48 protein-coding genes, 1 tRNA gene and 1 pseudogene (2 of these 50 only partly in view) are annotated in these 57671 nt (G+C 59.7%); 24 read left to right on the top strand and 26 right to left on the bottom strand.

What is annotated here, in order from left to right:
- From ATI02_RS08910 to ATI02_RS08925, 4 genes are all read left to right on the top strand, one after another.
- Positions 1–1412 carry the final stretch of an autotransporter serine protease gene (locus ATI02_RS08910; RefSeq protein WP_100846067.1) on the top strand. It extends 1666 nt beyond the left edge of the window, so the window shows 1412 of its 3078 coding nt (coding positions 1667–3078); its start codon lies beyond the left edge, outside the window; its stop codon occupies positions 1410–1412.
- A 62-nt stretch (positions 1413–1474) separates the two neighbouring features.
- Positions 1475–3157, top strand: a complete 1683-nt coding sequence (locus ATI02_RS08915) for a polyurethane esterase (RefSeq protein ID WP_100846068.1) — start codon at positions 1475–1477, stop codon at positions 3155–3157.
- A gap of 197 nt (positions 3158–3354) precedes the next feature.
- Complete coding sequence (locus ATI02_RS08920; protein ID WP_100846069.1) at positions 3355–5208, top strand: polyurethane esterase; 1854 nt, start codon at positions 3355–3357, stop codon at positions 5206–5208.
- A 241-nt stretch (positions 5209–5449) separates the two neighbouring features.
- Positions 5450–5824, top strand: a complete 375-nt coding sequence (locus tag ATI02_RS08925) for a hypothetical protein (RefSeq protein ID WP_100846070.1) — start codon at positions 5450–5452, stop codon at positions 5822–5824.
- A 99-nt stretch (positions 5825–5923) separates the two neighbouring features.
- Here the strand turns inward: ATI02_RS08925 and ATI02_RS08930 are convergent, their stop codons facing one another.
- Positions 5924–6148, bottom strand: a complete 225-nt coding sequence (locus ATI02_RS08930) for a YgdI/YgdR family lipoprotein (RefSeq protein WP_100846071.1) — start codon at positions 6146–6148, stop codon at positions 5924–5926.
- Between the two features lie 194 nt (positions 6149–6342).
- Here ATI02_RS08930 and ATI02_RS08935 point away from each other — a divergent pair, with 194 nt between their 5' ends.
- The 4 genes from ATI02_RS08935 to ATI02_RS08950 are packed head-to-tail and all read left to right on the top strand — an operon-like array spanning position 6343 to position 12846.
- Positions 6343–7995: a VRR-NUC domain-containing protein gene (locus tag ATI02_RS08935; RefSeq protein WP_100846072.1), complete on the top strand. Its 1653-nt coding sequence runs from the start codon at positions 6343–6345 to the stop codon at positions 7993–7995.
- A complete protein-coding gene (locus ATI02_RS08940) occupies positions 7992–10307 on the top strand; it encodes an ATP-dependent DNA helicase (RefSeq protein ID WP_100846073.1) in 2316 nt (771 codons plus the stop codon). The genes ATI02_RS08935 and ATI02_RS08940 overlap by 4 nt, the downstream gene beginning before the upstream one ends.
- A gap of 5 nt (positions 10308–10312) precedes the next feature.
- Complete coding sequence (locus ATI02_RS08945) at positions 10313–12253, top strand: hybrid sensor histidine kinase/response regulator (protein ID WP_100846074.1); 1941 nt, start codon at positions 10313–10315, stop codon at positions 12251–12253.
- A gap of 56 nt (positions 12254–12309) precedes the next feature.
- Positions 12310–12846, top strand: a complete 537-nt coding sequence (locus ATI02_RS08950; RefSeq protein WP_100846075.1) for a hypothetical protein — start codon at positions 12310–12312, stop codon at positions 12844–12846.
- Between the two features lie 184 nt (positions 12847–13030).
- On the opposite strand, the gene ATI02_RS08955 is transcribed toward ATI02_RS08950, so the two are convergent.
- The 5 genes from ATI02_RS08955 to ATI02_RS08980 form a co-directional block, all read right to left on the bottom strand.
- On the bottom strand, positions 13031–13387 hold the full coding sequence (locus tag ATI02_RS08955) for a DUF6124 family protein (protein WP_100846076.1): 357 nt from the start codon (positions 13385–13387) through the stop codon (positions 13031–13033).
- 384 nt (positions 13388–13771) lie between these two features.
- Positions 13772–14068 (bottom strand): hypothetical protein, encoded by a 297-nt coding sequence (locus ATI02_RS08960; RefSeq protein ID WP_100846077.1) that lies wholly within the window; start codon positions 14066–14068, stop codon positions 13772–13774.
- Positions 14069–14222: 154 nt separating this feature from the next.
- The gene (locus tag ATI02_RS08965) at positions 14223–15566 is read right to left on the bottom strand and encodes a cation:proton antiporter (RefSeq protein WP_100846078.1); all 1344 of its coding nucleotides are present in this window, start codon (positions 15564–15566) and stop codon (positions 14223–14225) included.
- 73 nt (positions 15567–15639) lie between these two features.
- Complete coding sequence (locus ATI02_RS08970) at positions 15640–16497, bottom strand: glucose 1-dehydrogenase (RefSeq protein ID WP_100846079.1); 858 nt, start codon at positions 16495–16497, stop codon at positions 15640–15642.
- Positions 16498–16717: 220 nt separating this feature from the next.
- Entirely contained in the window at positions 16718–17866 is a 1149-nt protein-coding gene (locus tag ATI02_RS08980) for a MalY/PatB family protein (RefSeq protein WP_100846080.1), read from the bottom strand.
- A 322-nt stretch (positions 17867–18188) separates the two neighbouring features.
- Between ATI02_RS08980 and fdnG the strand changes: the two genes are divergently transcribed.
- The 7 genes from fdnG to ATI02_RS09020 all read left to right on the top strand — a co-directional run bounded on the left by fdnG (position 18189) and on the right by ATI02_RS09020 (position 27642).
- Complete coding sequence (gene fdnG, locus ATI02_RS08990) at positions 18189–21254, top strand: formate dehydrogenase-N subunit alpha (protein WP_146166105.1); 3066 nt, start codon at positions 18189–18191, stop codon at positions 21252–21254.
- Positions 21255–22190, top strand: coding sequence for a formate dehydrogenase subunit beta (gene fdxH, locus ATI02_RS08995; RefSeq protein WP_100846082.1), 936 nt, complete (start codon positions 21255–21257; stop codon positions 22188–22190).
- Positions 22187–22852 (top strand): formate dehydrogenase subunit gamma, encoded by a 666-nt coding sequence (locus ATI02_RS09000; protein ID WP_095187145.1) that lies wholly within the window; start codon positions 22187–22189, stop codon positions 22850–22852. The genes fdxH and ATI02_RS09000 overlap by 4 nt, the downstream gene beginning before the upstream one ends.
- A 3-nt stretch (positions 22853–22855) precedes the next feature.
- Entirely contained in the window at positions 22856–23782 is a 927-nt protein-coding gene (fdhE, locus tag ATI02_RS09005; protein WP_100846083.1) for a formate dehydrogenase accessory protein FdhE, read from the top strand.
- Positions 23783–24214: 432 nt separating this feature from the next.
- A complete protein-coding gene (selA, locus tag ATI02_RS09010) occupies positions 24215–25627 on the top strand; it encodes an L-seryl-tRNA(Sec) selenium transferase (RefSeq protein WP_100846084.1) in 1413 nt (470 codons plus the stop codon).
- A complete protein-coding gene (gene selB / locus ATI02_RS09015; RefSeq protein WP_100846085.1) occupies positions 25624–27540 on the top strand; it encodes a selenocysteine-specific translation elongation factor in 1917 nt (638 codons plus the stop codon). The genes selA and selB overlap by 4 nt, the downstream gene beginning before the upstream one ends.
- Positions 27541–27546: 6 nt before the next feature.
- A tRNA-Sec gene (locus tag ATI02_RS09020) sits at positions 27547–27642 on the top strand.
- Between the two features lie 402 nt (positions 27643–28044).
- Here ATI02_RS09020 and ATI02_RS09030 read toward each other — a convergent pair.
- The 13 genes from ATI02_RS09030 to arnB all read right to left on the bottom strand — a co-directional run bounded on the left by ATI02_RS09030 (position 28045) and on the right by arnB (position 41602).
- Positions 28045–28341 carry a type II toxin-antitoxin system RelE/ParE family toxin gene (locus ATI02_RS09030; RefSeq protein WP_095191864.1) on the bottom strand — a complete coding sequence of 99 codons (297 nt, stop codon included), beginning with the start codon at positions 28339–28341 and terminating at the stop codon, positions 28045–28047.
- Positions 28328–28573 (bottom strand): type II toxin-antitoxin system ParD family antitoxin, encoded by a 246-nt coding sequence (locus tag ATI02_RS09035; protein ID WP_100846086.1) that lies wholly within the window; start codon positions 28571–28573, stop codon positions 28328–28330. The genes ATI02_RS09030 and ATI02_RS09035 overlap by 14 nt, the downstream gene beginning before the upstream one ends.
- A gap of 259 nt (positions 28574–28832) precedes the next feature.
- Positions 28833–29099 carry a short-chain dehydrogenase gene (locus ATI02_RS09040; RefSeq protein ID WP_095191869.1) on the bottom strand — a complete coding sequence of 89 codons (267 nt, stop codon included), beginning with the start codon at positions 29097–29099 and terminating at the stop codon, positions 28833–28835.
- The gene (locus ATI02_RS09045) at positions 29096–29380 is read right to left on the bottom strand and encodes a DUF3077 domain-containing protein (RefSeq protein WP_100846087.1); all 285 of its coding nucleotides are present in this window, start codon (positions 29378–29380) and stop codon (positions 29096–29098) included. The genes ATI02_RS09040 and ATI02_RS09045 overlap by 4 nt, the downstream gene beginning before the upstream one ends.
- A gap of 403 nt (positions 29381–29783) precedes the next feature.
- Positions 29784–32531 (bottom strand): immunoglobulin-like domain-containing protein, encoded by a 2748-nt coding sequence (locus tag ATI02_RS09050; protein ID WP_100846088.1) that lies wholly within the window; start codon positions 32529–32531, stop codon positions 29784–29786.
- A 246-nt stretch (positions 32532–32777) separates the two neighbouring features.
- Positions 32778–34157, bottom strand: coding sequence for a UDP-glucose dehydrogenase family protein (locus tag ATI02_RS09055; RefSeq protein WP_100846089.1), 1380 nt, complete (start codon positions 34155–34157; stop codon positions 32778–32780).
- Complete coding sequence (arnF, locus tag ATI02_RS09060) at positions 34154–34558, bottom strand: 4-amino-4-deoxy-L-arabinose-phosphoundecaprenol flippase subunit ArnF (RefSeq protein WP_100846090.1); 405 nt, start codon at positions 34556–34558, stop codon at positions 34154–34156. The genes ATI02_RS09055 and arnF overlap by 4 nt, the downstream gene beginning before the upstream one ends.
- Positions 34555–34899 (bottom strand): 4-amino-4-deoxy-L-arabinose-phosphoundecaprenol flippase subunit ArnE, encoded by a 345-nt coding sequence (arnE, locus tag ATI02_RS09065; RefSeq protein ID WP_100846091.1) that lies wholly within the window; start codon positions 34897–34899, stop codon positions 34555–34557. The genes arnF and arnE overlap by 4 nt, the downstream gene beginning before the upstream one ends.
- Positions 34896–36548 (bottom strand): lipid IV(A) 4-amino-4-deoxy-L-arabinosyltransferase, encoded by a 1653-nt coding sequence (gene arnT, locus ATI02_RS09070; protein ID WP_100846092.1) that lies wholly within the window; start codon positions 36546–36548, stop codon positions 34896–34898. Before arnT ends, arnE begins: the two co-directional genes overlap by 4 nt.
- Complete coding sequence (gene arnD / locus ATI02_RS09075) at positions 36545–37429, bottom strand: 4-deoxy-4-formamido-L-arabinose-phosphoundecaprenol deformylase (RefSeq protein ID WP_100846093.1); 885 nt, start codon at positions 37427–37429, stop codon at positions 36545–36547. Before arnD ends, arnT begins: the two co-directional genes overlap by 4 nt.
- Positions 37429–39435, bottom strand: a complete 2007-nt coding sequence (gene arnA, locus ATI02_RS09080; protein WP_100846094.1) for a bifunctional UDP-4-amino-4-deoxy-L-arabinose formyltransferase/UDP-glucuronic acid oxidase ArnA — start codon at positions 39433–39435, stop codon at positions 37429–37431. The genes arnD and arnA overlap by 1 nt, the downstream gene beginning before the upstream one ends.
- A complete protein-coding gene (arnC, locus tag ATI02_RS09085; protein WP_100846095.1) occupies positions 39432–40457 on the bottom strand; it encodes an undecaprenyl-phosphate 4-deoxy-4-formamido-L-arabinose transferase in 1026 nt (341 codons plus the stop codon). The genes arnA and arnC overlap by 4 nt, the downstream gene beginning before the upstream one ends.
- Entirely contained in the window at positions 40454–41602 is a 1149-nt protein-coding gene (gene arnB, locus ATI02_RS09090) for a UDP-4-amino-4-deoxy-L-arabinose aminotransferase (RefSeq protein ID WP_100846096.1), read from the bottom strand. Before arnB ends, arnC begins: the two co-directional genes overlap by 4 nt.
- Before the next feature lie 447 nt (positions 41603–42049).
- On the opposite strand from arnB, the gene ATI02_RS09095 reads away from it, so the two are divergent.
- Positions 42050–42895 (top strand): site-specific integrase, encoded by an 846-nt coding sequence (locus ATI02_RS09095; RefSeq protein ID WP_238156237.1) that lies wholly within the window; start codon positions 42050–42052, stop codon positions 42893–42895.
- Between the two features lie 6 nt (positions 42896–42901).
- On the opposite strand, the gene ATI02_RS09100 is transcribed toward ATI02_RS09095, so the two are convergent.
- From ATI02_RS09100 to ATI02_RS09120, 5 genes are all read right to left on the bottom strand, one after another.
- On the bottom strand, positions 42902–43456 hold the full coding sequence (locus tag ATI02_RS09100; protein ID WP_095191249.1) for a PqiC family protein: 555 nt from the start codon (positions 43454–43456) through the stop codon (positions 42902–42904).
- Between the two features lie 17 nt (positions 43457–43473).
- Positions 43474–45129, bottom strand: coding sequence for a PqiB family protein (locus ATI02_RS09105; RefSeq protein ID WP_100846097.1), 1656 nt, complete (start codon positions 45127–45129; stop codon positions 43474–43476).
- Positions 45130–45377: 248 nt separating this feature from the next.
- Positions 45378–46679, bottom strand: coding sequence for an NAD(P)/FAD-dependent oxidoreductase (locus ATI02_RS09110; RefSeq protein WP_100846098.1), 1302 nt, complete (start codon positions 46677–46679; stop codon positions 45378–45380).
- Positions 46676–47764: a polyamine ABC transporter substrate-binding protein gene (locus ATI02_RS09115; protein WP_095191252.1), complete on the bottom strand. Its 1089-nt coding sequence runs from the start codon at positions 47762–47764 to the stop codon at positions 46676–46678. The genes ATI02_RS09110 and ATI02_RS09115 overlap by 4 nt, the downstream gene beginning before the upstream one ends.
- A gap of 159 nt (positions 47765–47923) precedes the next feature.
- The gene (locus ATI02_RS09120) at positions 47924–49282 is read right to left on the bottom strand and encodes a glutamine synthetase family protein (RefSeq protein ID WP_100846099.1); all 1359 of its coding nucleotides are present in this window, start codon (positions 49280–49282) and stop codon (positions 47924–47926) included.
- A 162-nt stretch (positions 49283–49444) separates the two neighbouring features.
- On the opposite strand from ATI02_RS09120, the gene ATI02_RS09125 reads away from it, so the two are divergent.
- The 8 genes and pseudogenes from ATI02_RS09125 (at position 49445) to ATI02_RS09160 (ending at position 56871) form a co-directional block, all read left to right on the top strand.
- Entirely contained in the window at positions 49445–50353 is a 909-nt protein-coding gene (locus tag ATI02_RS09125) for a helix-turn-helix domain-containing protein (protein ID WP_100846100.1), read from the top strand.
- Positions 50354–50435: 82 nt separating this feature from the next.
- Positions 50436–50945: a sigma-70 family RNA polymerase sigma factor gene (locus tag ATI02_RS09130; RefSeq protein WP_100846101.1), complete on the top strand. Its 510-nt coding sequence runs from the start codon at positions 50436–50438 to the stop codon at positions 50943–50945.
- Positions 50942–51892: pseudogene (locus ATI02_RS09135) on the top strand (FecR domain-containing protein). The gene ATI02_RS09130 and the pseudogene ATI02_RS09135 overlap by 4 nt, the downstream one beginning before the upstream one ends.
- A gap of 67 nt (positions 51893–51959) precedes the next feature.
- The gene (locus ATI02_RS09140; RefSeq protein WP_100846102.1) at positions 51960–54362 is read left to right on the top strand and encodes a TonB-dependent receptor; all 2403 of its coding nucleotides are present in this window, start codon (positions 51960–51962) and stop codon (positions 54360–54362) included.
- 104 nt (positions 54363–54466) lie between these two features.
- Positions 54467–54982 carry a cupin domain-containing protein gene (locus ATI02_RS09145; protein ID WP_100846103.1) on the top strand — a complete coding sequence of 172 codons (516 nt, stop codon included), beginning with the start codon at positions 54467–54469 and terminating at the stop codon, positions 54980–54982.
- A gap of 282 nt (positions 54983–55264) precedes the next feature.
- A complete protein-coding gene (locus ATI02_RS09150) occupies positions 55265–55696 on the top strand; it encodes a hypothetical protein (protein ID WP_100846104.1) in 432 nt (143 codons plus the stop codon).
- A 134-nt stretch (positions 55697–55830) separates the two neighbouring features.
- Positions 55831–56211: a hypothetical protein gene (locus ATI02_RS09155; protein ID WP_100846105.1), complete on the top strand. Its 381-nt coding sequence runs from the start codon at positions 55831–55833 to the stop codon at positions 56209–56211.
- A gap of 399 nt (positions 56212–56610) precedes the next feature.
- Positions 56611–56871 carry a hypothetical protein gene (locus tag ATI02_RS09160; RefSeq protein WP_100846106.1) on the top strand — a complete coding sequence of 87 codons (261 nt, stop codon included), beginning with the start codon at positions 56611–56613 and terminating at the stop codon, positions 56869–56871.
- A gap of 286 nt (positions 56872–57157) precedes the next feature.
- Here the strand turns inward: ATI02_RS09160 and ATI02_RS09165 are convergent, their stop codons facing one another.
- Together ATI02_RS09165 and ATI02_RS09170 are read right to left on the bottom strand one after the other, a co-directional pair.
- Positions 57158–57370, bottom strand: coding sequence for a hypothetical protein (locus tag ATI02_RS09165; protein WP_100846107.1), 213 nt, complete (start codon positions 57368–57370; stop codon positions 57158–57160).
- Between the two features lie 102 nt (positions 57371–57472).
- A protein-coding gene (locus ATI02_RS09170; protein WP_238156169.1) for a helix-turn-helix domain-containing protein crosses the window boundary here: on the bottom strand, positions 57473–57671 show its 3' portion. It continues 158 nt past the right edge of the window; the window shows 199 of its 357 coding nt (coding positions 159–357); the start codon falls outside the window, past its right edge; it ends in the stop codon at positions 57473–57475.

Genomic DNA, 57671 nt, shown 5'->3' on the forward strand with positions numbered 1-57671 from the left:
ACGTGGCAGGGGATGTGACCTTCGAGCGCGGTTCGACCTACGCGGTAGAAGTGTCGCCAACCAGCAGCGACAAGATTGTTGCCGGTGGCAAAGCGCTGATTGATGGCGCCACCGTCAGTCTGTCGCTGGAAAACAGCCCGACACTACTGACCACCACGCAAGTGAAAAGCCTGCTCGGCACTCAGTTCAACATCCTGCAAGCGGCCGGCGGCATCGAGGGGCAATTCGGGCAAGTACTGCCGGACTATGCCTTCCTTGGCGGCACGCTGGCCTACTCGGCCGCTGGCATTGAGCTTGAGGTCGGTCGCAACGGTGCTTCTTTCGCCAGTGTCGGTCTGACGCCCAATCAACGGGCGGTCGGTGCCGCTGCCGAGGCTTTGGGGGCCGGCAACGCGCTGTTCGAAACCCTGCTGTTATCGCCAAACGCCGCGTCGGCGCAACAAGCCTTCCAGCAGTTGTCCGGCGAAATTCACCCGGCCATTGGCACTATGTTGGTCAACGACAGCCGCTACCTGCGTGAAGCGGTGGGCGAGCGTCTGCGCGAGCGTGATCTGTTCAACGCTAACGCACCCACCGATGACCGCAGCAATGCCTGGGTCAAGGTCCTGGGTTCGTGGGGCAAGAGCGATGGCGGGCATAAAAATGCCGACTCCAACAGTTCCATCGGCGGGTTGCTGGCGGGGGTTGACGGTTTGATCGCTGAAGATACGCGCCTGGGTTTCGTTACCGGTTATAGCGACAGCTCGCTGAGCATGGGCAGTGGCACGCATTCGTCGGCGTCCGTCGACAGCTACCACCTGGGTGCATACCTGGGCCATCAGATCGATGCATTGCGCTTGACCGCTGGTGCGGCTTACAGCTGGCATCGCGTGGATGTGAAACGTGATCTGCAGTTCGGCGATGTCAGCGGCAAGCAGAAAACCAAGCACGATGCGGCGACCACCCAGGTGTTCACCGAAGCGGCTTACGACCTGGGCCTGCAACCGATGAATCTGGAGCCGTTCGCCAATTTGTCGTACGTACATTTGAACACCGACAGCTTCACCGAGAAGGGTGATGCGGCGGCGCTCAAGGGCGGTGAAGACAACCGCGATGTGGTGCTGTCGACCCTGGGCGTTCGCGCCAAACGCACCTTCGCGCTGTCGGAAAAACATCAGCTGGAACTGGGCACATCCCTGGGCTGGCAGCACAACCTGAGCGGTGTCGATGCCGACAGCCATCTGGCCTTCGCCAATGGCAACAGCGCCTACACCGTGCAGAGTGTGTCGATGGATCGTGATGCCGCGGTGGTCGGCGTGCGCGCCGGGTTGGCGCTCAATCGCGATGTCCGGGTCAACCTGGACTACAACGGGCTGATCGGTTCGAACGAGAAAGACCACGGTGTGGGTCTGACGCTCGACTGGCAGTTCTAAAGGAGCACTGGCAGTTCCCCAGGGAACTGCCAGTCCTGACTTGAAGGAAGAGAGAGCACAACATGGGACTGTTCGATTACAAAAATGCCGATGGCAAAGCGTTATACAGCGACGCGATCGCCCTGACGCTGTACGCCTACACGCCGACCGGGCAAGCCTTGCCGGGCACCGCCTGGAAGCCGGTCACCGCGACGGCGCTGGGTTATCAGGGCAAGGTTGGGCCGCAGGGCACGTTCTTCGGCGAGAAGGACGGCTTCACCAGCGCCGAGGCTGAAGTGCTGGGCAAGTACGACGCCGCCGGCAAGTTGATCGGGATCGGCGTTGCCTTTCGGGGCACGGGTGGGCTGGGTTACAGCGACACCTTCGGCGACCTGAAAAACAACCTGCTGGCGGCCATCGGGCCGTCGGATTACGCGACTGACTACGCGAAAAACGCCTTCGACAATTTGCTCAAGGCTGTCGCGGCGTTTTCCATTGCCCACGGAATCGCGGCCAAGGACGTGCTGATCAGCGGCCACAGCCTCGGCGGTCTCGGGGTCAACAGCGTGGCTGAACTCAGCGCGAGCAACTGGGGCGGCTTTTTCAAGGACGCCAACTACGTGTCGTTTGCTTCGCCGACCCAGAGCAGCACCGGCAACAACGTGTTGAACATTGGGTACGAAAACGATCCGGTGTTCCGTGTGCTCGACGGCACCACGTTCAGTACCGCATCGATGGGCAAACACGACAAGCCGCACGATTCGACCACCGACAACATCGTCAACTTCACCGACAACTACGCATCCACCGCGCAGAACCTGGTGCCGTTCAGCATCGCCAATCCGCTGAACTGGTCGGCCCACAGTTCGCTTGGCTATGCCGACGGCTTGAACCGGGTGATCGATTCGACGTTCTACAACCTGACCCACAAGGACTCGACCATTGTCGTGTCCGATCTGGAGGAGGCGTCCCGGGGGAAAACCTGGGTCGAGGACTTGGGGCGCAGCGGCGAACCGCACACCGGCAGCACCTTCATCATCGGTACGCAAAGCAGCGACTGGCTCAAGGGCGGGGCGGGCAACGACTTCCTTGAAGGCCTGGGCGGCGATGACCGTTTCCGTGATGACGGTGGCTACAACATCTTGCTCGGCGGCCAGGGTCACAACACCTTCGACTTGCAGAAGCCGTTGCAGAACTTCAGCTTCGCCAACGACGGTGACGGCACCCTGTACGTGCGCGACGCCTACGGTGGTATCAGCATGACCCGCGACATTGGCGCGCTGGTGAGCAAGGAGTCGGGGTGGAGCAGCAAGGAGATCACCTGGGGCGTGACGACCAAGGGGTTGACCAATGGCAACGAGCTGACCCAGTACAACCACTCGCTCAGCGGCGACGGCTACGGCAACGCCCTGCACGCCACGGCCGACGGTGACTGGCTGTTCGGGCTGGGTGGCGACGACAAGCTGGTCAGCGACAAGGGCCATGTGACCTTCGTCGGGGGCGCGGGTAACGACGTGATGACGGCGGTGGGTGGCAACAACACCTTCCTGTTCAGCGGTGCGTTCGGGTTTGATGCCATCAACGGCTATCAAGGCAGCGACAAACTGGTGTTCATGGGCGTCGAAGGCGCGGGGCAGGGCTACGACTACAAGCAGCATGCTGCGCAGTCCGGCGGCGATACCGTGCTGAAGATTGGCGAGTTTGCCGTGACGCTGGTTGGGGTCGGAGTGGCTAACCTGTCGGACGCAAGTTTCGTGTTCGCCTAGATCCAAATGTGGGAGCGAGCCTGCTCGCGAAAGCGATGTGTCAGCAATACAAATGTTGACTGACACTCCTTCTTCGCGAGCAGGCTCGCTCCCACAGTAAAAGCAGTAAGTAGTTTTGAAATGCTCCGGGGCGTCCCCGTGGGGCGCCCTGGCTGTGAGCTATCTCTGACAATTCCAACAAAAGAGAGGCAATAGCGATGGGTGTGTATGACTACAAAAATCTCAGTACAACCGATTCCAAGGCGTTGTTCAGTGATGCCATGGCGATCGCGCTGTATTCCTACCACAACCTCGATAACGGCTTTGCTGCCGGGTATCAGCACAACGGCTTCGGCCTCGGCCTGCCGGCCACGCTGGTTACCGCACTTCTCGGTGGTACCGATTCCCAAGGGGTGATCCCCGGTGTTCCGTGGAACCCCGACTCAGAAAAACTCGCCCTCGACGCGGTGAAAAAGGCCGGTTGGACCCCGATCACCGCTTCGCAACTGGGCTATGACGGCAAGACTGACGCGCGCGGAACCTTCTTTGGCGAGAAGGCCGGTTACACCAGCGCGCAAGTGGAAATCCTCGGCAAATATGACGCCCAAGGCCACCTCACCGAACTGGGCATTGCCTTTCGCGGCACCAGCGGCCCGCGCGAGAACCTGATCCTCGATGCCATCGGCGACGTGATCAACGACCTGCTCGCCGCGTTCGGCCCCAAGGATTACGCCAAGAACTATGTCGGCGAAGCCTTCGGCAATCTGCTCGACGACGTGGTGGCGTTCGCCAGGGCCAACGGCCTCAGCGGTAAAGACGTGCTGGTCAGCGGCCATAGCCTCGGCGGCCTTGCGGTCAACAGCATGGCCGACTTGAGCGGCGGCAAGTGGGGCGGGTTCTTCAACGATTCCAACTACATTGCCTACGCCTCGCCAACCCAAAGCAGTACCGACAAGGTGCTCAACGCAGGCTACGAAAACGACCCGGTGTTCCGCGCGCTCGACGGTTCGACCTTCACCGGTGCCTCGGTCGGCGTCCACGACGCGCCCAAGGAATCGGCCACCGACAACATCGTCAACTTCAACGATCACTACGCCTCGACGGCGTGGAACCTGCTGCCGTTCTCGATCCTCAACATCCCGACCTGGATCTCGCACCTGCCGACCGCGTACGGCGACGGTATGAACCGGATAATCGAGTCAAAATTCTACGATCTGACCAGCAAGGACTCGACGATCATCGTCGCCAACCTGTCGGACCCGGCGCGGGCCAACACCTGGGTGCAGGACCTCAACCGCAACGCCGAAACCCACAAGGGCAGCACCTTCATCATCGGCAGCGACAGCAATGACCTGATCCAGGGGGGTGGCGGCAGTGACTACCTTGAAGGCCGCGCCGGCAACGACACTTTCCGCGACAGTGGTGGCTACAACGTCATACTCGGCGGGCAGGGCAGCAATACGCTGGACTTGCAGAAGTCGGTGAACAGCTTCGACTTCGCCAATGACGGCGCCGGCAATCTGTACATCCGCGATGCCAACGGCGGGATCAGCATCACCCGCGACATCGGCGCCATCGTCACCCGGGAGCCGGGTTTCCTCTGGGGGTTGTTCAAGGATGACGTGACCCACAGCGTCACGGCCAGCGGCTTGAAGGTCGGTAACAATCTCACGGCCTACGAGTCGAGCGTGAAGGGCGGCAGCGGCGCCGACACGCTCAAGGCACATGCCGGCGGCGACTGGCTGTTTGGTCTGGATGGCAACGATCACTTGATTGGCGGCGCGGGCAACGACGTGTTTGTCGGCGGTGCCGGCAATGACCTGATCGAGTCGGGGGGCGGGGCGGATACGTTCCTGTTCAACGGTGCGTTTGGGCAGGACCGGGTGGTCGGTTACACGTCCAATGACAAACTGGTGTTTCTCGGCGTGCAGGGTGTTTTGCCGGCGGAGGACTTCCGCGCCCATGCCGCGACCGTTGGACAGGATACGGTGCTGACGTTTGGCAACGACTCGGTGACGTTGGTCGGGGTGTCGCTGAATAGCCTGAGTACTGATGGTGTTGTGATCGCCTGATGTTGATGGGGTGCCGGTAAGGGCCCTTTCGCGAGCAGGCTCGCTCCCACAGGGGATTTGTAAACGACACAGATCCAGTGTGGGAGCGAGCCTGCTCGCGAAGAACGATAACTCGGCTTTAAAAGTGACTCATAAGCCACGACCTGACTCAAACCCCTGCGAAAACAGCAAATGCGGCCTAAAGCCAGCACGTGCGCACACGTTCTATAGCTAGCCGCCATTGAGTACAGGAGATTCAAACGTGAAAGGTTTCAAGAGGTCTGTCGGGGTTGTGGGACTGGCGCTGTTATCGGCCAATGCCTGGGCCGATCTGCCTCAAAGCTCGATTCTGAGCCGTTACGGAGTGACCACCGATCAACTGCCCAGCCCGGCCAAAACCGAGGCGGTGGAACCGGTCGAAGAGAAAAGCCTTTTTCAGATTCAGCCGGAACAGCCGTTCGTGACCTTCCGGCTGGGCGACGATAAAAAGCCGCAACCTACCGGCAATCTAAGCATCGACCGTATGGCGCAGCAGGACTATGAACGTTGCCAGCGCTTGCAGGGCGAAGTCGCCCGGCGGGGTGGAACGTCCTTGCGTTGCGACGGCAGCATTCCAGGCATGCCTGTCAATCAATGATGTTTTTGTAGGCGCTGCCGAAGGCTGCGATCTTTTGATCTTGAACTTGCAAACCAAAGGATCGCAGCCTTCGGCAGCGCCTACAGGGGTACTGCTTCGTCAGTCTTCCTTGCGCACCGTGGCCACTTCATCGGCCCGCACTTTCACCTTGGCGCCGGAAATATCCTCGAACTCATAGAAGCCGTCGTCGGTTTTGGTCTTCGGCATGTCCTTGGTCAAATACTGGGTGCCGTTCTGCAGGGTAACCACGGTTTGCGTCGAGCAACCGCTCAACGCCAGCAGGGCAGCTACCGCCAACGGGATGCCCAGCGTCTTGATTTTCATACCCACGTCTAATTCCTCATTCGCTGTGATACCGAGCATTGTCGGTGTTCTAACGCGGTTGGTGCCATAGCGCCGGAAAAAGTTCGATGGGCCGGTGAAAAAATGCCATTGATCTTTTTCCGTTTGCGCCGGGCAGGGCAGAGCTGGTATCTGTACGCATAACCAGTACTCGCTCGCCATGGCCTTGAATTCCTGTGACTGCCAATCCCCTCGACGATCCGTTCTACTACCTTAACAACTTTGAGCAAGTGCTTGATTGGCTTGAGCTTCGCTATGCCGATGTGATGAGTGAAGCAGAACATGCCTTCATCCGCGACTTCAAGGCGTTACCGCGAGCCTCGCAGGGTTTGCTGGTACGCATGGTGATGCGCAAGGGCCTGCATTTTCGTGCCGGCAAGCTCAACTACGCGGAAATCGGTGACATCGCCCAGGCGGCGCAACCGCTGCTGGATCAGGGCTGGATCGACGAACACGCGCCCCTGTCGATTGCCGAGCTGTTCGATGTATTGCTCAAGGCCGAAATCCTGCAAGCCTTCGCAGCCTTTATCGAGCAGCCCAAGGGCCGCAAGGATGACTGGCTGCCGCTGCTGGCCGAGCATTTCTGCGAGCCGCAACCCTTGCGTGACTGGGCGCCGGCGTTGAATGATCGACTGTTCAGCCTGACCATCATGGACCTGTGCGACCGCTTGCGTTTGATGTTCTTCGGCAATCTTTACCAGGACTGGTCAGAGTTCGTGCTCGCCGACCTTGGCATCTTCACCTATGAAAAAGTCCAGTTCTGCGCCGATTCCCGAGGCTTGCGCAGCCGCGACGACGTCGACGCCTGCCTGTTTCTGCACCATTGCCAATTGCGTTTCGAGGCTGGCGAAGCGATTGACAGCATCGTTGAGCAGGTCAGCGCCTTGCAGTTCGCCAATCCCTGGCTGCAGCGTCGACGCGACAAGGTGCTGTTCCAGATCGCCCAGTACTGTGAGCGCATCACCGAGTTTGCCCTGGCCCTGAGCATCTACCGGACTTGCGCTTATCCCGGCGCCCGATTGCGGACGATCCGCGTCCTGGAACGTTGTGGTGAATACTCGCTGGCACTGGAACTCGGAACCCAGGCCGAACAGGCCCCGCAAAGCGCCACCGAACACCAAGGCCTGCAACGCATCTTGCCGCGCCTGCGGCGCAAACTCGGTGGCCCACCGCTCAAACGCGCCACGCCGCGCCCGGTGGAACGTCTCGACCTGCATTTGCCGCGCACCGATCCGGCGCTGTCGGTGGAGTTTTATGTGCAGGCGCATCTGCACGCTGACGATGGCCCCGTGCACTACGTCGAGAACAGCCTGATCAACTCACTGTTTGGCCTGCTGTGCTGGCCGGCGATTTTCGCGCCGTTGCCGGGGGCGTTTTTCCACCCGTTCCAGCGCGGGCCGGTGGACCTGCTCAATGAAGACTTCCAGCAACGTCGCGCCGAACTGTTCAACGCCTGCCTCGCCGAACTCGATGATGGTCGCTATGCCGACACTATCCGCGAGCGGTTCGCCGCCAAGTGGGGCGTGCAGTCGCCGTTCGTGTTCTGGGGCGCAATGAATGAAGCGTTGCTTGAGCAAGCACTGGCGTGTCTACCCGCCGAACATCTCAAGCACTGGTTCCAGCGCCTGTTGCTCGATATCAAGGCCAATCGCGCCGGCATGCCCGACCTGATCCAGTTCTGGCCGCAGCACAAAACCTACCGGATGATCGAAGTCAAAGGCCCCGGCGACCGCCTGCAGGACAATCAATTGCGCTGGCTGGAGTTCTGCCACGAACATCAGATGCCGGTGGCCGTGTGTTACGTGCAATGGGCGGAGCAGAGCGCGTGAGTTACAGCATTGCAGTGCGGGCGCTGTGTGAGTTCACCGCCAAGACCGGCGACCTCGACCTGCGGTTCACGCCATCGCCGACGGCACTCGAAGGCATTGCCGGTCATCGCACCGTGGCCTCGCGGCGTAACGAGAAGTACCAGAGCGAAGTGGCGCTGGAAGGTGAGTTTCGCCAGTTGAAGGTCAAGGGCAGGGCGGACGGCTACGATCCCGGGCAAAACTGCCTGGAAGAAGTCAAAACCTATCGCGGCGACCTGAGCAAGCAACCGGCCAATCACCGGCAGTTGCACTGGGCGCAGGCGAAGGTCTATGGCTGGCTGATGTGCCGCAAGCTGGAGCTGGAACACATCAATCTGGCGCTGGTGTATTTCGACATCGTCAGTGAGAAGGAAACCTGTCTGGTCGAGGCGTTCAGCGCTGAAGCCTTGCAGGTTTTTTTCGAGCAGCAATGCGCTTTGTTCCTGTATTGGGCCGAGCAGGAAATGGCCCACCGCGAGGCACGCAATCTGGCCGCGCAGCAACTGGCCTTTCCCCACGCAGACTTTCGCCCCGGTCAGCGGCATTTGGCCGAATCGGTGTTCAAGGCAATCACTACCGGTCGTTGCCTGATGGCGCAGGCGCCGACCGGCATCGGCAAAACGCTGGGTACGTTGTTCCCCATGCTCAAGGCCTTGGCGCCGCAGCAACTGGACAAGGTGTTTTTCCTTACGGCCAAGACACCGGGACGTAAACTGGCGCTGGATGCCAGTCAGGTGTTGTTCAAGCAATCGCCAGACTTGCCGCTGCGTGTGCTGGAGATGGTCGCCCGGGACAAGGCCTGCGAGCATCCGGACAAGGCGTGCCACGGTGAATCCTGCCCGTTGGCCCAAGGCTTTTATGATCGCCTGCCCGCCGCCCGTGAAGCAGCCAGTCGCATCCATTTGCTCGATCAGGCCGCGATGCGTGAGGTCGCCGCGCAACACACGGTGTGTCCTTATTACCTGAGCCAGGAAATGGCCCGCTGGGCTGACGTGGTGGTCGCCGACTACAACTATTACTTCGATTTCAGCGCGCTGCTGTTCGGTCTTGCCCAGCTCAATCAGTGGAAAGTCGCGGTGCTGGCGGACGAGGCGCACAACCTCGTCGAGCGCGGGCGGCAGATGTACAGCGCCAGTCTTGATCAGGCCACGCTGGGCAATGTGCGCAAAACGGCGCCCCAAGCGCTGAAAAAGTCGCTGCAACGGGTCAACCGTGAATGGAATGCGCTGCATGCGCCGCAACTGGCGGCGTATCAGGCTTACGACAAAGCCCCGGAAAAGCTCCTTCAGGCAATTTCCCTGTGTTGCTCAGCCATTGGCGATTACCTCAATGATCACCCGCAAGGGCTCGACAGTGGCTTGCAGAACGTCTACTTCGACCTGCTGCAATTCGGTCGGGTGGCAGAGCTGTACGACGAGCATTACCTGTTCGACATCAGCAAACGCGACCTCGATCGCAAGCGCCCACTGTCGCAACTGTGCCTGCGCAACGTGGTGCCTGCCGCCTTCATCGGCCCGCGCCTGAAGGCGGCACGCAGCAGCGTGCTGTTTTCCGCCACGCTGAGCCCGCGCAACTATTACGCCGACTTGCTGGGCACGCCGGCCGACACGGTCTGGATCGACGTCGAATCACCGTTCAGTGCCGAACAATTGCAGGTGCAGATCGTCAGCCGCATCTCGACGCGGTTCAATCATCGACAGGCGTCGCTGGAACCCATCGTCGACCTGATCGCCCGCCAGTTCAGTGAACGGCCGGGCAATTATCTGGCGTTCTTCAGCAGCTTCGATTACCTGCAACAGGTGGCGACTTTATTAGCCCAACGGCATCCGCACATTACCCTGTGGCAACAATCGCGGGGGATGGACGAAGGGGCGCGGCAGGCGTTTCTCGATCAGTTCACCGCCGACAGCCAGGGTGTGGGCTTCGCGGTGCTGGGCGGCGCATTTGGTGAAGGCATTGACCTGCCCGGTGCGCGCTTGATTGGCGCATTCATTGCCACGCTTGGCCTGGCGCAACTGAACCCGGTCAATGAACAGTTGAAGCGGCGCATGGCAGCGATTTTCGGTGCCGGTTATGACTACACCTATCTGTATCCCGGCGTGCAGAAAGTGGTGCAGGCCGCCGGCCGGGTGATTCGCACGCGTGAGGATCGCGGCGTGGTGATGCTGATCGACGACCGCTTTGCCGAGAGCCGGATCAAACAGCTCCTGCCGCGCTGGTGGGCGATCAATCACGAAGCGGTCCCTCAATTTGCCGGATTGCCGCATACTTGCGCTCATGAAAATGGCCGGTGAGCGTAATGAGCAATAAACACAAGACCGCTGCAATCGAAGAGATGCGCTTTCGGTTGTTGATCGATGCGGTGGTCGACTATGCGATCTACATGATCGACCCGGATGGCATCATCACCAGCTGGAACTCCGGTGCCAAACGTTTCAAGGGTTATGAAGAGGCGGAAATCCTCGGCGAGCATTTTTCGCGCTTTTATACCGCTGAAGATCGCGCGGCCGGTCTGCCGCAACGCGCGCTCGATACCGCGATCCGCGAGGGTCGGTTCGAGGGCGAAGGCTGGCGGGTGCGCAAGGACGGCAGCAATTTCTGGTGCCACGTGGTGATCGATCCGATCATTGCCCCCGATGGCGAATTGCTCGGCTACGCCAAGATCACCCGCGACCTCACCGACCGCAAAATGGCCGAGGAAACCCTCAAGCAAAGCGAACAGCAGTTTCGCCTGCTGGTGCAGGGCGTTACCGATTACGCAATCTACATGCTCAGCCCCGAGGGCCTGGTCAGCAACTGGAACCAGGGCGCCCAGCGCATCAAGGGCTATCTGCCGGAAGAGATCATCGGTCAGCACTTTTCGATTTTCTATACCGCCGAAGACCGTGAACTGGGCGAGCCGCAACGGGCGCTGGAGATTGCCACCCGCGAAGGCCGCTTCGAGAAAAAGAGCTGGCGCGTGCGCAAGGACGGCACTCGATTCATGGCCCATGTGGTGGTCGATGCCATTCGCGGGGAAACCGGCACCTTGCTCGGTTTTGCCAAGATCACTCGTGACGTCACCGAAGCCCATCAGGCGCAACAAGCACTGGAAAACACCCGTGAGGCGTTGTTCCAGGCGCAGAAGATGCAGGCCATCGGTCAACTCAGCGGCGGCATCGCCCATGATTTCAATAACCTGCTGATGGTGATTCTCGGCAACCTTGAAATCGTGCAAAAGCGCATTGGCGACGACCCGAAAATCACCCGTCTGCTGGAAAACGCCACGCAAGGCGCTTTACGCGGTGTATCACTGACCCAACGCATGCTCGCGTTCGCTCGCCGTCAGGAACTGAAGACCGAATCCGTCGATATCCCGCAACTGGTACAAGGCATCACCGGGCTGCTGCGCAGCTCGATGGGGCCGGGGATTCGCATCGAGACACGGTTTCCCGAAGACCTTGAGCCGGTCCTCGCCGACAGCAACCAACTGGAACTGGCGTTACTCAACCTCGCCACCAACGCCCGCGACGCCATGCCTGACGGTGGCTGCGTGATCATCAGTGCAGAGCCGCAGGTCGTGCTCGAACTCGCTCATACCGATCTGGCGGCGGGCCGTTACGTTTGCCTCAGCCTGACTGACAGCGGTGAAGGCATGGACGCGCACACGCTGGCCTTGGCCAAAGACCCGTTTTTCACCACCAAAGGCGTGGGCAAAGGCACCGGGCTGGGCTTGTCGATGGTCCATGGTTTTATCGAGCAACTCGGTGGCCGCTTCATCCTCAAAAGCGAGCGGGCGCACGGCACCACCGCTCAATTGTGGATACCGGTGGCCGTCGAAGGCGCAGCGGCCAGGTCTTTGTACCTGCCCGTTGAAGCGGTTGCGGTGCCAAGGCTCAGCGTGCTGGTCGTCGACGATGACACGCTGGTGATGAACAGCACCATTCTGCTGCTCGAAGACCTCGGCCATCGCGTGGTCAGCGCCACTTCGGGCAATGCGGCGCTGGCGCTGTTCGATCAGGGCGAAGTCATCGACCTGATGATCACCGACATGGCCATGCCGCAGATGAGTGGCGCGCAACTGGCCCACGCCGTGCGTCTGCTCAAGCCCGATCTGCCGATCATCCTCGCCACCGGTTACGCCGACCGTCTGGAAGGCTTTGCGGCGCAATTGCCGCGTCTACCCAAACCGTTTACTCAGCTCAATCTGGTGGAAATCATCGCCCAGTCGATGAAAGGCCCAAGGGGGACATCCGGCTGAACTTGTCGGTCGCGGGGTCCTTCTAAACGGTTTCCCTGCCTCGGAGCGTACGCCTCGTGCCTCGCATATTGACCCAGCCAATGGCTGACGAAACCCTCACCGAACACGACGCCAAGATGTTCGGCTCGCCCAAGGAGCGGCTGGATTTCTATCGTCGGGAGATCCAGTACGAAACCAGCATTCTGGCCAATCGCACCGACGCCTATCTGGCGGCGCAGTCTTTTCTGGTGATTGCCTTTGCATCGTGCATGTCCAACCTCAACCCGGAGTGGGGCAAGTTGTTCACGTTGGTGGTGCCGCCGTTCCTGGCGTTACTGGGACTGCTCAGTTCGCTCAATGCCTGGCCAGGGATTCGCGCCGCGTATGACATCATCGATCACTGGCATTTCAAGCAGAGTCATTTGCTGCACAGCGAGCCGCTGATGGGCCTGGCCTATGACGAGTCGCCGCTGTTCAGCGAGACGGAGTCGAGCCACAAGGGGTATCGCAAGTCGCTGCTGTTTTCGGTGCGCACGCCGTGGATCTTTGCGACGTTCTGGGTGATGTTGGGGAGTTATGCGGTGTTTATTCAGGTGACGAATCCGGGCGGCTGAACGCTGGCCCTTCTGGCAAGAACCCCCCTGTAGGCGCTGCCGAAGGCTGCGATCTTTTGACGTTGATCGTTCCCACGCTCTGCGTGGGAATGCATCCGCGGACGCTCTGCGTCCCAAACCAGAGTCAAAAGATCGCAGCCTGCGGCAGCGCCTACAGTGGGGTAAAAATCTGTCCCCTTAAGCGTTAGCTCGGCAACTCCAGATAATTCAGCACCCGGTTCACCGCCAGTTCCCCCAGCATGATCAGTTGCGCAATCCCCAACACCGTCCGGCGCTGCGGTGCGGGCAGCAGGCGGGCGAAGTCGTGGGCGATGGTCTTGGCCGATGCGAGTGTTTCGAAGGCATCGAGCAGCAATTCCTCGTTTTTGGTGTCCGCGGTCGCGGCATACATCCCGCGGGTTTTACGCGGCGGCGTGGAGCCGGGCGGGCAGAGGTAATGGTCGAGGGCGCGGTCGGCGGCTTCGTGGAGCTTTTTTGAATCGAGGGATTCGTAGGGGGAGGCGGGGTCGATTTCGGGTGGGTTGGGTGTTGGTTTTATCATGGTGCAACTCCTTGAGAAATGGAGTCGTCAGCCATCGCTGCTAAACGAAGAGGGTGGCGGCTGTACGCGGGTTAGCAGACCAGGCTCAAGGATCCCGGCGCACCGAAGTGCCCCACGTAAAGCCGCCATATCGTAGAGGCGGGATAACGTGCCTTGAAATTTGCCGGGCTGCTAAACCCGATCACTGAACAGTCAGCGACCGACCCACAATAGAACCCGCCCCCAAGGCGCACAAGCCGGCGGATTCTGGCGTAGCTGTAGGCAAAGGCGCAAGGTTTTGTAGCCTGCGAGAGTGTCTGGATTTGTCTGTTAAACATCGCTGTTTAAAGGCGCAGATAACGGTTAATGCCATGAGGTCATACGCCCGGCAATACTGATAGCCCATCACTCGGTTGTTTCAAGCTGGCGCCGCAACCCCTGCGAATTTTGCACCGACATCGGAATCGGCGGGAAATCCTCGTTCAACACACACAAATGCTCGATCGCATCGGCAAACTTCACATCGGCTTTGCGGCGTAACGCCCGGTAGTGCTCAAACAGTTCGAGGTCCAGTTGCCCGGTTTCGAGTAATTCGTGGGCCGCACGATTCAGCGCCTGCGCCTCTTCGAACAATTGACGATTGCGTTCCAGGGCCAAAGCCCTGCAAGCCTTGATTTGCGCAGGAGTCGAGCATTCTTTCATGACCGTAACCTTAAGTTTTCAAGGATTCCTTTTCATAGGCTTGTCGCCGCAGGGGAACCGAACCTGCCGGACCCCGTCGGACAGGGCCGGCGGGGGGGTTATGGTTGTGACCGTCGACGATTGCGCAGCGATCCATTTTTTTTCGGAAGAATTTCTAGCGCTGTTGATTCTTGCGTTTTTCATAACGGGCAAGAATCGGTTGGGTGCTGATGCCGTGCAGCAAAATGCTCAGTGCCACCACGGACAGCGTGATGTCGGTACACAGCGTCGCCACCGAATCACTCAGGCCATGGTTCAAGGCATAAAACAAATAGAAAAGACTGCCGATCCCGCGAATGCCGAACCAGCCGATCAACAACCGTTGGCGCCCCTCAAGCAAAGATCCCCACGGCATCAGCGTTACGCAAACCGGGCGAATCACGCAGAACAACACGCCACCGACCAACAACGCGCGCCAGTCCCAGTGCGTCACCAGCAGCACGCCGAGCAGCGTCACCAGAAACACTTCCATGGCCCGTTCGACGAGACCACCAAAGGACAGCATGTCGCCCATCATGATCCCGGCGGCGACCTGACTGTCCTGCAGTCGTTCGGTATCGCCATGCACCGCGTGTTGCGGTTCGACGTTCTGATGACCCACCACCGGTTGCACCAGATGTTCAGCGGGCGGCTCGCTGGCACCGGTGGAACTCACTTCCACTTGACGCAGGCCAAGTCCGGCAGCGAAGACCGACAGGAACCCATAACCACCGATGGATTCAGCCACCACATAGGCCAGGGCGATCAGCGCCAAGGCCAGATAGTCGTTGGGGCTCAGGGTGCTGTCGTCGTTGCGCAGGCGCATGGACAGCGTCAAACGTCCGATGCCGCGGCCCATCCAGTAACCGCTCAGCAGCCCGGCGGGCACGGCCCACAACAGGGCGTGCATAACCCAGCTCAGCCACAGGCCGGGATGCCCGGAGCCGTCGAGCATCAACATGCCAAGCAGCACAAAGGGGAAGGCGATCCCGTCATTGAGGCCTGCCTCGCCGGACAGGCCAAAGCGCACACTGTCGACATCCCGCGCATCGTTGACCTGCACCAGCGCCGCGAGCACCGGGTCAGTGGGCGCCAGAATGGCGCCGATCAACAGCGACGGTCCCCACGGCAGTTGCAAGCCCCAGTGCAGCAACGCGCATACGCCGACGATGGTCAGCACCATCACCGGCCCAGCGAGGCCGAACGCGATTCGCCAGCGTTTATCGCGCAGGGGCAAACGCAATTTCAGGCCACAGACGAACAACGAAAACAGCACCGCCACTTCCGTCAGGTGCTCCATCCACACCGAGGCGCTATCAACAGACAGTTTCAGCAGATCGAGGCCGCCGGGACCGATGCCGATCCCCAGCAACAGGCACACGGCCGAGGTGGTGACCGGCATCCAGCGCAGGTACGACGAGGTCAGTGCCAGGGTCAGCAGCACCGCGCCAAGCACCGCAACCCAGACGACAAAGGTCATGACTCACCGCCGGCTGATGCTTCAGGTATGGGAAGCCGCCCGGTCGGCGGCTTCAGTTTTTTATCGCAAACGGTCACAGCATCGGTTTGCCGCCGGTCACGCCGTAGCGCTGGCCGGTGATGTAACTGGCTTCGTCCGAGGCCAGCAGCACGTAGATCGGCGCGACTTCCACCGGCTGTCCGGGGCGACCCAGCGGGGTTTCGGCGCCGAAGTTCTGCACCTCGTCATCGGGCATGGTCGAGACGATCAGCGGCGTCCAGATCGGCCCCGGCGCCACGCAGTTCACCCGAATCTCCTTGGGCCCGAGCATCTGCGCCAGGCCACCGGTGAAGTTGGCAATCGCGCCTTTGGTGGTGGCGTAGGCGAGCAGGGTGGGTTTGGGCATGTCCGAGTTGATCGAACTGGTATTAATGATCGATGCACCTGGGCGCATGTGTTTGATGGCTGCCTGACACAGCCGGAATATGGCGGTGATGTTGACGTCGAAGGTCATCACCCATTCGTCATCGGGGATGTCTTCGAAGTTTTCGTGGGTCATCTGGAACGCGGCGTTGTTGACCAGCACGTCGATGCGCCCGAAACGTTCGACGGTTTGATCGACCAAGGCCTGGCACTGGGCTTTTTGCGCGATATCGCCTGGCAGCAACAGGCATTGGCGACCGGCCTGTTCGACCCAGCGCGCGGTTTCCTTGGCGTCTTCGTGTTCGTTGAGATAAGCGACGGCGACGTCAGCGCCTTCACGGGCAAAGGCGATCGCCACGGCGCGACCGATGCCACTGTCACCGCCGGTGATCAGGGCGATTTTGCCGGCCAGCCGCCCGGAACCGACGTAGCTTTGTTCGCCACAGTCAGGGTACGGCTCCATTTTGCGTTGCGAACCGGGAACGGCTTGCGCCTGCGCGGGGAAGGGTGGTTTCGGGTAAGCGGTCATCGCGGGTCTCCGAGTCTCATGGCGGGTATGGGCGGTTGACCCGGTGTGTTTGCCGTGAGTTCGATCGGATTTGCGATGGATGTTTTGTCATGAACACTACAAGCCAATGTGGGAGCGAGCCTGCTCGCGAAGGCGGTGTGTCATTCAACATTTGTGTTGGTTGACAGGACGCTTTCGCGAGCAGGCTCGCTCCCACAAGGGCGTTGCTATTGACTCGGCACTAGCGATTGGCCAGAGCCCGCTCCATCCGCGCAATACCTTCTTCAAGCAATGCACGCGGGCAGCCGAAGTTCAGGCGCACGAATTGCTGGTGCTGATCGCCGAAGTCCAGCCCGGCACTCAGGCCGACCTTGGCCTGCTCAAGAAAGAACTGCTGCGGATTGGCCAGGTCCAGCGCCGAACAATCGAGCCACGCCAGGTAAGTCCCCTGCGGCACATTGAGGGTCACGCCCGGCAAACGGCTGCGTACGGCTTCAACCAGATAATCACGATTGGCCTGCAAATAGGTTTTCAACTCGGCCAGCCACGGCGCGCCTTCGCGGTAAGCCACGCGGGTGGCTTCCATGCCCAGCGGGTTGACGCTGTCGACCATGCCGCAACGGGCGTGATTGACGCGCTCACGCAGGGCGGCGTCCTGGATGATCATGAACGAGGTCTTGAGACCGGCGATGTTGTACGCCTTGCTGGCCGACATCAGGGTGATGGTGCGTTGGGCGATTTCCGGGCTCAGGGAGGCGGTCGGAATGTGTACGCGGCCGTCGAAGCACAGTTCGGCGTGGATTTCGTCAGAGATGATCCACGCGTCCTGCGCCACACAGATGTCGGCCACGGCTTGCAGTTCTTCGCGGTCGAACACTTTGCCGAGCGGGTTGTGCGGGTTGCTCAGCAGCAGCGCGCCGCCACCTTTCAGCGATTCACCCAGGGTGTCCAGCGGCGTGGCGTAGGTGCCATCAGGCTGCGCGACAAATTCCAGTTCAACCTTGTTCAAGCCCCAATGGCCAGGCGCATGGCGCAGCGGCGGGTAATTCGGCACTTGCACCACGACGTTCTGCTGCGGTTGCACCAACGCTTTCAGCGCCATGTTGAAACCGGATTCAACACCCGGCAGAAAGATCAGCTCTTGCGGCTCGACCTTCCAGGCAAACTTGTTCCAGAGGTCGGCAACAATGGCCTCGCGCAGATTGTCCTGAGGCACGCTGTAGCCCACCAACGGGTGCAGCAAGCGCTGTTGCAAAGCCTCGATCACCACCGGTGGCGCAGCGAAATCCATATCAGCGACCCACATCGGCAGCACGTCGGCCGAATAGCGGCTCCACTTGGTGCTGCCGGTGTGGTGGCGGTCGAATACCTGATCAAAATCGAAAGTCATGCGCGGTCTCGTGAAGGCGGGTTGTTCAGGGGCGCCATGATAAACCCATGACCCTGCAGGAACACCCAAAACCTTGTGGGAGGGGGCTTGCTCCCGAATGCGCTGGGTCAGTCACATTGTTGTTTCTGACCCAGCGCATTCGGGAGCAAGCCCCCTCCCACAGGTTCCACAGCGCTTGACCGATTGTCGCCGACGGTCGGTTTTCACACAGATCGTATGGTCTTTGTCTACAGTGAAAAAGTCGGCACACGTTTGCCGCAACCGTGATTGTCCAGAAAAAGCCCGGCTCAAGTACCGGGTTCCACCTGATCAGGAGTGCACGATGGATCTCAGCCGTCGTCAATTCTTCAAGGTCGCCGGTATCGGCCTTGCAGGCTCTAGCCTGGGCGCGTTGGGCATGGCCCCGACGCAGGCCTTCGCCGAGCAGGTGCGTCACTTCAAGCTTGCCCACACCCATGAAACCCGCAACACCTGCCCGTATTGCTCGGTCGGTTGCGGCTTGATCATGTACAGCCAGGGCGATACCTCGAAGAACGTCGCGCAAAACATCATCCACATCGAGGGCGACGCCGACCATCCGGTCAACCGCGGCACCTTGTGTCCAAAAGGCGCGGGCCTGCTGGACTTCATTCACAGCCCGGGCCGCTTGCTGTATCCGCAAACGCGCAAGCCCGGCAGCAGCGAATGGACGCGGATCAGTTGGGACGAGGCGCTGGATCGCGTCGCCGACCTGATGAAGGCCGACCGCGACGCCAACTTCATCGAGAAGAATGCCAATGGGCAAACGGTGAACCGCTGGGTGTCCAGCGGGTTCCTCGCAGCCTCGGCGGCGTCCAATGAAGCCGGCTACATCACCCAGAAGGTGATTCGCAGCCTCGGCATGCTGGGGTTCGATAACCAGGCGCGTGTCTGACACGGCCCGACGGTGGCAAGTCTTGCCCCGACGTACGGCCGTGGTGCCATGACCAACACCTGGACCGATATCGCCAACGCGAATCTGATCCTGGTGATGGGTGGCAACGCCGCAGAAGCGCATCCGTGCGGCTTCAAATGGGTGACCGAAGCCAAGGCACACAACGCTGCGCGGCTGATTGTGGTCGATCCGCGTTTTACCCGGACCGCTTCGGTGGCCGACTACTACGCGCCGATCCGCACCGGCACCGACATCGCCTTCATGGGCGGGTTGATCAATTACCTGCTGACCGAAGACAAGATCCAGCACGAGTACGTGCGCAACTACACCGATGTCTCGTTCATCGTCAAAGCCGGCTATGGCTTCGAAGACGGAATATTCAGCGGCTACGACGCAGCCAAACGCAGCTACACCGACAAGTCCGGCTGGGGCTACGAGCTGGGTGAGGACGGCTTCGTCAAAGTCGACCCGACCCTGCAAGACCCGCGCTGCGTCTATCAACTGATGAAGCAGCATTACAGCCGCTACAACATCGAACTGGCGAGCCAGATCTGCGGCATGCCGGTCGACGCCATGCAGAAAATCTGGGACGAAATCGCCACTTGCTCGACACCGGGCAAGACCATGACGATTCTCTACGCCCTCGGCTGGACGCAGCACTCGATCGGCGCGCAGATCATCCGCAGTGCGGCGATGGTGCAACTGCTGCTGGGCAACGTCGGCATGCCGGGCGGGGGCGTGAATGCCTTGCGTGGGCACTCCAATATTCAGGGGCTGACCGACCTGGGCCTGCTGTCCAACGCGCTGCCGGGTTACTTGACCCTCGGCAGTGACACCGAGCAGGACTACAGCGCCTTCATCAATAAACGCACGCAAGTGCCACTGCGCCCGGGCCAACTGTCGTACTGGCAGAACTACAGCAAGTTCCACGTCAGCCTGATGAAATCCTGGTACGGCGCCAACGCCACGCTGGAGAACAACTGGAATTACGACTACCTGCCAAAACTGGACATCCCCAACTACGACGTCCTGAAAATGTTCGACCTGATGAGCCAGGGCAAGGTCAACGGCTACATCTGCCAAGGCTTCAACCCGATAGCGGCGTTGCCGGACAAGAACCGGGTGATGGGCGCGCTGGCCAAGCTGAAATGGTTGGTGGTGATGGACCCGCTGGCCACCGAGACCTCGGAGTTCTGGCACAACGTCGGGCCGTACAACGACGTGAAAAGCGAAGAGATCCAGACCGAAGTCATTCGCCTGCCGACCACCTGTTTTGCCGAGGAGGACGGCTCGCTGGTCAACAGCAGCCGCTGGCTGCAATGGCACTGGAAAGGCGCCGATGGCCCGGGCGAAGCGCAAACCGACATTCGCATCATGAGCGAACTGTTCCTGCGCCTGCGCAAGCGTTATCAGGCCGAGGGCGGCAAGTTCCCCGATCCGCTGTTGAAACTGTCGTGGCCGTACAAGATCCCGGACGAGCCTTCGCCAGAAGAGTTGGCCAAGGAACTCAATGGCAGCGCCGTCTCCGATTTCACCGATGCCACCGGCGCAACAATCAAGGGTGGCACGCAACTGGCCGGGTTCGGTCAGCTCAAGGATGACGGCAGCACCGCGTCCGGCTGCTGGATCTTCGCCGGCAGCTGGACTGAGGCCGGTAATCAGATGGCCCGGCGCGACAATTCCGATCCGTACGGCATGCATCAGCATCAAGGCTGGGCGTGGGCCTGGCCGGCCAACCGGCGGATTCTCTACAACCGCGCTTCGGCGGATGTCGCAGGCAAACCGTGGGACCCGAAAAAACGGCTGGTGTGGTGGAACGGCAAGGCCTGGGGCGGCACCGATGTGCCGGACTACAAGGCCGATGTGCCGCCGGAATCCGGTATGAACCCGTTCATCATGAACCCCGAAGGCGTGGCGCGGTTTTTCGCCGTCGACAAGATGAACGAGGGGCCATTCCCCGAGCACTACGAGCCGTTCGAAACGCCAATCGGCATCAACCCGCTGCACCCGCAAAACAAGAAAGCCACCAGCAACCCGGCGGCGCGGATCTTCGATTCGGTCTGGGAAAGCCTCGGCGAAGCCAAGGACTTCCCGTACGCCGGCACCAGTTACCGGCTGACCGAGCATTTCCACTTCTGGAGCAAGCACTGCAAGTTGAACGCGATTGCCCAGCCAGAACAGTTTGTCGAGATCGGCGAAGTGCTGGCGAAAGAGAAGGGCATCGTGGCCGGCGACAAGGTGCGCGTGAGCTGTAAACGCGGCTTTATTGAAGCAGTGGCAGTGGTGACGAAAAGGATCCGGCCGTTGCAGGTCAACGGCCAGGTCGTGCATCAGATCGGCATCCCGCTGCACTGGGGGTTCACCGGCCTGACGCGTCACGGTTACCTGACCAATACCCTGGTGCCGTTCCTCGGCGATGGCAATACACAGACCCCGGAATCCAAGTCATTCCTGGTCAACGTGGAGAAACTGTAAATGGCCAGCCAAGACATTATTGCCCGCTCGGCCACCACCACAGTGCCGCCGTCGGTGAGGAATCAGGAAGCGGTGGCCAAGCTGATCGACACCACCAAATGCATCGGCTGCAAGGCCTGCCAGGTTGCCTGCTCGGAATGGAACGAGCTGCGCGACGAGGTCGGCCACAACCACGGCACCTACGACAATCCGCAGGACTTGAGCGCCGAAACCTGGACGCTGATGCGCTTCACCGAGCACGAAACCGACGCCGGCAACCTCGAATGGCTGATCCGCAAGGACGGCTGCATGCACTGCGCCGAGCCCGGATGTCTGGCGGCATGCCCGAGCCCCGGCGCGATCATCAAACACGCCAACGGCATCGTCGACTTCGATCAGGATCACTGCATCGGTTGCGGTTATTGCATCACCGGTTGCCCGTTCAACATTCCGCGCATCTCGCAGAAAGACCACAAGGCCTACAAATGCACCTTGTGTTCGGATCGCGTCGCGGTGGGGCTGGAGCCGGCTTGCGTAAAAACCTGCCCGACCGGCGCCATCGTTTTCGGCACCAAGGAAGACATGAAGGAACACGCCGCCGAACGCATCGTCGATCTGAAAAGCCGTGGCTTTGAAAACGCCGGTTTGTACGACCCCGCAGGCGTCGGCGGCACGCATGTGATGTACGTGCTGCACCACGCCGATACACCGAACATCTACGCCAATCTGCCGCAAGATCCGGCGATCAGCCCGTTGGTGGGCCTGTGGAAAGGCATTAGCAAACCGCTGGGTCTGCTGGCCATGGGCGCGGCGGTGCTGGCCGGGTTTTTCCACTATGTGCGCATCGGGCCGAACCGGGTTGAGGAGGATGAACATCCGACAGCGCCCGACACCTCGGTGCATGTCGTCGACCCGGCGGTGCACACCTTCGACCCACGCGGGGAGGACCGGCCATGAGCAACAAGACGATCCTGCGTTACACCGCCAACCAGCGCACCAATCACTGGCTGGTGGCGATTTTGTTCTTCATGGCCGGGCTGTCGGGGCTGGCGTTGTTTCATCCGTCGATGTTCTGGCTGACCCACCTGTTTGGCGGTGGGCCGTGGACGCGGATTCTGCACCCGTTCATGGGCGTGGCGATGTTCGTGTTGTTCCTCGGGCTGGTGTTCAATTTCTGGCGCGCCAACGTCTTCATCGCCAATGACCGGCAGTGGCTGCGGCGCATTGATCGGGTGCTGGTCAATGACGAAGAATCCGTGCCGCCGGTTGGCAAGTACAACGCCGGGCAGAAGTTGCTGTTCTGGACTTTACTGCTGTGCATGCTGGCGTTGCTGTTCACCGGGCTGGTGATCTGGCGCGCCTGGTTCAGTGCGTATTTCGGCATCAGCGTGATCCGCTGGTCAATGCTGCTGCATGCCCTGGCCGGGTTTGTGCTGATTCTGAGCATCATCATTCACATCTACGCCGGGCTGTGGATCAAGGGTTCGGTCGATGCAATGATGCACGGCTGGGTCAGCCGTGCCTGGGCGAAGAAACATCACGCACTCTGGTACCGCGACATCACCCGCGATGAACGTAACCCGGACGTGCCGGAGCGACCGATCACCAAAAAGGGCTGACCTTTGCCAACCATTCTCGAACCCGGACAAATCGAAGCGGCGGCCAGTTCGCCGCCGTTTCTGCACCTGCCGCCGCACACTCTGTTCACCCTGCGCGCTCAACGTCTGGAGCAATTGGCCGAAGGGCATCCGCTGGCTGACTATTTACGCTTGATCGCCGGTTTATGCCGGGCGCAGCAACAAGTGCTGGATGATCCGCCCTCAACAGAAACCGTCGATCAGCAACGCCTTGAGCTGTGTCAGCAGCACGGCATGCCGCCGTTCGCTGCCGATACCCTGGTGCGCGAAGATGACTGGCAAGTCTGGCTGGACGCTTTGCTGCAAGGCTATACGCCGCCGGAGCAGCCCGCCGTGGTCGACGCGCTCACCACGCTGCGCAGCGCGAGTTCCGGCCAATTGCGGGTCTGGGCGGTGGCGCTGGTCAGCGGCCAATATTCAATGGTGCCGGCGGCGCTGGTGCCATTTTTGGGCGCGGCGTTGCAAGCGGCATGGAGCCATTGGCTGCTCAGCGTGCCCAATCTGCAACTGACTCCCGGCAACAGCCTCGGCCAATGCCCGGCCTGTGGATCGCCCGCCATGGCCGGGGTGATCCGCCATCGCGGCAAGCACAACGGTCTGCGTTATCTGGTGTGTTCGCTGTGCGCCTGTGAATGGCATGTGGTGCGGGTCAAGTGCGTGTATTGCGAGTCGAGCAAAGGCCTCGATTACCTGAGCCTTGAGGACGATCGCCACGCCGCCAATCAGGCGCCGCTGCGCGCGGAAGTCTGCCCGAGCTGTAACACCTATCTGAAACTGCTTTATCTGGAGAACGATGCCGACGGCGAGGCATTGTCGGCGGATCTCACCAGCCTGCTGCTCGACATGCGCCTGGCCCAGGACGGCTTTCAGCGTCTGGCGCCGAATCTGTTGCTGGCGCCGGGAGACGAATGAGCACAGCGTCTACACTCCTACAAAATCTGTGGAAGCGGCAGCGTGCTGGCGCTTCTTGTGGGAGGGGGCTTGCTCCCGAAAGGGCCGTGTCAGTGACCTCATCAGAGGCTGATTCACCGCCTTCGCGAGCAAGCCCGCTCCCACAGGTCCGGTTATGTCTGGCGATTTTTTTGTGGGAGGGGGCTTGCTCCCGAAGAGGCCGTGTCAGTGACCTCATCAGAGACTGACTCACCGCCTTCGCGAGCAAGCCCGCTCCCACAGGTCCGGTTATGTCGGGCAATTTTTTGTGGGAGGGAGCTTGCTCCCGAAGGGGCCGTGTCAGTTGCATCATCAGAGGCTGATTCACCGCCTTCGCGAGCAAGCCCGCTCCCACAGGTTTGACGGTGTGCTGTACCTGGACACCGGACAGTCTTTTGTTTTCGGGAGTGGCTGATGTCTGCGAGCAGTGCCCTGCGTTTACCTTCCATTGATGGTTTGTTGCGTCACCCGGCGTGCCTGCCGCTGCTCGATCGCTATGGTCGTGAGGCGTTGTTGAGCCGTTTGCGGCAGTTGCTGGATGAACTGCGTTCAGACGTGTTGAGCGGGCAATTGTCGGCCGTTGAAATCAGTCCCGAAGTGCTCGCCGGCCGCGTCAGTGAGCGCTTGGCCCAGCAACAGCGCAGCAACGTGCGCCGGGTGTTCAACCTGACCGGTACGGTGCTGCACACCAATCTGGGGCGGGCGCTGCTGCCGGACGAAGCCATCGAAGCCGTGCAAATGGCGGCGCGTTATCCGCTCAATCTGGAGTTCGATCTGGCCAGCGGCAAGCGCGGCGATCGTGACGATCTGATCGAAGGCCTGATCCGCGAACTGACCGGCGCCGAAGCCGTCACCGTGGTCAACAACAATGCCGCTGCGGTGCTGCTGACGCTCAACAGCCTTGGCGCGCGCAAGGAAGGCATCATTTCTCGCGGTGAGCTGATCGAGATCGGCGGCGCCTTTCGCATCCCCGACATCATGGCCCGCGCCGGCGTGCGTCTGCACGAAGTCGGCACTACCAATCGCACCCATGCCAAGGACTACGAGGCGGCAATCAGCCCGCGCAGCGGTTTGATCATGCGCGTGCATGCGAGCAATTACCGCATCGAGGGTTTCACCGCGAGCGTGCCCACAGCTGAATTGGCTGAGTTGGCCCATCGGCATGGCTTGCCGCTGCTGGAGGACCTGGGCAGCGGCAGTCTGCTGGACCTCACGCGGTGGGGCTTGCCGGCAGAACCGACGGTGCGTCAGGCGCTGCTCGATGGCGCAGACATCGTCACCTTCAGCGGCGATAAGTTGCTCGGCGGGCCGCAAGCCGGGTTGATTGTCGGGCGCAAAGAATTGATCGCGAAGATCAAGAAAAACCCGCTGAAGCGCGCGTTACGGGTCGACAAACTGACGCTGGCCGCACTGGAAGCGGTGCTCGGTTTATATCGCGATCCCGATCGGCTGGCCGAGCGCTTGCCCAGTTTGCGCCTGCTGACCCGTCCGCAAGCCGACATCTTCGCGCAGGCCGCTCGTTTGCAACCGGCGATGGCGCAGGTCTTGGGTGAGCCATGGCAGGTCAGCGCGGTTCAGGCATTGGGCATGATCGGCAGCGGCAGCCAACCGGTGGCGCGGTTGCCGAGTGCCGCCCTGTGCCTGCGTCCGCAGGTGTCCAAACGCTTGCGCGGGCGCTGCTTGCTGAACCTCGAAGCGGCGTTGCGGGCCTTACCCATTCCGGTGCTCGGGCGCATTGACGACGACGCGCTATGGCTGGACTTACGCCAACTCGACGATGAACCGGCGTGGCTGACGCAACTGCCGCACTTGCAGGTCGCTCAGTGATCGTCGGCACGGCAGGGCACATCGACCACGGCAAGACGTCGCTGCTGCAAGCCCTGACCGGGCAAACCGGCGACCGTCGCCCGCAGGAACGCGAGCGCGGGATGACCATCGACCTGGGTTATCTCTACGCCGAGCTGGAAGCGGGGGCGGGTTTGACCGGGTTCATCGATGTGCCGGGCCACGAAAAATTCACCCACAACATGCTCGCCGGCGCGCATGGCATCGATCTGGTGTTGCTGGTGGTTGCCGCCGATGACGGCGTGATGCCGCAGACCCGCGAGCATCTGGCGATTGTCGAATTACTCGGCATTCCACGGGCAGTCGTCGCGGTCAGCAAATGTGATCGGGTTGAGGCGGGCAGGGTGGAGGAGGTTCAGCGTCAGGTACTGGACTTGCTGGAAAGCGGCCCGTTTGCCGAAGCGCCGATAGTGGCCGTGTCGAGCGTAACCGGGCAGGGCGTCGATGAGCTGCGGCAACTGTTGTTGCAGATGCAACGTGAGGTGCTTGAGCGCAGTCGTGAGGGTGGTTTTCGTCTGGCCATCGACCGCGCGTTCAGCGTGGCCGGCGCCGGGATTGTGGTCACCGGCACGGCGCTGTCGGGCAGTGTTGCGGTCGAGGACAGACTGGTTTTGGCGCCGCTGGGTAAAACCGTCCGGGTGCGGGGCTTGCACGCGCAGAATCAACCCGCCGCCCAGGCCTTCGCCGGGCAACGGGTGGCGCTGAACATCAGCGGCGAACGCTTGGTGCTGGAGCAGATCCATCGCGGCCAATGGTTGCTGGCCGAATGGCTGCACGCACCGACTCAGCGGCTCGACATCGAGTTTCAACTGTTGCCGGGCGAACGGCCCTTCGAACACTTCCACCCGGTGCACCTGCACCTCGGCACGCAAGACGTGATCGCCCGTGTCGCCTTGCTGGAAGGTGCGCGCCTGAACCCAGGCTCGCGTATGTTCGCGCAACTGCTGAGCAACGCGCCGGTACACGCGGTAAAAGGCGACCGGCTGATCCTGCGCGACCAGAGTGCCCAACGCACCCTCGGCGGTGGCCAGGTGCTCGACCCGTTTGCCCCGGCGCGACACCGACGAAGCCCCGAGCGCCTGGCGCAACTGGAGACCTTGGCGCGTAGCGCAAGCCTTGAACAAGCATTGCCGGTGCTGCTCAATCACAGCGCCGGCGGCCTCGATCCGCAACGCCTGGAACGCCAGTTCAATCGACCGCGCCAAGGCTGGTCGCTGCCAGAAAACGTGCGCCTGATCGACACTCGCCAAGGCGCGGTGCTGTTCAACCTACAACGTTGGGGGCAGTTAAAATTCACCCTGCTGGAGCAACTGGCTCGTTTCCATGAGCTTGAACCCGACCAGATGGGCCCGGACCGCGACCGTCTGCGGCGCTTCAGCGGGTTGTCTGTGGAGCGTTCGACCTTCGCCAGCCTGCTGGATGAATTGCGCAGCGCGAGTGCAATCAACGCGAGCGGGCCGTGGCTGCATCTGCCGGATCATCAGGTGCGCCTCAATGCCGAAGACGAAACCCTGTGGCAACAACTGCAACCGTTGTTCGAACAGGCGCAATTCGATCCGCCATGGGTGCGCGATGTGGCCAGCTCGGTCGGCGAGGACGATGCCGTTGTGCGGCTGCTCCTGCGTAAACTGGCGCGTCTGGGCTTGATGCACCAAGTGGCGCGCGACCTGTTTCTCAGCGACACGCGGCTGCGGCAAATGGCGACGCTGTTGCTGCAACTGGCCAGGGAAAATCCGCAGATCCAGGTGACAACCTTCCGCGATGCGCTAGGCTTGGGACGCAAACGCTGTATTCAGTACCTCGAATACTTCGACCGCATCGGCCTCACGCGACGCATCGGCGAATCCCGCCTGATCCGCCCCGACAACGCGTTGGCCACAAGCGACACACACTGAATTCAAGGAAGGCAATCGCGCCCGGTGGCGCGGCCGGGCTTCAAACCCGGTTGGGGACGGCATCCGTTCCCGGGCAGGTTCGACTCCGGCTGCCTTCCGCCAATTACCGCAAAGGCACAACCTTCGGCCTTCTCGAAACCGAATCTGCCCTCGCCAAGCGGTCAGCCTGGCTGAGTGGTCAGCAAGAGCCTGGCGTAAGCTGGGTTAACACCAGACCCTGTGGGAGCGGGCTTGCCCGCGATGGCGGCGTCAGATCCAGCATCAATGTTGAATGATCTTGCGCAATCGCTGGCAAGCCAGCTCCCACAGGTTTTGCAATCCACCGGGCATCCGGGTTTAACTCACACGCGCAAGCGAATCTGCCGTCCCAACACAACCATCACGCAACAATATCGCCGCCGCATGCGCCAGTTGCTGCACATCTGTGCCTGTGGCCGAAGTGATATCCAGACTGGCCAGACTTTTCATCATCATTCACGATGTAGTACCCAGAGTGGCAAAACATCAAAGGTTGCGCTGCGCCTCCATCCGATCATGCAGTACCCGGATTATCGCAATGCCATAGGACGTGATTCGAAAGTAAATCATGTGCCGCTCGACACTGCAGCGTCGATATCCGGTACCGATATCATCACAGGCCGGGGCTGTTTTCGGGCGCTCGGCCAACTGGGTAAATGCTGCGGTAATGATGTCAATGTAGCGATTGGCCTGCTCCAGTCCCCACTGGCCGGCGGTATAACGCCAGATGGCCTCAAGGTCACCTTCGGCGGCAGGTGTAAGGCGATACTCAGCCTTGTGCATTCAACATCCTCTGTTTGAACGCGTCGGGATCGAAGGAGCGAGGTTTTCCGCTGGACTCACCTTCGCGAAGCGCGGCGCGGATTGTTTCAAGCTCAGCATTGCGCTCCTGCTCACGACGAATCAGATCACGTATGTATTCGCTGTCGTTGGTGTAATGCCCCGCTTCAATCTGGGATTTGATCCAGTTGTCTTGCTGGTCAGTCACGGTGATGGTTTTTCGCACGGTGCCCATGATTGAACCTCTAGAGAAATGATGAGTAGCGGGGAAATTATCATACTATTGGTGCTGTTTCGAGCATCGGTATTCCCTGACATTACACCGTTGTGGGGTAGTCAATGAATGCATCCCTTCGATTTGGTTTTCATGTGGGAGCCAGCCTGCTGGCGAGTGCAAACGGTCTTCAACATCACTCACAACTGACTCACCGCTATCGCCAGCAGGCTGGCTGGCTCCCACAATTTTTGTAACCCATCGGGCGTCCGGGTTTAACTCAAACCCGCAAGCGAATCTGCCGGCCCAACACATCCATCACATCACAGCCATCACGCAACAACATCGCCGCCGCATGCGCCAGTTGCTGCACATCTGCGCCTTTGGCCGAAGTGATATCCAGACTGGCCAGACTCTCCATCATCTGCGTCACCGCCAAAAACCGACTCGCGGCACTGGCGTGCAACACATCCAGCGGCGCCTCGGTGGACACCAGCAAAACCGGAATGCTGGCCTCGTTATGCGTCATCGAAATGTGCGAACTCATGCCTCACCCCCGGCCTGCGCGGCGTGCAAACCCTCGATCGACGCTTGTAGCAACGCGCGGGCAGTGCCGAGCATTTGCTGACTGGCCCAGTGCAACGAGCCGCTGTGTTCCGGGCGGGTTGCGGTGGGCGCTTGATGGGCGAGGGCTTCGGCGCAGCTCAGGTAGACGGCAGCGTGTTCGAGGGCGTCGAGTAGCGGGATGTCGGGTTGTACGGCGAAGAGGTGGTGGTCGACGTGGTCGCAGCGGGTGAAGGGGGTTGCGGTTGTGGTTGGATCGGTCATGGTTGCAGCCTCTTGGAAGTCAGAGAACTACCACTTCATCGCCGTCAAACGAATAGGTGGCAACTGTGTGCAGGTTGACGGACCGGTCCAAGATACCCGGCGCACCCGAAGATGCCCCGCACACAGTCACCATTGAGCTGTGCGTCGGGCACACGAGTGCACGCACACATTGGGGAGCAATGTGCATCTTGGACTTTCCGAGCCGTCAAACCCGATCACGAATGAGTCGTGACAGGCGCGAGGATAGGGAGCGCGAGCAGGGCAGTCAACCGCCACAACCCTTGAGCCATTGCCACCATCCCCTGTAGGAGCGAGCCTGCTCGCGAAAGCGGTGGGTCTGTCAGCATTGATACTGAATGACCCACCGCAAGAACGACTAAATAAATGCGCCCCCTTTTCCCTTTCACTGCTTTTGGCAAAATGCACGGCTTACAAAAGTGCCTTGTTCGATCAGTGTCGAAGGAGCACTGAACGTTGGGGAGGTCTGCCCTGTGATCATGAGCGGTTGGCCCCAGTATCTCCCGCTCCCATCCCGGGAAACTTGTGATACATAAAAGTAATAGCCCCACTCGGGTTGGGGGGGACTTGGGACGTATTTTATGTTGAGAATGGGGATATGTGTGTCGAGTGTGCTTTTGGGGATGACTTTACCCCCGACGGATCGGACCCATGAATCGAAATTATCGCAACGTATGGGCCCGCCGGTGAGGTAGGTGGAGACATTGCTCGTGGTTACGTTGTAGGTTATTGATTGCCCTGAGCTGTCTTTAGCGATAATTGTAGCTAAGCCGTTCCCCTCACTTCTCACGGTCCCTTTACCGTCGACGGACGCGATGCTCGAATCGCTAGACTCATAGGTGTAAGGCGGGACGCCACCTATCGCAGCGCGTGTAGCTGAGGTACCCGTGGGGTCGTTCCCGCTTCTTGGCCACATGTTGCCAGTAAAACCCATCGATATGTTCAGTCCATTAAGTAAAAGCGGTGTCGTATCCACAACGAGTCTGGAAACAACAGTCAAAGCCCAGGCTCCAGAAATCTGCCCCGTGCCATACAACGCTTTGGCTGTAAAACTGTGAGCCTTCAAACTCAACCCGGTAATGGTCTTCGTCCAGACACCGCTTGAGGCATCCGCGATGGCGTCGCCGTGGTCTGTGGTGCCGTCCAGGATCTTGACACTCTGGCCTTTACTCGCGGTGCCGGTGAGCGTGATTGTGGTGTCGGTCGTCGTGCCGTTCTGGGCAATATCCCCTCCCTTGGAGTCCTTCGCCGATTCGATGGTCGGTTTCACATCCTCCAAAGCCTTGACGGTATAACTGCGCACCGGAAACACCACTCTTGTCGCCCGATTCACCACCCCATCAAAATTCACCGCCACATACACTCTGATCGTCGAACCATCCGCCAGCTTATCCAGAAACTCACGCGACACCGGTCCGCCTTGGTTGTTGGTACTGCCGATCGGCACGCCGTTATGAATCTCCTCCGTCACGGTCGCGCCGTTGCTGTTGGTGCCTTCGCACCAGGCCCAGAAGGGTTGCCCCTCGGCGATCAAGCGCCACGGTGCCACGAGCATCCGGGTGCCACCGGCAAAGCTGCCCAGATTCAGAGTTCTGTCATCCTTCACGGCAATGATGGTCGGGGTCGGAAACCGTGGGTCTTCAGGTTTGATTGCGCTGACAGTCAGTATGAACTCCGGCGATTCGGCAATCACCTTGTCGTCGCGAATCAATTGCCAAATGATTCTGGAATCACTTCCAAGCCGCTCGGCGAGAAATTTCGCATCAAGTCTGAAGTCGGCTTGTTTGTTCGGGTTGAGCGTCACTGGCAGAAATGGCTGGGCACCGGCTATCACCAGCTGTGCCTTGTCGCCCGGCAAGGCTTGCAGGTAAGTTGCTTGCACCGTGACGCCTGTTGAATTGTTCAGCGGATCAATCGGGTTGGTGGCCGGAGCGAGCAGTACGACCGGCGTCAGCTGGATCGGGGCCGCGCCTGTGACCGTTGCGTTCGCCGGGGTGGAATTGCCCACCAGATCCCCATTCGGCCTACGCAATTCATACGTCACTGTCACAGAGGCGCCGGCAGGGATCTTGTCATTGGCCACCTTCACAATGCACGGCTTTTTCTGGCCGAACGCGTCGGCTTCGACAGTACCGGTGAGGGGCACCACGACGTCGGGTTGTCCGGGGATTTTGGCGATGTAGGCAAAGAGAATGCTGTCGCCTGCTTCAAAGCGCTTGTCTGCCGTCACCACAATCACATGCAGGGGGCCGCCCGCGAGTTTCTCCAGTTCGATTGTTTTCTCGTCGTCGCCGGGAAAATCCGCCATTTGTTCCAGAAGAATCGCCCTCGGCAGGCGCGTGCCAGCCAGATCTTCGTCCACGGTTTGGCCAGCCGACCAGATGGCGTCGGGGTCAACGGTGTTATGGAGTTGGTCCATGACCGTGAAGCGAAATTCCAGTTTGTTGTCCAGCCGCCTCGCCTTGTCCAGATACGCGCGGTCGACTTCGTAGCAAACGGTGATGGGTTCTGGCAAGCCAGGATGTGGAGGCTGCGGTGCCAGGCTTTCGTCCACTGTGAAATGGATTGTTTCGCCGTTGCATTTGAGGGTAATGACGTCATGGGCCCGGCAATACGGGTAGGAAAAGCACACCGTTGCCTTGACGAAATCCGCGCCCACACCATTGGTGAGTTCGGGCGAAAGAACCATTATGAGTTCGGAGTGGCCATCGGGAACGGTCAGCCGATCCTTCAGGGCGGGACGGAAGCGGTTGAACAGCACTTTGAGCGGTGGTTCCGAGGTGGCGATGTTCGCGCTGTTGCGCTCGATTGTGTAGATCACCTCGTTGATTCTGGCGTGATCCAGACGACCGTTGGGCAGGCGCATCCAAATGACGGCATCCGGATCCACGACCGTGAAGAAGCTTAAAAAAGCGACCTCCCCAACCAGCCATAGAAATACAACGTCACCGCGATTCAGCGTGCCGCTGGTGGGTGGATCAATGCGGACATGGGCGCCCAAACCATCGGTGATCAGTTGGGAGACCGTCAACGAGACGCCGATGTCCGCGCCCTTGACTCGTTCGGTTTGGCCCAATATCTGTGGCGGGTACAGTCTTAAGAGGGTGATGTCAGTCGAGGACGAGGTCGTCATGAAGGGAGCTCCTGCGTAGTGGAACGGGCAAGGGCTATCAGAGCGCTATAAGGCGATTTGCGCACCTGTCAGATCTGACAGGTGCAGATGCTTATCCGACGAATGGTGCAGGCAACGCCGCTCAGGCGTGAGGCCACTGTGATCGAAAACCGTGTAGGCGCTGCCGCAGGCTGCGATCTTTTGATCTTGCTTTTTAAAGGCAATGTCAAAAGATCGCAGCCTGCGGCAGCTCCTACATAGGGATCGTCAGGCGACGTCAGACGCGTGCGGCCACTGTTGCAGCGGGATCGGCAGTTTGCGTGATTCGCCGCGCCCCATCGGGAAGTACTGGAAGCCTTTGCGCGCCAAACGTTCGGCGTCGTACAGGTTGCGACCGTCGAAGATCACCGGGGTGTTGAGGCGTTGCTTGATCAGGTCGAAGTCCGGTGCCTTGAACTGCTGCCATTCGGTGCAGATGATCAAGGCGTCGGCGCCGGGCAGTACCGATTCCGGGGTGCCCATCAGCATCAGTTTCGATTCGTCCGGGTAGAGGTTCTGGGTTTCCTGCATGGCTTCCGGGTCGAATGCGCGCACGCTGGCGCCGGCGGCCCACAACTCTTCCAGCAGCACCCGGCTTGGCGCGTCGCGCATGTCGTCGGTGTTCGGTTTGAACGCCAGGCCCCATAGGGCGAAAGTCTTGCCGCGCAGGTCACCCTTGTAGAACGCGTTGATGCGCTCGAACAGCTTGTGTTTCTGCCGTTGGTTGATCGCCTCGACGGCTTGCAGCAAGTCGCTGGAGCAATGCGCCTCTTCGGCGCTGTGGATCAAGGCGCGCATGTCTTTGGGGAAGCACGAGCCGCCATAACCGCAGCCCGGATAGATGAAGTGATAACCGATGCGTGAGTCGGCACCGATGCCCTGACGCACCGATTCGATGTCGGCGCCCAGGTGTTCGACCAGTTCGGCAATCTGGTTGATGAAGCTGATTTTGGTCGCCAGCATGCAGTTGGCCGCGTATTTGGTCAGCTCGGCACTGCGCAGGTCCATGAACATGATGCGGTCGTGGTTGCGGTTGAACGGCGAATACAGGTCGCGCATCACGTCGCGCACCTCATCACCCTCGCAGCCGATGACGATGCGATCCGGACGGCGGCAGTCGGCGACGGCCGAGCCTTCCTTGAGAAACTCCGGGTTGGAGACGATATCGAACTGCAGCAACCGGCCGACCTTGATCAAGGCCTTTTCGATGTGCGTGCGCAGGGTGTCGCCGGTGCCCACCGGCACCGTGGATTTCTCCACGATAATCAGCGGCTGCTCACGATGCCGGGCAATGGCGTCACCGACAGAGAGCACGTAACGCAGATCCGCCGAACCATCCTCCCGGGACGGCGTGCCCACCGCAATAAACGCCACCCGACCGTGCTGCACGGCGTGTTGTTCATCGGTGGTGAATTGCAGGCGCTTCGAATCAAGACCCTCACGCACCAGGCTGGCCAACCCCGGTTCGAAGATGCTGACATGGCCTTGCTGGAGTAGATCGACCTTCTTCTGGTCGACATCCATGCACAGCACGTCATGCCCGACTTCGGCCAACACAGCCGCCTGCACCAGGCCGACATAACCGCTACCAAAGACTGTGATTTTCATGGAGCTCTCCTGAGTTCGGGCGCACGAGCCGGACGCGTGTTGATAGTGATGACCCCAAGCATGACCAGCGCCACGCCCAGTGATTGAGTGAAACTGAAGGATTCGTTGAACAGCGGCAGACTGGCCGCGAGCAGGTACACCAGCGCATAGCTGATGCTCAGCAGCGAATAGGCGCGGCCCAGCGGCAGGTCGCGCAGGGCGGCGAGCCAGCAAAGCATCGACAGCGCGTAGGCGAGAATCGCCGCGACGACGACCGCCAATGCGCGCAAGTCGATGCTGTCGATCGCCAGCCACTGCTCGGGCGTCGGCAAACGGGTCATGCTCCAGCGCATGCCCAGTTGCGCAGCGCTGACCAACGCCACGCTGCCGAGCGCGAAAGTAATGCCACGACGCCGGTTCATGTCTGTTGCCCCAGCAAAGCCACGCCGCCGATCACCAGTGCCACGCCCAGCCAATGCTGACGGTCGATGGGTTCACGGAAGACGAAACGGGCGATCAAGGTGATCAGCACAAAGTTGAGGCTGAGCATCGGGTAGGCGATGCCGACGGGCAGGCGCTGCAGCACCAGCAGCCAGACCAACAGCCCCAAGCCGAGGGCCAGCAACGCCAGCCACAACCACGGCGAACGCAGTTTTTCAGCCCGGGACGACTCGACACCGCGCCAACGCTCCACGGCGTATTTCTGCGCGACTTGGCCCAGGCACGTCAGCAGGCAGGCGACCAACAGCAGCAACAGACTCATGACGCCTCCTTGGGAAGAATCATGATCACCAGATTGCCCTGCTCAAAGCGGACGCCGTCCTTTGGCAGTCTGTCGATTTCGTCCAGTTCGTCCTGCCCCTTGACGCGCATCACCACGCCGACCGAACCGCTGCGGCGGGCCTCACGCATCCACTGTTGCACTTGGTCGGAATCGACCCGTTGTTGAATGCCGTCAGGATAGGCAAGGCCATATTTCAATTCGCCTATCGTGTTGTACAGCGCGACCTCTGGCCGTTGCAGGCGCCAGGCGAGGGCCGAAGCCGCGCCCAGGTCGTTACTCAGCAAGTGCGTGGTCTGCGCCAGCTCCTTGACGTGATGGCTAATGAACTGGTCAGGCATCTTGTTGGCGACCACCGATTTGGGCAGCGCTGCCGGGAGGACGCCGACCAGCAGAAGGCTGCCCAGCGCTGGCGCCGCCCAGCATTGCAACGGTAGAAAGGCTTGCATCAGGTTGGCGATGACCCAGCCGATCAGGCCGATGAACAGCAGCACCAGGCTGTGCAGTTCGTGGTCGTAGAGTGGTTTTTTCAGTTGCAGATACACCAGCGCGATCAGCGTCACCAAACCCAGCAACACGTTCAGCAAGCCGTTGATACTCAATGCCCGGCCTTGCTCAAGACGCAAGCGTTCGGCCAGCGCGTTACCCAGCAACAACGCCATCGGCAGCAGGCACGGCAGGATGTAAGTCGGCAGCTTGCCGTTGCTCAGGCTGAAAAACAGCAGCGGCATCAGCAGCCACAGCAGCAGAAACACAACGTGCGGTTGAGCGCGGGTCTGCCACGCCTGCTTGAACGCGGTCGGCAACAGGCCAACCCACGGCAGACTGAACGCCACCAGCAATGGCAGATAAAACCACCACGGCGCGTCGTGCTGGGCGTCGTCACCGGCAAAGCGGCGAATGTGCTCGTGCCAGAAGAAGAACCGCCAGTAGTCCGGTTCTTGCGCATGCACCGCCAACACCCATGGCAGGCTGACGCTAATCGCGATGGCAATCGCCAAAGGGCCAAACAGCAGCAGTTCACGCCAGCGTTTTTGCCAGAGCATCCACGGCAATGCGATCAACACCGGCAGCAGCCAGGCAAGAAAGCCCTTGGTCATGAAACCCATGCCGCAGGCCAGTCCGAGCAGCGCCCACGCTGCCATGCGTTTGCCGCGGGTGCGGCTGTCGACGGCAAACCACAGCGCCACCAGGCTCAGGTTGACCCAGAAGGTGAATTGCGGATCGAGATTGGCGTAACCCGCCTGACCGGCCACGATGGTGAAGCTCATGTAGAGCAGGGCGCAGGCAAAGCTTTTGCGCGGCTCGTTCCACAAACGCCGGGCGATCAGGAAGCACAGCATCACGCTCAGTCCGGTACTCAATGCCGAAGCGAAACGCACGCCGAACAGGTTCTGCCCGAACAGCTCTTGGCCCAGCGCGATCATCCAGTAACCGGCAATCGGCTTCTCGAAATAGCGCAGGCTCATGAAGTGCGGCGACACCCAGTTGTCGCTCAGCAGCATGTTCTGGCTGATCTGTGCGTAGCGGGTTTCGTCGGGAATCCACAAGCCATGGCTGCCGAGCGGCAGCAAGTAAGCCAGCAGGCAGATACCCAACAACAGCAGCGGCAATGCCCAGCGTTTAGTCATGCGCCTTGCACTCCCAGCCAACCTTCTCGGCCATCGAGCGCGCCGCGTTGTACGCGACCCACGGGCAAGGTGTTGAAGAACTCGGGCAACAAGTCGCCCAGCGGTGTGAAATCAATATTTTGCTGGCGCGCAGCGGCCAGCAATTGACGAAAGTCCTCAGCCATCAGAATCCCTTCCACTTCGGCATGAATGGTGTAGACGTTGAGTTGCTGCGGGCGAAAGTGGTCGAGGATGAAGGCGTTGAAGTCCCGCGCCGCGACGATGGGGCCGACGACTTCGTCGAAGGTCGGCAGATCCACCGGAATCTGCGGCGTGCCCGGCGTGCCGTCGGCCAACAGCGGACGGAACAGCCGCGAGCCCCGGCAGTCGCTGTTGTAGCGAAAGCCAAAAGCTTGCTTGGCCTCGATCACACGCTCGTCGGCACGCCAACCGGCGGCGGCCGAGCATTCGACGTTGGCACCGAGAATGTCGCTTAAGGTGTCGACGCCCTGACGGATCTGCTCGATCAGTTGCGCATCACTCCAGCGCCCGGCATTGGCCTGCCAGCCGTGGTGATCCCAGGCATGCAGGCCCACCTCATGACCGGCGTCCCGGGCCTGACGCATCAGGTGCCCGAGTTCGCGGCCAATCGGCTTGCCGGGCCACGCGGTGCCGGCCAGCAGAATGTCCCAGCCATACAGGCCGGCCGCATTGGAACGGAGCATCTTCCAGAGGAACTGCGGGCGAATCAGGCGCCACAGATGCCGGCCCATGTTGTCGGGGCCGACACTGAAGAAGAACGTCGCTTTGATCTGCGCTTCATCAAGGATTTCCAGCAGGCGCGGCACACCTTCACGGGTGCCGCGAAAGGTGTCGACGTCGATGCGTAGGCCGGCCTGCATTAGCCAGCCTCTTTGTTAGAAAGCTCCGCGAGTTCGAGCATTGCCTCGCGCAAGAAGAAATCCAGGGTATTGCCGATGGTCTCGCGCATCTCAACGGTTGGCGTCCAGTCCAGCAGGCGTTTGGCGTTGGCGATGTTGGGTTTGCGGTGCTCGACGTCCTGGTAACCGGCACCGTAGAACGCCTTGCTTTCGACGTCGCGAAAACCGGCGAACGGCGGGAAGTTGTGGCGCAACGGATGCGCTTCGAACTGGCGCAGCAGTTCTTCGCCCAACTGACGAATGCTGGCTTCGTTGTCCGGGTTGCCGATATTGATGATCTGGCCGTTGCAGACGTCGTTGTCGTTATCGATGATCCGCGCCAAGGCTTCGACGCCGTCGGCGATGTCGGTGAAGCAGCGTTTCTGCTCACCACCGTCGAACAGGCGGATCGGCGTGCCTTCCACCAGGTTGAGGATCAGTTGCGTGATCGCGCGGGAGCTACCGATACGCGCCGAATCCAGACGATCAAGGCGCGGGCCCATCCAGTTGAAGGGGCGGAACAGGGTGAACTTCAGGCCCTTGGCGCCATAAGCCCAGATCACCCGGTCGAGCAACTGCTTGGACACCGAGTAGATCCAGCGCTGCTTGTTGATCGGGCCGACGATCAGGTTGGAGGTGTCTTCGTCGAAGTGCTTGTCCTGGCACATGCCATAGACTTCGGAGGTCGACGGGAAGATCACGCGCTTGTTGTACTTGACGCAGTAGCGCACCAGTTTCAGGTTTTCTTCGAAGTCGAGTTCGAACACCCGCAGCGGATTGCGCGTGTACTCGATCGGCGTGGCGATGGCCACCAGTGGCAGCACCACGTCGCACTTCTTGATGTGGTACTCGATCCACTCGGAGTGAATGCTGATGTCGCCTTCCACATAGTGGAAGTGCGGATGGCTGCGCAGACGGTCGATGGCGTCGGAACCGATGTCCAGGCCATAGACTTCATAGCGGTCATCACGCAGCAGGCGCTCTGACAAGTGATTGCCAATAAAGCCGTTGACGCCGAGGATCAGCACGCGAGTACGCCGTGGCGCCCGGCCTGATTCGGCACCGCGCAGCAGCGAACCGTCGACTAGCCCCAACTCGTTGGCCAATTGCGGGCCGCTGAGGAACAGACCGTTGTCGTTGCGCTGACCCGACAAAATCACCAGCGAATCTTCGCCGCAGGCAATGCGCAGCGGATCGACGCTGATCACCCGGCCCGGGGCCTGGCCGTCGTTGCCCTTGACGACTTCGGCACTCCAGACGATCAACTTGTGTTCGCCCACGGCGCAGAAGGCACCCGGATAGGGTTGGGTCACGGCGCGAATCAGATTGAACAGTTGCTCGGCCGGTTTCGCCCAGAGCAGTTTGCCGTCCGCCGGGGTGCGACGGCCGAACACTGTGGCTTTCGATTCGTCTTGCGGAGTTTCACTGACGTTGCCTTGCAGCATGGCGGGCAGTGCGTCACGCAACAGGTCGCTGGCGGCGATGCGCAGCTTGGTGTGCAGACTCAGCGCAGTGTCACTGCGATCGATGGCCACGCGTTGCTGGGCGACGATGGCGCCGGTATCGGCACGTTTGACCATGCGGTGCAGGGTCACGCCGGTTTCGCTTTCACCGTTGACCAGCACCCAGTTCGCCGGGGCCCGGCCACGGTAGCGCGGCAACAACGAACCGTGCAGGTTGAACGCGCCTTTTTTGGCGAGGGCCAGCAACGGCTCGCTCAGCAGGTTGCGGTAGTAAAACGAGAACATGTATTCAGGGTCGAGTTTGGCAATGCGCTCGATCCACAACGGGTGGTTGACGTCTTCCGGGGCGTGCACCGGAATGCCTTTGTTGGCGCACAGTTGCGCAACCGAGCTGTAGAAAGTGTTTTCTTTCGGGTCATCGGCGTGAGTGAGCACGGCTGCAATGTCATAGCCACTGTCGAGCAGGGCCTGAATGCCGGCGCAGCCAATATCGTGGTAAGCGAAGACAACAGTTTTTGCACTCATGAGAGAACCTGACCGGTAGTAGAAGTAGAAGAAGAGAGGCCATCAACAATGACCGCAGGCGCCGGGGTCACGGCGTGGCTGCGCAAGACTTTTTCAATGAAGAAACGCGGGCGGGCGCGCACGTCGCTGTACATGCGGCCCAGGTATTCGCCGAGCAGGCCCATGCCGATGAACTGCCCGCCGGTGAACACGAACAGCACGGCGAACAACACGAACATGCCGTCGCCGGCCCAGCCGGAACCGAAAGCCAGGCGCATCAGGATCAGCGCGAAGGCAAACAGCAGGCCGAGCCCGGCCATGGTGAAACCGACGATGCTTAGCAAGCGCAGCGGGGTGGTGGTCATGCAGGTGATCAAGTCGAACATCAGGTTGATCAGGCGCATCGGGCTGTACTTCGAATCACCGTGTTCTCGTTCGGCGTGGGCGACCACGATTTCGGTGGTGTGGCGGGCGAAGCTGTTGGCCAGGATCGGGATGAACGTACTGCGTTCGCGGCAGGCGAGCATCGCGTCAATGATGGTGCGGCGGTAAGCGCGCAGCATGCAGCCGTAGTCGCTCATGGCGACGCCGGTTGAGCGTTGCACGGCGAGGTTGATCAGCTTCGACGGATAGCGGCGCAGGGCTGAATCCTGACGGTTGCCGCGCACGCTGCCGACCACGTCGTAACCCTTTTCGGCTTCGGCGATCAGTCGCGGGATTTCTTCCGGCGGATTCTGCAAGTCGGCGTCGAGGGTAATCACCACGTCGCCTTTGCATTGCTCGAAACCGGCCATGATCGCCGCGTGCTGGCCGTAGTTGCGGTTAAGGATGACCGCCACAAACGGACTGTCTTCCCGGGTGGCGGCTTCTTCCAGCAGATGGGCGGAGTCGTCGCGACTGCCGTCATCCACCAGGACGATTTCATAGTCATGACGCAGCAACCGGCAGGCCGCTTCGGTACGGCGCAGCAGTTCCGGCAGGCTTTCCTGTTCGTTGTAGACCGGGATGACGATCGACACGCAGCGAATTGGGTAAGGTTTCACGGGCGTTTGTCCATAAGGGTGGCGATGGCGCCGACCACACGATCAAGGTCTTGATCGGTCATGTCGGGGAACAACGGAATCGAGCACAGCCGCGCCGAGTTCCATTCGGTGTCGGGCAGATACAGATCAGGGTCACGCTGGCGATACCAGGTGTGCAGGTGAGTGGCGATGAAATGGATACCGGTGCCGATGCCCTGATCCTGCAAACCTTTCATGAAGGCGTCGCGGTCCATGCCGCAGCGTTCGCTGTCGATGCGCAGGATGAACAGGTGCCAGGCGTGTTGCTGCGCGTAGTCGGGCAGGGCCAGTGGCTGCACCGGCAGGCCTTCGAGCTTTTGTAGATAAGCGCTGGCCAGCTCGGTGCGGCGGGCGTTGATCGCGTCGAGGCGTTCCAGTTGCACCAGCGCAGTCGCGGCGTTGATGTCGGCCAGGTTGTATTTGAAACCCGGCGCCATGACTTGTGCCTGCGGCTTGCGGCCTCCGGTCAGACGGTCGTAGGCGTCGACACCGAGGCCATGAAACTTGAGCATGCGCACGCGGCTGGCCAGGGCTTCGTTGTCGGTGACGAACATCGCGCCTTCGGCACAGGTCATGTTCTTGATGGCATGGAAAGAGAAAATCGCCGTGCCTTGTGAACCTATGTGGCGCCCCTTGTAGCGGGTGCCAGAGGCGTGGGCAGCGTCTTCGATCACCGCGATACCGTGCTTGTCGGCCAGGGCGTACAGCGGATCGAGATCGAATGCGGCACCGGCGTAATGCACCGGGATAATTGCTTTGGTGCGCGGGGTGATGGCCGCTTCGATGCGCGCCGCGTCGGTCATCAGGGTGTCGCGGTCGACGTCGACAAATACCGGTTTGGCGCCGAGCAGCGAGATCATGTTGGCGGTCGACACCCAGGTTTGCGACGGCGTGATGACTTCATCGCCGGGGCCGATGCCGAGGGCCAGTAATGTGATGTGCATGCCGCCAGTGGCTGATGAAAGTGCTACGGCGTGGCGACAACCGACATAGTGGGCGAACTGTTCTTCAAGTGCCTGGCATTTAGCGCCGGTTGTTATCCAGCCGGAACGCAGTACTTGTTCGACGGCAGTTATTTCTTCGTCGCCGATACTCGGCCGGGAAAACGGCAGAAACGCTTGACTCATAAGAACCTCGAGGCGACAGCCATCCTTCAGCCAATTGTCTGAAAAACATGTGATTTCAATGGTTTGGGATACCGGTCGGGGAATGCCTGATTGACTTTTGTTCCCACGAACGGCAGGGTTGCAGGCCTTTCGGGGCAACCTGTTGTCATTAAGGTTATGCCCGTTTTTGTGAAAGGAACATCAAAAAACGGTCGGCTATTCGTCTATCTGTAAGTCATACAGCCGTCGTTCAGACTTCCTCCGTTTATCGGCGCTTTTAGTAGAAAAGTCTTACGGAAGAGTCGCTCTATATATAGTTTTCTTTGCACTTTTAGTTTGTTTCGTTGAACTGTTTTCTATTCAAGGCCGTTTCGTTTGATTGACTTGTCGAGTACTCCATCCTCACCGTCCAACACTAATCCACTGACGCTTTATCTGGCCCGACTGGCGCCCTCCAGCCAATTGACCATGCGCTACGTCTTGCAGGACGCCGCCGACCGTCTCGGTTTTGAAGATGTAGATATCGAGGAAATCCCCTGGCACGCCCTGCAACCCGAGGACGTGGTGGCATTGGTCGCCGCATTGCGCGCCGACGGTTATGCGCCGAATACCTCGTCGCTGTACGTCAACGCCGTGCGCGGCGTGATGAACGAAGCCTGGCGCATGAGCCTGATCAGTCAGGATCACCTGTTGAAGATGCGCTCGGTAAAAGGCATCGCCGGCACGCGCCTGTCGCAGGGGCGCAATCTCAAACGCACACTGATTCACGAATTGATGGAAGTCTGCGCTGCCGATCCACGCCCGCAGGGTCTGCGCGACGCTGCGGTCATCGCGTTGCTGTACGGCACCGGCATGCGCAAATCCGAGTCGGTGGATCTGGACCTCAATCAGGTCGACTTCACGGAGCGCAGCCTTACCGTGACCGGCAAAGGCAACAAGCAACTGATCAAATACGCACCGGCCTGGGCATTCGCCAAGCTCGATGCGTGGCTGAAGTTGCGCCGCTCGCAACTCAAGGAAGGCGAAAGCGACGATGCGTTTCTGTTCAATCGCATCCGCCGTGGCAGTCATATCACCCGTGAGCGCATCACCAAACACGCGATCTATTACATCGCCCGTCAGCGTGGCACGCAGGTCGGGGTAAAAATCATGCCCCACGATTTCCGCCGCTCGTTCATCACCCGGGTGATCGAAGAGCATGATCTGTCGATCGCGCAGAAACTTGCGCACCACAGCAACATCCAGACCACCGCCAACTACGATGTGCGTGACGATAACGAGCGGCGGCGGGCGGTGGATCGCTTCGACTTGTAAGTCGAGTCAGGACGCGGAAGGGCAGGCGCGCGCGTTGCCTGCTGCCGCCCGACTGATCTGTTCGGCCAGACGTTTGACGTTGTTCTGCTGAGCGCTCACCAGGTCATCAATGCTCGGGCCCGAAGGGGTCTGCAGGGTCGAGCGGCAAGTCAGCAGGCCATTGTCAGTGGCGCCGACAGGGCGCAGACGCCATTTGGCGTCGATCAAACCGTATTGCCCGGGAATCGAATCGAAGCGTTGCACTTCGATGCGCACCGAGACGTTGCCTTGGCCGCTGGTATTGCTTAGTTGGTCGCTCAGCGCACCGCGCAATTCATCGGCCAGCGTCGCGCCCCACCAGTCGGTATCCAGAATGGCGAGGCCGCTGTTGCCTTGGCGGATGACGATTTGCGCCCGGTCGACCTGCGGCGGCACGCTGATGCCTTCAATCGGAATTTGTCCACCCGCGCGGGTATTGGCCAATTGCATCGGCATCAGGGTGTGAAAGCTGATCGGGTCGCTGCGGCAGGCGCCGAGTAGCATGAATGCAGCGAGCACGGTGATCTTCAGCGGTACAGCCATTGGGTTAACTCCTGTGCTCAATTGCGTGGCGGTCCTTTCAGATCGATAGGTGCGGCATTGTCGGGGCGGCCACGGATCAGCGATTCCGGATGCCGGCCCAGGTAATCCGACAGTTCACGCAGCGAGCGCGACATGCGCCCGAGCTCATCGAGGGTCTCGGTGAGCTTCTCGCGCTGCGGCGAATCTTCGGCCAGGGTAGAGCTGGCGGACTGCAAAGTCTTGCTGACATCGGCGAGGGTGGTCTGCACGCCCGGCAAGGTCTTGGCGTTGAACTGGGCCAGACCTTTGCGCAGTTCGACCAGATTGCTGTCGAGGTTGTTGGCGATACGATCCACCGGCAACTTGTTGAGTTTGTCGACCACGGCTTCGAGTTTTTCCTGCAACTGTTCGAGGCTGCCGGGCACGGTCGGAATCACCACCGGGCGGGCCGTTGGGTCGAACGCGACTTTTTCGGCTTTCGGGAAGAAATCCAGCGCCACGTACAACTGGCCTGTCAGCAAGTTGCCACTGCGGGCCTGAGCGCGCAGACCATTGTCGATGAAGGTACCCATCAGGCGGATGCCGGCGGCTTCGTCGTTGGGGTCGTGTTTGAACGCGGTGAGCATTTTTCCGTAGGCCATACCGAGGCGCTGCGGGTAAATGACGATGCCGACGTTCAGCGGGAAGCTGCGTTTTTTCGCATCGAAGTCCAGATTGATCGCCACCACCCGACCGATTTCCATGCCGAGGAATTCCACCGGTGCGCCGACTTTGAGCCCGCGCAGGGACTGGTCGAAGCGCAAACTCAGGTACTGCGACTTGCCGTTAGGTGGGGCGAGGGCGGTTTGCTGGTCTTCGAACAGTTCGAAGTTTTTGTCATCGGCAGCGGCGACGTCGTTGGGGCTGTAATCCGGCGCACGGAAGGCGATGCCGCCCACCAGCATCGATGAAAGCGATTCGGTTTTGACCTGGAAACCGTTGGCGCCAACGCTGACGTCGATGCCACTGGCGTTCCAGAACCGGGTGTTTTCGGTGACAAAGGCATCGTTGGGCGCATGAATGAACACTTCGATGTTCACGCCTTTACCGTCAGGTGCCAGCTCGTAGCTGACGACCTGGCCGACCGGAATTTTGCGGTAGTGAACCGGTGAGCCGATGTCCAGCGAGCCCAGATCCTGGGTGTGCAGCATGAAACGCTTGCCCGGTTCGCCGTAGGTGATTGGCGGCGGGCTTTCCAGGCCTTTGAAATGTTTGGCGCGGTTGTTGGCCTGACCGATATCGGCGCCGATGTAGTCGCCGGAGAGCAAGGTATCGATGCCCGACACACCGCCAGCGCCGATACGTGGGCGCACTACCCAGAACTGCGAATCTTCACGGGTAAAACTTTCCGCCTGCTTGGCCAGTTTGATGGTGGCGTTGACGCTCTTCTGATCGTTGCTCAATTCGACATCGGTGACCTGACCGATCACCACGTTGCGGTATTTGACCTCGGTCTTGTTCGCCACCAGACCGCTGCCGGTCTTGAAGTTGACGATAATGGCCGGGCCTTCCTGCATCAGGTTGTGTACCACCAGCGAAATGCCCACCAGCACCGCCACGATCGGCACGATCCACACCAGCGAGAGGCTGAAACGGCGGGTTTTGATTGGGGCCTGGCCGGGTGCTCGCGGCTCGTCGGGTGCTGACGACTTCATCCGTGTCCTCCTTCAATAATTGGGCACTGAGCGTCAGGAACGCCAAAGCACTTCATCAATATAGAAGTGCTTGGCGATAGAGCAAATTACTGACGATGTTGAAGGTGATCGTTCCCACGCTCCTGCGTGGGAACGCAGCCCGTGACGCTCCGCGTCACTGGACGCAGAGCGTCCCTTGAGGCATTACCACGCGGAGCGTGGGAACGATCAAAGATCGCAGCCTGCGGCAGCTCCTACAGGTGGCAGTGTTAGCCGAGCATTTCGCGCAGGCGGTACCAGAACATGCCCAACGCCAGCAGTGGCGAACGCAACGCCGGGCCGCCGGGGAAGGTCATGTGCGGCACGCCACTGAAGACGTCCATGCCCTGACTGTGACCCGCATGAATCGCTTCGCCGAGCAGCTTGGCGCACCAATGGGTGACGTTCAGGCCATGGCCGGAATAGCCTTGGGCGTAAAACACGTTTGGATGCAGCTTGAGCCGACCGACCTGCGGGAAGCGATTGGCGGTGATGCCGATCTTGCCGCCCCACTGGTAATCGATGCGCACGTCCGCCAGTTGCGGGAAGACCTTGAGCATCTTCGGGCGCATGTACGCTGCGATGTCCGCCGGATCACGGCCGGAATAATGACAGGCACCGCCGAACAGCAAGCGCCGGTCGGCCGAGAGACGGTAGTAGTCGAGGCCGACTTTCTGGTCGCACAGCGCCAGATTCTGCGGGATCAGTTGCGCGGCGCGCTCCTGCGATAACGGCTCGGTGGCGATGATGTAACTGCCGGCCGGCAGCACTTTGCCGCTGAGTTGGGGTTCGAGTTCATCCAGATGCGCGTTGCAACCGAGCACCAGGCTGCCAGCGCGGACGGTTCCGCTGGCGCAGCGAACCTGCGCGGTGGCGCCATGGATGATTTCCAGCACCGGACTTTGCTCGAAGATGCGCACGCCGAGTGACGCCGCCAGGCGCGCTTCGCCTTGCACCAGATCCAGAGGGTGCAAATGCCCGGAGCCCATGTCGATCAAACCGCCGGCATAGCCATCGGCGTTAACCACCTGCTGGCGGATCTGCTCGGGGCCGACCAAGCGGGTTTCGTGGGCATAACCGAGTTCGGCGAGGCTGACTTGTTCTTCATTGAACGCTTCGAATTGCCCAGGCGTATTCGCCAGTTCGCAGAAGCCCCAGCGCAGATCGCAGTCGATGCCGTTATCGCCGATGCGCCGGCGTACCACGTCCACCGAATCGATCCCGGCACGCTGCAGATAGCGCACGCCTTCCTGGCCGACGTACTTGGCGAAACCTTCGACCTCATGGCCTATGCCGCGAATCAACTGGCCGCCATTGCGACCGCTGGCGCCCCAGCCGATGCGCCGGGCTTCGATGAGGATCACCGAGAGCCCGCGTTGAGCCAGCTCAATAGCAGTGTTGACGCCGGTGAACCCGCCGCCGATCACGCACACGTCAGCCGTCAGATCACCGTCAAGCGCAGGGTAGGGAGTGCTCGCCCGAGCCGAGGCGGCGTAATAGGAACGGGCGTGTTCTTGGGTGTGCTGATTCATTTGTTCGACTTCACTTTGCTCCAGGACCGGGTCATCAGACGCATGATCGCCTGGGGCGGGGTAGAGGAGATGTAGAGCTTGTCGAGCACTGCCTGGGATGGGTAAACCTCAGGGTTGTTGACCAGCTCCTGATCCATGTATTGCTTGGCTGCCGGGTTCGGGTTGGCATAACCGACCGATGCACTGACCTTGGCGATCACTTGCGGATCGAGCAGGTAATTAATGAAGGCATGGGCCTCTTTCGGGTTGCCGGCGTCGGCCGGGATCGCCAACAGGTCGAACCACAGGTTGGCGCCTTCTTTCGGGATGGCGTAGGCAATGTTCACACCGTTCTTGGCTTCCTTGGCGCGGTTGGCGGCCTGGAACACGTCGCCGGAGTAACCGAAGGCCACGCAGATATCGCCGTTGGCCAGATCCGAGACGTATTTCGAGGAATGGAAGTAGGTGATGTAAGGGCGAATGCTCAGCAGTTTGGCTTCGGCTTTCTTGTAGTCTTCCGGGTTTTCGCTGCGTGGGTCCAGGCCCATGTAGTTGAGAATCGCCGGGAACACTTCGTCCGCCGAGTCCATCATCGACACGCCGCACTGGCTGAGTTTCTTGATGTTTTCCGGCTCGAACAGCACGGCCCAGGAGTCGATGTGGTCGATGCCCAGCACTTGCTTGACCTTGTCGACGTTGTAGCCGATGCCGTTGGTGCCCCACAGGTACGGCACCGAGTGCTGGTTACCCGGGTCGTTTTTCTCCAGCAACTCCAGCAGTTTCGGGTCGAGGTTTTTCCAGTTCGGCAACTGCGCACGATCCAGTTTGAGGAACGCGCCAGCCTTTACCTGCCGGGCGAGGAAGTGGTTGGACGGCACGACCACGTCATAGCCGGTACGGCCGGCGAGGAGCTTGCCTTCCAGGGTTTCGTTGGAGTCGAAAACGTCGTAGATCACCTTGGTCCCGGTGCTGCTCTGGAAGTCGGCGAGGGTGGTTTCGCCAATGTAGTCGGTCCAGTTGTAGACGCTGACCTGTGGCTGGGCTTGGGCTACGGCGCTGAACATCAGGCTCAGGCTGACCGGGATCAAGGATTTCAACAGACGCATATCGACACCTCTTCGAATTATTGGATTTTCAGGTGGTTCGCTATTCCCCTTGTGGGAGGGGGCTTGCTCCCGAAAGCGTCGGCACTTTCAATATGGGTGTCGACTGACACACCGCTTTCGGGAGCAAGCCCCCTCCCACAGAGGATGTGTGGAATGGGCTTAAACGCTCAGCATCAGAAACTCGCGCTCCCACGAGCTGATCACGCGCTTGAAGTTTTCATGCTCGGCGCGTTTCACCGCGACGTAGCCGCGTACGAATTTGTCGCCCAGGTATTGCGCAACGGTCTCGCACTCTTCCATCTGCGTCAGGGCCTCTTCGATGGTGATCGGCAGGCGCAGGTTGCGGCGTTCGTAGGCGCGGCCTTGTACCGCAGCGCTCGGCTCGATGCCCTCGACCATGCCGATGTAACCGCACAGCAAGCTCGCGGCAATCGCCAGGTACGGGTTGGCATCGGCGCCCGGCAGGCGGTTTTCCACGCGCATCGACTCGGGACCGGAGGTCGGTACACGCAAACCAACCGTGCGGTTCTCTTCGCCCCATTCGACGTTTACCGGCGCCGAGGTGTCCGGCAGGAAGCGGCGGAACGAGTTCACGTTCGGCGCGAACATCGGCAGCACTTTCGGGATGTACTTCTGCAAACCGCCGATGTAGTGCAGGAACAGCTCGCTCATCTGCCCGTCAGCGTTGGCGAAGATCGGCTTGCCGGTGGCGATCTCCACCACGCTCTGGTGAATGTGCATAGCGCTGCCGGGCTCATCGCCAATCGGCTTGGCCATGAACGTCGCCGCGACGTTGTGCTTGAGCGCAGCCTCACGCATGGTCCGTTTGAACACGGTGATCTGGTCGGCCAGATCCAGCGCGTCGCCGTGACGGAAATTGATTTCCATCTGCGCCGGACCGTCTTCGTGGATCAGCGTGTCGAGGTCCAGACCTTGCAGTTCGCACCAGTCGTAGACGTCTTCGAACAGCGGATCAAACTCGTTGGCCGCATCGATGGAGAACGACTGCCGGCCACTTTCCGCGCGACCGGAGCGGCCCAGCGGTGCTTTCAGCGGCAAGTCCGGGTCTTCGCAGCGTTGGGTCAGGTAGAACTCCATTTCTGGCGCAACGATCGGCTTCCAGCCTTTGTCGGTGTACAGCTGCAAGACTTTCTTCAGCACGTTGCGCGGCGACAATTCGATCGGGTTGCCGAACTTGTCGAAGGTGTCGTGGATGACGATGGCGGTCGGCTCGATCGCCCATGGAATGACATACACCGCATCGGCTACAGGCTTGCAGACCATGTCGATGTCGGCCGGGTCGAGCAGGTCGTAGTAGATGTCGTCGTCGACAAAATCCCCGGTTACCGTTTGCAGCAGCACACTCTCCGGCAGTCGCATGCCTCGCTCATGCAGGAACTTGTTGGTCGGTGCGATCTTGCCGCGGGCGATGCCGGTCAGGTCGCTGACCACACATTCAACTTCGGTAATCTTGTGATCTTTCAGCCACGTGAACAGCTGATCGAAAGGGGCATTCATAAAGACCTCGTTATTGGTTTTATAGACGCCGGGGAGGGCGGGTTTCATCTTCCGCCCCTTCCCCTGTGGCGCGTTGACGACTATCTTGGGCGAGCCTTGCAGTTCCATCTATCCACTTTAAGCAGCACCCAAGCGCACCAAAAGAGTGCGCAAGGTCACCCTATGACAACGTGCAATCCGCTACAGGTTCAGGCTTTCAATACCGCTGATGTCAGCGAACAGATCCGCGCCACGCCGGGTTGGGTCCAGCATTACCAACAGATGTCGCCGGGGCATTTCGCCGGGCAGATCCGTTATCTGGATTTGCAGGGTGTCGAGGTTTACGAAGAGCAGATGAACACCCGGGTCGAACAGAATTTCAGCGCGCCATCGGGTGCTCTGGCGTTCTGTTTTGATCGCAGTGACAACGCGCTGTATCTGCTCAATGAAGACAGCCGCAACATCTGGATCACCCCGGAGAACTACCAGGAAATCGCTGTGGTTTTCGGTCCTGAATTCGTCCGCCAGCACGGTCTGGATGTGGCGAAACTCGAAGGTCTGTTCATGGCGCCGCTCAATGGTGGGCAGAATGCGCTGTTCAGTCGCTGGTTAAGCTCAACTCTCACGAAGTTGACGCAAGCGGTTGATTTTCCTAGCAAAGAATCTCTAACCCAGCAATTACTTGAAGATTGTTTGTTCATTCTCGATAACGCCCGAGTCGATCTCGACCGTGGCGGTTTGCAGCGGCGCAACGAAGAACGAATGATCATGAAACGGGTAGGTGAGTGGGCTGCCGACTCGCCGGAAGAAACGCTCAATCTGCTCGAGCTTTCCCACGTCGCCGGGGTTTCGCTGCGCCAGTTGCAACAGGCGTTCAAGGCCTATACCGGCATGACCCCCAGCCATTGGTTGCGCCTGCGCCGGTTGAACAGCGCACACCGCGAACTGCTTAAACGCAGACCGGCGGAAACCACCGTTGCAGAAGTCGCCATGCACTGGTCGTTCTGGCATCTGGGGCGATTTTCCAGCAGCTATCAGGCCCTGTTCAAAGAGCTGCCGAGCGAGACCCTCAAGCGCCCGCGAACGGCGTAGCGAAGAAAAAGCCCTTTGTGTCCCACGCGAAGTTAAATAGAATCAGTCTCATTTGAATCTAACTTCGCGCAGGGTCTCCTGGATGATTGAAGCAGCGCCGGCCTCGGAGCAGAACCTGCACGACTTGTACCGCGAGCATCGCGGCTGGCTGGAAACCTGGCTGCGTCGGCGCATGGGCAACGCGCGGGATGCGGCAGACCTGAGTCAGGACACCTTCTTGCGCGTACTGTGCAGCGCTCAACCTGTTGCCGATATGCGCGAGCCACGGGCTTATTTGCTGACCGTGGGCAAACGCTTGCTGAGCAATTTCTACACGCGCCGCAGTCTGGAAAAAGCCTATCTGGAGGCCCTGGCGCAATTGCCAGAGGAGAGCGTGCCTTCGCCGGAGCAGCGCTGGTTGTTGCTGGAAACCCTGCAAGCGCTGGATGAATTGCTCGATGGTTTGCCGCGAACGGTGCGCCGGGCGTTTTTGTGGAGTCAGCTCGAGGGCCTCGGCTACCGCGAGATCGCCGAGCGTTTGCAGGTCTCTGAACGCACTGTAAAACGTTACATGGCGCAAGCTTACGAGCATTGCTTGATGTTGGATCTATGATGCGCGTGGCGCCCAATTCAGACGCACGCGAAGTGGCCCGTGCCGCCGCGCAATGGCTGGCGTTGCTGGAATCTGGCGAAGCGACGAATGACGATCACGCGCGCCTGCAAAACTGGCGCAGCAGCGATAGCCGCCATGAAAACGCCTAGCAGAAAATTCAATTGTTGCGCCAACGTTTCAGCGATCTGCCGGCGGCCTTGGCCATGGCCACGCTGGATCGCCCGGATCAGGGGCGCCGGGCAGCGCTGAAACGCGCGCTCGGTCTGGCAGCGTTGGTGCCGGCAGCCTGGCTGATCAGTCGGCAATTGCCGCTGGACGTCTGGCGCGCCGATCTGCACACCAGTACCGGCGAACATAAACGTTTGCCTTTGGCGGATGGCAGTTCGCTGCAACTGAACACCAACAGTGCGGTAAACGTGGATCTGGCTGCCCGTCAGTTGACGCTGGTGCGCGGCGAAATGGCGCTCAATGTTCCCGGCAGTTCAGCGTTGATGATCGACGCTCATTACGGTCGGATCAGTGTCAGCCGCAGTGAGGTCTGTGTGCGACTCAACGAGCGTGATTGTACGGTTTGCGTGGTCAGCGGCACGGTGCAGTTGCAACCGCTGCACGGCCCGGCGCTGTGGTTGAGCCAGGGCCAACAAGTCAGTCTGCAAGCGTCTGGCGCAGGGCCTGTTACAGCATTCGACGTCTTGATGCCGGGCTGGCGCGACGGTGTATTGATGGCGCAGAACCAGCCGCTGGGGGACTTTCTGCGCGAGTTGAGCCGTTATCGCTCAGGGCTGCTGCGCTGGGATCCTGCGCTTGAGGCGTTACGCGTCACGGGTAGTTTCCGTCTCGACAATACCGACCAGGTGCTTTCGCTGCTGGCGGCAAGCCTGCCGATCGAAGTGCATACACGTACCCGTTTCTGGGTTTCCCTCATGCCTCAGAAAAAAATTGGCTGAAGCCTGTCCCTTTTTTTCGCCTCGCTGGTCATTCCAGGCAAGTGAACAAAATCGAGAGCTTCTTCCAATGCCCGCAGTCTTCCCAAGCCGTTTGCGTCCGTTGTTGCAGTTGAGCCTGCTGCTGAGCCTGAGTGCCAGCCCTTTGATGATCCAGTCCAGTTGGGCCGATGACGCTGATCGGCGCAGTTATCAGGTGCCGGCCGGCAGCTTGAGTGCGGTGCTGACGCGGTTTGCCGGGTTGGCCGGGGTCAATCTGTCGGTGGATCCGGCACTGGTCAGCGGCCAGAACAGCAAGGGTTTGAGCGGTGAGTACGGCGTGGAGGAGGGGTTCACTCGCTTGTTGCTCGGTTCCGGCCTGCAGTGGCAACCGGTAGGCGCGCATGCCTACACGCTGATTCCGGTGGCGCAGGGCGGTAGCCTACAACTGGCACCGACCTCAATTCTCGGCGCCACCGATTCTTCAGGAGCCGACGTATTTGCCGGCGGCCAGGTCGCACGTCGCGGTTCGCAAGGGCTGTTGGGGTCTAAAGACTTCATGGAAACCCCGTTCAGCATGACCACCTACACCAGCGAGACGGTCAAGAACCAGCAGGCCCGAACGTTGGGCGATTTGATCGCCAGCGACCCTTCGGTGCGCGCGACCAATCCGGCGGGCGGGCGCTATGAACAGTTCACCATCCGTGGCTTCAGCCTGTTCAACAGTGACGTTGCCTATAACGGGCTTTACGGCGTGTTGCCGACGTACACCATCGACATGGAAATGGCCGATCGCGTCGACGTCCTCAAAGGCCCGAGCCAACTCATCAACGGTATTTCGCCGCGGGGCAGTGTAGGAGGGGGGATCAACGTCGTTCCGAAACGCGCGACAGACAAACCGATCACTTCATTGACCGCCAATTACGCCTCGAACAATCAGGTCGGTGGCGCCGTGGATGTCGGTCGGCGTTTTGGCGAGGACAATCAGTTCGGCCTGCGTTTCAACGGCGTAAAACAGTCTGGTGATACCGAGTGGGATCACCAGAGCGTCGATCGCGACATGGCGGTGCTGGGCCTGGATTTTCGCGGTGAGCGTCTACGCCTATCGACCGATATGGGCCATACCGAACGCGATACCGACGCACCGCAAGAGCGCGTGCAAGTCGCCGCCAATGCCAAGGTGCCGAACGCCAATGACGTGCGCAGCAACTATGCGCAACCCTGGAGCCAGGCGCGGACCAAGGACACGTTCGGTACGGTCAACGGCGAATTCGACGTGAGTGATTCGGTGATGTTGTACGGCGGCGTGGGTGCTCGCAAAAGCAATCACGACTTCCTGCGTCATGCCGTTTCAGTGACCAATGATGCCGGCGATTTCAGCGTGCAGCCGCGCGATTTCACCCGAGACGAAAATGTCCGTACCGCCACGGCGGGCGTGCGCAACTGGTTCCACACGGGGCCCGTCAGCCATGAAGTCAACTTGGCTGCCAGCTACTTTTATATGGACTTCGAAAACGGTGGTGCCCGTTATGCGGCAGGGCGCAGCAACCTCTACGACCCGGTGGAAACCGTGAAACCCGGCTCGCCAACGCGGCAAGACGCCAAGGTCTACACCGAAAACCGCTTCAGTGGCGTCGCGTTGTCTGACACCTTGGGTTTCTTCGATGATCGCCTGTTGCTGACCCTTGGCGCCCGCTGGCAAAGAGTGAAGGTCGACGACTGGAGCGATGATGTGAAGGGCGACACGGCCTACGACGAGGAAAAGGTTTCGCCATCGGGCGGCATCCTGTTCAAGGCGACGGACAAGTTGTCCCTGTACGCCAACTACATGGAAGGCCTGAGTCAGGGCAAGATTGCGCCTTCGACATCGGTGAACGAAGACGAAATCTTCCCGCCTTTTATCAGCCGTCAGGTTGAGGTCGGTGCCAAATACGATGCTGGGGCGTATGCGTTGACGGCGGCAGTGTTCCGCATCAAGCAGCCGGCATATGAAACCAATGCGACCACGCGGGTGTTCGGCCCGAACGGCAAGCGGCAGAACGACGGTGTGGAGTTGAGTGTGTTCGGTGAGCCGCTGAAGGGCGTTCGACTGCTCGGCGGTGTGATGTACATCGACAGCGAGTTGACTAAAACCACCAACGGCACGTTCGATGGCAATCGCGCGCCGGCGACGCCCAAGTACAACGTCAACCTCGGCGCGGAATGGGACGTGCCGAACGTGCAGGGGCTGACACTGACAGGGCGCGGCATCTACTCCAGTTCGCAGTATCTGGATCAGTCGAACGAGAAGGAGATCGACTCCTGGGAGCGTTTTGACGTAGGCACGGGTTATGCGTTTAAAGTCGACGACAAGACCGTCACTTTGCGCGCCAATGTCGAGAACGTGCTGGACAAGCGTTATTGGAGTTCGGCCGGGGCTTCTGATGACAGCGAGCCGGGATTGACGTTGTCAACGCCGCGAACGTATCTGCTTTCAGCGACGGTGGATTTCTAGTGAAGGAGGAAATATCGGCGATAATCGTCGATATTCCGTTAACTACACTAAATGACCGTTTAGTTGAGCTAATAAAAACACTTTAAAAATCAACGGAGCAGGCCATGACTCAGCACACGCTAACCGCACAAGATCTGATTTGCGCGCTGAATCTGGAGCCACACGCTGAAGGCGGCTATTTTCGCAGAACCTATCAAGCCGACCATCGCGATTTGCTCCAAACCAGTAACGGCCCGCGTTACCTGATGACATCGATTTACTATCTGCTGACCGAGCAAGCGCCCGTGGGCCAGTTCCATTTCAACCAGTCCGACATCCTGCATTATTTCCAGCTTGGCGACGCCATCGAGTACAGCCTGATTCTGGCGGACGGCTCATTGCAGACACTGGTGATGGGCAGCGATGTTTTGGCAGGACAGCATCTGCAATTGCACGTACCGGGCGGGATTTGGAAAGCTTCGCGACTGTTGGAGGGATCGAACGGATTTGGCTTGATCAGCGAAGCCGTTTCGCCTGGGTTTGATTTCGCGGATATGGAGATGGGGAATCGACAGAAACTCACGGCGCAGTTTCCACAGCATCGAGCGCTGATTGAAAAGCTGACGCGGGATGAGGATTGAGAGAGGCAGATTTCAAGAGTTGACCAGGCTTTACGGAAAGCGACCTCAGAGGAAATACTGGAGATTCAAATCCTGTGTGCGTCGGTGCAAAGCTAGAAACATCTTGTTACGTGTAATATCAATGACGTTATGGTAGCTATGCCGTCGTATTCGACGAATTTAGCGCCGGGATAATAGCGAAGCCCCGGCGCTGAATTTATCCATAACGTCCATTATGCGAGGCCGTTGACAGTGCAGTCTGTCTAGTGGAGCCTTCAATTTGGCCCCTCAAGAGTAAATGGTATGTCTCTCAGCTATAACGGATTGGAGTTTGAAACCGAGCTCCTGGCCCATTGGGCAGCATTTTTTGATCTTGCTGGCTGGGAGTGGGACAGGGGTATTTCAGCCGTTGGAAACTGGAAGCCTGATTTCAGAGTTTCTTTCCCCTGCGGGCATTCTGAGTGTTCTGGCAGCCATACGATTCTTGTGTCGGTCTTGCCCATCAACGCTATTGAGAACGTCAAAGGACATCCAGCGATAGAACAGGGCTGGGGTGTTGAGAACTCTCTTGGTCAGTGGCTTGCTGACGCCGGTGCGCTTTTTGGAAACACACCGAACGCCACAGAATGGGTCATGGCGCACGGGGCTGGTGGTGGAGTGGAAAACGTCTACAACTGGGTTGATAACGCTAACGTGCTGTGGATTCAGGCTCGTAGCCTTGTACTGAAATCCTAGTGTACTGACGTCAATCATTACTCCCTAAAAGGTTCATTTTAGGGAGTAACTGCCGGCTGATAGCTTCCTTGGTTGTTGAATGAGTCTGACGTACAATTTTTGCTTTCTAATGAGCAGTTTTGATAAGGAATCCCATGACGCAATCGCAAGATCTTCACAAAGAAAAAGCTCGAATTTCCGTTGCTTTTCAGACCGCTGAAGGTACCGAAATAGCCGCATTTCGTGAGTTTTGGCGGACAAATTGTGAGCAGGCAAACCAAGGGTATCTAAATTTTTTACAAGTCATGAATGGCTCCGAGCAAATATCATTTGCAAAGGTTTCGGAGCTTGAAGAGGTGTTCTTGCGCCTGTGTCAGTACGATTACGTATTAAACGAAAAATCCAAAGATCTACCAGTTGAAGGTGATGTGCACGCTGGTGTTCAGATCCGGTTGAATGACGCTGTCAAATGGGTTGCGTTTGCTCGGCAGAGCATGAAGCATATTCGCGGCTGGACCTTTCCAATGAATCGTTGATCCGTCAATCAGGGAAAGACTCGTCTAGCCCGCCGGGTTGAGTTTCCGATTCGGAAACTTCGCTCCATGGCCGCAGTTTCGCGGCCGCGAAACTTTTCTCTCCGACGGGATTGACCAAGCCAAAAGGGAAGGATTCCGGCTAGCCTGAGTTTCCGATTCGGAAACTTCGCTCCATGGCCGCAGTTTCGCGCCCGCGAAACTTTTCTCTCCAGGATTGACCAAGCCAAAAAAGGGAAGGATTCCGGCTAGCCTAGGTTTCCGATTCGGAAACTTCCCTCCCTGACCCGCAGTTTCGCGCCCGCGAAACTTTTTTGTACGCTCCCCAAACATCATGATTTCGAAGCTCTCTCATTGCTTGAGGCATCTGTTACGCTCGATGCTTCAACCAAGGGGATGCATATGCAATATAAAGGCAAAGCTATTTTGACTCTTCGCTGTCTGCTGACCGTTCCGCGTCAAATGACGGTGGCCACCAACATCGACGTTTCGGTAACGCCTCGCGATAATCATGTCGTAATTGCTGCAACGCTCGCCGAAGAAGTCCCCAACGTTTCTGAGCTTGATATTTCAATTGAGGATGAGGTTCATCGTTTTGTGGTGGATTCAACGACGCATCTTGGTCGCCAATACGTCTTCTTCTGTTTCCCCGTTGCAGACTGAAACCTCGACCTGCCCGCAGGGCATTAGGCGCCACGCTAATCGGTAGCCAGGCTAATCAACATCCGCGCCGATACCCGGCAACGCCGGCCGCTCTCAAGCCCAATAAAAAACCCCCGGCGATCGACAAATCACCGAGGGTTTCTTTCGCGTTAAAACCTCTGAGGATCGCTCTGAGGGCACTTCGCGCATTGTTCTGCCAAGAGCTTTTTACGCGGTCTTACGCGCAGCCTGCACGGTCCCGTGACGTCCAGCACTATCTTAGGATAGGTCCCGGAGGTCCGATTTCTCAGCGAGTCTCAGGTTTCCCGATGAGGCGTTTTTCAGTGTCCTCGATGGTTGATGCCCTCACGTAACAGGCACCCGTAGCTTTTTGGCCTTGTATTCGTTGGATCATCAGCATCTTTGCCATGCTTTCTTTGCAATGTGCCTCGGAGTCGCTTGCAAAGGTTTCAGGCACCTTTCCCTCAATCAACATGATGAAAAACCACATTTTCAGCATGGCGCCTCCATGGCTTTCGGAGCGAAGCGGGTGGGGGTGTTGTTACACCCCCACTTTGGTATGGTTTTCCATACTTTCCAACCTTCACACGACCTGCTTTTGCTATCTCAGCGCTTCTTGCTCGTACCCGAAAAGCACACCTTTCAAGGCGATTTTGGCTTGATTACGGATATCTACAGGTAGGGCTTCAAACCGCCGAAGAATAGGCAACATGTCTTGGGATACAACCATTTCAGAAGGCTCTAATAAGAGTTCATCAGTGGTTGTTCCCAGCACTTGGGCAAGGCTTACCACCTTGTCA

The sequence above is a fragment of the Pseudomonas baetica genome, assembly GCF_002813455.1.
GTDB lineage: Bacteria > Pseudomonadota > Gammaproteobacteria > Pseudomonadales > Pseudomonadaceae > Aquipseudomonas > Aquipseudomonas baetica.

What these genes read in the sequence shown, in the direction of transcription:
- ATI02_RS08915 (WP_100846068.1), top strand. Translation starts at nt 1,475, where the DNA reads ATGGGACTGTTCGATTACAAAAATGCCGATGGCAAAGCGTTATACAGC.
- ATI02_RS08920 (WP_100846069.1), top strand. Translation starts at nt 3,355, where the DNA reads ATGGGTGTGTATGACTACAAAAATCTCAGTACAACCGATTCCAAGGCG.
- ATI02_RS08930 (WP_100846071.1), bottom strand. Translation starts at nt 6,148, where the DNA reads ATGAAAATCAAGACGCTGGGCATCCCGTTGGCGGTAGCTGCCCTGCTG.
- ATI02_RS08945 (WP_100846074.1), top strand. Translation starts at nt 10,313, where the DNA reads ATGAGCAATAAACACAAGACCGCTGCAATCGAAGAGATGCGCTTTCGG.
- ATI02_RS08955 (WP_100846076.1), bottom strand. Translation starts at nt 13,387, where the DNA reads ATGATAAAACCAACACCCAACCCACCCGAAATCGACCCCGCCTCCCCC.
- ATI02_RS08960 (WP_100846077.1), bottom strand. Translation starts at nt 14,068, where the DNA reads ATGAAAGAATGCTCGACTCCTGCGCAAATCAAGGCTTGCAGGGCTTTG.
- ATI02_RS08965 (WP_100846078.1), bottom strand. Translation starts at nt 15,566, where the DNA reads ATGACCTTTGTCGTCTGGGTTGCGGTGCTTGGCGCGGTGCTGCTGACC.
- ATI02_RS08970 (WP_100846079.1), bottom strand. Translation starts at nt 16,497, where the DNA reads ATGACCGCTTACCCGAAACCACCCTTCCCCGCGCAGGCGCAAGCCGTT.
- ATI02_RS08980 (WP_100846080.1), bottom strand. Translation starts at nt 17,866, where the DNA reads ATGACTTTCGATTTTGATCAGGTATTCGACCGCCACCACACCGGCAGC.
- fdxH (WP_100846082.1), top strand. Translation starts at nt 21,255, where the DNA reads ATGGCCAGCCAAGACATTATTGCCCGCTCGGCCACCACCACAGTGCCG.
- ATI02_RS09000 (WP_095187145.1), top strand. Translation starts at nt 22,187, where the DNA reads ATGAGCAACAAGACGATCCTGCGTTACACCGCCAACCAGCGCACCAAT.
- selA (WP_100846084.1), top strand. Translation starts at nt 24,215, where the DNA reads ATGTCTGCGAGCAGTGCCCTGCGTTTACCTTCCATTGATGGTTTGTTG.
- ATI02_RS09030 (WP_095191864.1), bottom strand. Translation starts at nt 28,341, where the DNA reads ATGCACAAGGCTGAGTATCGCCTTACACCTGCCGCCGAAGGTGACCTT.
- ATI02_RS09035 (WP_100846086.1), bottom strand. Translation starts at nt 28,573, where the DNA reads ATGGGCACCGTGCGAAAAACCATCACCGTGACTGACCAGCAAGACAAC.
- ATI02_RS09040 (WP_095191869.1), bottom strand. Translation starts at nt 29,099, where the DNA reads ATGAGTTCGCACATTTCGATGACGCATAACGAGGCCAGCATTCCGGTT.
- ATI02_RS09045 (WP_100846087.1), bottom strand. Translation starts at nt 29,380, where the DNA reads ATGACCGATCCAACCACAACCGCAACCCCCTTCACCCGCTGCGACCAC.
- ATI02_RS09050 (WP_100846088.1), bottom strand. Translation starts at nt 32,531, where the DNA reads ATGACGACCTCGTCCTCGACTGACATCACCCTCTTAAGACTGTACCCG.
- ATI02_RS09055 (WP_100846089.1), bottom strand. Translation starts at nt 34,157, where the DNA reads ATGAAAATCACAGTCTTTGGTAGCGGTTATGTCGGCCTGGTGCAGGCG.
- arnF (WP_100846090.1), bottom strand. Translation starts at nt 34,558, where the DNA reads ATGAACCGGCGTCGTGGCATTACTTTCGCGCTCGGCAGCGTGGCGTTG.
- arnE (WP_100846091.1), bottom strand. Translation starts at nt 34,899, where the DNA reads ATGAGTCTGTTGCTGCTGTTGGTCGCCTGCCTGCTGACGTGCCTGGGC.
- arnT (WP_100846092.1), bottom strand. Translation starts at nt 36,548, where the DNA reads ATGACTAAACGCTGGGCATTGCCGCTGCTGTTGTTGGGTATCTGCCTG.
- arnD (WP_100846093.1), bottom strand. Translation starts at nt 37,429, where the DNA reads ATGCAGGCCGGCCTACGCATCGACGTCGACACCTTTCGCGGCACCCGT.
- arnA (WP_100846094.1), bottom strand. Translation starts at nt 39,435, where the DNA reads ATGAGTGCAAAAACTGTTGTCTTCGCTTACCACGATATTGGCTGCGCC.
- arnB (WP_100846096.1), bottom strand. Translation starts at nt 41,602, where the DNA reads ATGAGTCAAGCGTTTCTGCCGTTTTCCCGGCCGAGTATCGGCGACGAA.
- ATI02_RS09095 (WP_238156237.1), top strand. Translation starts at nt 42,050, where the DNA reads ATGCGCTACGTCTTGCAGGACGCCGCCGACCGTCTCGGTTTTGAAGAT.
- ATI02_RS09100 (WP_095191249.1), bottom strand. Translation starts at nt 43,456, where the DNA reads ATGGCTGTACCGCTGAAGATCACCGTGCTCGCTGCATTCATGCTACTC.
- ATI02_RS09105 (WP_100846097.1), bottom strand. Translation starts at nt 45,129, where the DNA reads ATGAAGTCGTCAGCACCCGACGAGCCGCGAGCACCCGGCCAGGCCCCA.
- ATI02_RS09110 (WP_100846098.1), bottom strand. Translation starts at nt 46,679, where the DNA reads ATGAATCAGCACACCCAAGAACACGCCCGTTCCTATTACGCCGCCTCG.
- ATI02_RS09115 (WP_095191252.1), bottom strand. Translation starts at nt 47,764, where the DNA reads ATGCGTCTGTTGAAATCCTTGATCCCGGTCAGCCTGAGCCTGATGTTC.
- ATI02_RS09120 (WP_100846099.1), bottom strand. Translation starts at nt 49,282, where the DNA reads ATGAATGCCCCTTTCGATCAGCTGTTCACGTGGCTGAAAGATCACAAG.
- ATI02_RS09125 (WP_100846100.1), top strand. Translation starts at nt 49,445, where the DNA reads ATGACAACGTGCAATCCGCTACAGGTTCAGGCTTTCAATACCGCTGAT.
- ATI02_RS09130 (WP_100846101.1), top strand. Translation starts at nt 50,436, where the DNA reads ATGATTGAAGCAGCGCCGGCCTCGGAGCAGAACCTGCACGACTTGTAC.
- ATI02_RS09140 (WP_100846102.1), top strand. Translation starts at nt 51,960, where the DNA reads ATGCCCGCAGTCTTCCCAAGCCGTTTGCGTCCGTTGTTGCAGTTGAGC.
- ATI02_RS09145 (WP_100846103.1), top strand. Translation starts at nt 54,467, where the DNA reads ATGACTCAGCACACGCTAACCGCACAAGATCTGATTTGCGCGCTGAAT.
- ATI02_RS09150 (WP_100846104.1), top strand. Translation starts at nt 55,265, where the DNA reads ATGTCTCTCAGCTATAACGGATTGGAGTTTGAAACCGAGCTCCTGGCC.
- ATI02_RS09155 (WP_100846105.1), top strand. Translation starts at nt 55,831, where the DNA reads ATGACGCAATCGCAAGATCTTCACAAAGAAAAAGCTCGAATTTCCGTT.
- ATI02_RS09160 (WP_100846106.1), top strand. Translation starts at nt 56,611, where the DNA reads ATGCAATATAAAGGCAAAGCTATTTTGACTCTTCGCTGTCTGCTGACC.
- ATI02_RS09165 (WP_100846107.1), bottom strand. Translation starts at nt 57,370, where the DNA reads ATGCTGAAAATGTGGTTTTTCATCATGTTGATTGAGGGAAAGGTGCCT.